Below are 56146 nucleotides of genomic sequence, written 5' to 3'. Positions count from 1 at the left end.
CGTTTGGTGATGATGGCGGAGGGGATCCACGCGTTCCCATCCCGAACACGACCGTTAAGCCCTCCAGCGCCGATGGTACTTGGACCGCAGGGTCCTGGGAGAGTAGGACGTTGCCAAGCGATTCACATATTCCCTGATAGCTCAGTTGGTAGAGCACTCGGCTGTTAACCGAGTTGTCACAGGTTCGAGTCCTGTTCGGGGAGCCATGCTTCCATAGCTCAGTAGGTAGAGTGCATCCATGGTAAGGATGAGGTCACCGGTTCGATCCCGGTTGGAAGCTTCTCTCGCATAACGCGGGGGACACACGGCCCGTTGGTCAAGGGGTTAAGACACCTCCCTTTCACGGAGGTAACAGGGGTTCGAATCCCCTACGGGTCATTGTTTTCCATAAAGTAATGTTACCGATGATTACATAATGGGCTTACTTTATGGCAAATCTACTGATGAGGACGCTTAGCTCAGCCGGGAGAGCATCTGCCTTACAAGCAGAGGGTCGGCGGTTCGATCCCGTCAGCGTCCACCATAATTCGCCGCTGTAGCTCAATTGGTAGAGCAACTGACTTGTAATCAGTAGGTTGGGGGTTCAAGTCCTCTCGGCGGCACCATCTCAGTACGTTGGGGATTAGCCAAGCGGTAAGGCAACGGACTTTGACTCCGTCATGCCTAGGTTCGAATCCTAGATCCCCAGTATTCCCTTCATGAGAGCCATTAGCTCAGTTGGTAGAGCACCTGACTTTTAATCAGGGTGTCGTAGGTTCGAGTCCTACATGGCTCACATTTAATTAAGCGCGTGTGGCGGAATTGGCAGACGCACTAGACTTAGGATCTAGCGGGCGACCGTGGGGGTTCAAGTCCCTCCACGCGCATCTTTTCTTCATACGCGGACGTGGCTCAGTGGTAGAGCATCGCCTTGCCAAGGCGAGGGTCGCGAGTTCGAATCTCGTCGTCCGCTCCATATATGATGTGCCCTTAGCTCAGCCGGATAGAGCGTTTGACTACGAATCAAAAGGTCGGGAGTTCGAATCTCTCAGGGCACGCCATTTTTAATCACATAGCTTGGTATCGGGACGTAGCTCAGCTTGGTAGAGCACCTGGTTTGGGACCAGGGGGTCGCATGTTCAAATCGTGTCGTCCCGACTTTTCTTTTTGCGGGTGTAGTTCAATGGTAGAACTCCAGCCTTCCAAGCTGGTAGCGTGGGTTCGATTCCCATCACCCGCTTTCATATTTCGCCGACAAAGCTCTGAGAAATCAGAGCTTTTTTTGTTGTTTGAGACGTTAGGATTTAGTTTTCATTGTACATAAGTCGTCCATCGGTTAGAAGAAGCGTATGTTCACCCGGCAGGGGAATGTTGCTTCATTATTCTGAATTGGACTCGCATGAGACAAGCGCGTTCGAACGTTGGTATCCCCAAAAACTACCTTAACACTTGGATATAGATTTCTAACGTGGGTAAAGTATGCTTGAAGTGCAAGAAATGGATACCGGGAACAAGCATCTTGTCGGATTTTGCACTTGAATTATCGCCCGTTAACCAATAAGATAGAAAGGACATAGTTGTATGAGTGGCGGTACGTAAAAGGCATTCGGCAGTTGGGTGTGAAATCGTGACCGTGAGGTCTTTTTTTGCGTGTGCCCGGGTGCTCCGATGTTTCTACATCGGGAAATCGGGTTATTACTGCGTGATAGCAGTTATGCCGTGATAATTGCCGAATGACCTAGGGGATGGAGGGAAACATGATGACGGAAGTAACGATCGAACCGAATCAAGGCAATTCGAGCCATCATCTGCTGCGCAGGGACGTGCGCTTTCTAACGACCATACTGGGGGAAGTGTTGATCCATCAGGGCGGCCAGGAGCTGCTTAGCCTGGTCGAACAAATCCGCGAGATGAGCAAAACGCTCAGAGCTTCCTACGAGCAAGCTTTGTTTCAAGATTTCAAAACCGTAGTCCGTTCGCTCAGTCCGGAAGACCGGCATAACGTCATTCGCGCTTTTGCGATTTATTTCCAATTGGTGAATATTGCCGAGCAGAACCACCGCATTCGCCGCAAGCGCGATTACGAGCGTTCCGCGGGCGAGAAGATTCAGCGTGAATCGATCGAAGGAATCATCGCCGAGCTTCATAAGGACAACGTGCCTCCTTCGGAACTGCAAGATATTTTGCAAACGATCTCGCTTGAGCTCGTAATGACGGCTCACCCGACGGAAGCGACGCGGCGTGTCGTTCTGGAGATTCACCAGCGGATTGCAAGCGATGTGATGAAGCTGGACAACCCGTCTCTGACGAATAGGGAAAGAGAACAGCTTCGCGAGAAGCTCGTCAGCGAAGTGCTTACCCTGTGGCAAACCGATGAACTTCGGGATCGCAAGCCAACCGTACTCGATGAGGTCCGCAACGGACTGTACTATTTCGATGAGACGCTGTTCGATGTTCTCCCGGAAGTGTATCAGGAGCTCGAACGCTGCTTGAATAAATATTACCCGGATGTCGACTGGCACGTTCCTGCGTTTTTGCGGTTCGGCTCCTGGATCGGCGGCGACCGTGACGGAAACCCGTCCGTAACCGCGCAGATTACTTGGGAGACGCTGACGATGCACCGGCAGCTCGCTCTCCAGAAGTACGAGCAGCAGCTCGACGAACTGATGAACCATCTGAGCTTCAGCACGAACATTGTCAAGGTGACTCCGGAGCTGCTTGCCTCGATCGAGAGCGACAAGGAGCACATCCGCTTGAAGTCCGAGGACGTATGGCGTAACGATAACGAGCCGTATCGGATCAAGCTGAAGTATATGGTCGAGAAGATTATCAACGCACAGTCTCACGGTACTAAGAACAGTCAGGCCAAATACACGACTCCCGAGCAGTTTCTCGAAGACTTGTGGCTGATCGATCGCAGTCTGCGAAGCCATTACGCGGGGTATACGGCGGATATTTACATTCGGAAGCTTATCCGTCAGGTCGAGTTGTTCGGCTTCCACCTGGCCGGTCTGGACGTCCGTCAGCACAGCAAGGAACATGAAGCTGCGATGGGCGAGATTTTAGCCAAAATGAATATCGTCGACAACTACGCGGCGCTCTCCGAACAGGAGAAAATCAAGCTGCTTAGCGATCTTTTGCTGGACCCGCGTCCGCTGATGTCTCCATACCTGGAATATTCGGAATCGACGCTCGAAGTGATTAACGTGTACAAAACGATCAAGGCTGCACAAGCCGAGTTTGGACGCAAATGTATTACGACGTATCTGATTAGTATGACTCAGGGCGCAAGCGATCTGCTCGAGGTTATGGTACTGGGCAAAGAAGTCGGTTTGTATCGCCGGGAGTCAGACGGTACGGTCCATTGTACACTGCAGCCTGCTCCGCTGTTCGAGACGATCGACGACCTGCATGCAGCGCCAGGCATTATGGAGACGGTCTTTAACATTCCGGCGTACCGGAATAGCATCCCTGATTTTAACCATATCCAGGAGATAATGCTGGGCTACTCCGACAGTAACAAGGACGGCGGCGTCATTACGGCCAACTGGGAACTGCGTGTCGCGCTTAAGGAGATCACCAAGGTCGCCAAGCGCCATCAGGTGAAACTTAAGTTTTTCCACGGACGCGGAGGAGCGCTCGGACGCGGCGGTATGCCGCTGAACCGGAGCATTCTGGCCCAGCCTCCGGAAACGATCGGCGGCGGTATCAAGATTACCGAACAGGGTGAAGTGCTATCTTCGCGTTATGCGCTCAAAGGCATCGCTTACCGGAGCCTGGAGCAGGCTACGTCGGCGCTGATCGCTAGCGCCCATCTGTCGAAGCACCAGCAGGTGGACAGCAACGAGCACGACTACGAAGTCATTATGAAGTCGATCTCCGAGCAGGCGCAAACGAAATACCAGGATCTGATTTTCCGCGATCCGGATTTCTATACGTTCTTCAAAGAATCTACGCCGCTGCCGGAGATCGGTGAGCTGAACATCGGTTCCCGTCCGGCCAAGCGGAAAGGCAGCGACCGGTTCGAGGATTTGCGCGCCATCCCATGGGTGTTCGGCTGGACCCAGAGCCGGTACCTGCTTCCAGCCTGGTATGCCGCGGGATCGGGCCTGCAAACCTTTTATCAGGGCAAGCCGGACAATCTGGAGACGCTCAAGCAGATGTATGTGAGTTGGTCGTTCTTCAGCTCGATGATCGATAATCTGCAGATGGCGCTTGGCAAGGCGGACTTGCTGATCGCCAAGGAATATTCGCAAATGTCCAGCAACCAGGACGCTGCGAAACGGATCTTCGATCAAATTAACGACGAATATGAGCTGACGTCCCAGCTTATTCTGCAAATTACAGGCCAGAACGAAATACTGGACAACCAGCAGGTTATTCAGGAATCGATCAAGCTCCGCAATCCGTACGTAGATCCGTTAAGCTACTTGCAGGTACAGCTGCTGACCGAGCTTCGCTCGCAGTCTGACAATTCGAGTGAGACTACGGAATTGCTGCGCGAAGTGCTGCTGACGATTAACGGAATTGCAGCCGGCTTGAGAAATACAGGCTGATCGAGACTTTTTACCATCGGATGACGAGTCGCAAAGTCGGGAACGTTTCTGAACAGAGACGGTTCTCGACTTTTTTCATGAAAAAATGTAAAGTGATAAGAGAGCGGTATGTCCGCCTGCGGGAGAGAGTGACTCGGCTGATCAGGTGCAGCATCCTGCATGGTTCTGGAGCGCATCATGCTCGTACCGTTCGGCGCATCCTGTTAGGTGATGCTGTCTCTGTATGTCAAGATGGCGTGCCACGGAGGGTTGACGAACGTCCGGCTCAGCGCTGGTCGTATATCGATGAGTACGGCAATTTTGCGGTGGATAGTATTGTTTATTCCGAAAGCGTGAGCGAATCGGTTCCGGGAGCCTTGGACCCGGCTGGCGTCGGTCGGGCTATTCGGTCTGACGGTTTACCCCGTTTTTCTATAACCGTGGTGGTCTCGATTGAACGTATCTTGGTCAATTGGGTTTTAAGTTTCAATTAACGTGAATAACGATTGTGATGGAGTGCGTATATACCCGGAGCTCCCGACTTTATATCGGTTATTGCGGCAGTGTTAGTTAAGGAGCGGTACTTGGTTCACGGTAGAGACCAGATGGTCTTCTGTGGGCGAACCGGTAATGCCCGTCCAGTGGGCGGGAGTTGTTTTCATACTTCTCGGAATCGTCGTTTCCGAATCTTTGTTCTTCCCGGGCCTGAACAGCCAGGGTGAGCGAAGGAGCGGGGCGTGAGCCGGGATGGGGGGCATGTCGGTGAATTTTGTGGAAACGAGGCTGGCGAAGCTGGCTCGCAATGGCGACCGTCGGGCGTTTGCCGAACTGGTCGACCTTTATAAAGATAAAATTTATCACCTGGCCTACCGGATGCTGCATAATGTGCAAGAAGCGGAGGATGTGGTTCAGGAGACGTTTTTGCGCGTATATACGAATTTGAACCGCTTTGACGATACGCAGAAATTTTCGACGTGGATTTACCGGATCGGAACGAATCTGTGCATCGACCGTCTGCGGAAGCGCAAGGCGTCGTATTCGCTGGACGCCGAAGTCAGCGACAGCGAAGGAACCGATTGGTACTCGATGCTGGCGAGCGGGGAGCGGACGCCTGAAGGGGAGTTGCTGCTGTCGGAGACGCAGGAGCAGGTGCGCAAGGCGATCGATGCGCTGCCGGAGAAGTACAAGTCGGCGGTGATCCTCCGGTATTTGCACGATATGTCGCTGCAAGAGATCGGCGAAGTGCTGAATATGCCGGTTACGACGGTAAAAACCCGCGTTCACCGCGGGCGCGAATATTTACGGGAACGGCTGGAGAAAGATTCGCTGCTGTAGGCCCGATAAATAATTTGGGTTTCTGGAGAAATTGTTGAAACGATTACGAAGCAGTCACGTATTGTACGATACGATTCGTTATGCACTAAAATGTAAGGAAAGGAGTGGCACGAAAGATGAACTGCAAAGAAGCCATCCTTTTGATGCACGACCATCTGGACGGAAACCTGAACGGTCCTGAAGCGGCGGAGTTGAAGAAGCATCTGGGAACATGTCCGGGCTGCCGCGAGCGTTATGCGAAGCTCGACAAGGCGGGAGCGCTCGTCTCCTCCTTGAAGCCGGTACCTCCACCCAGTCATTTGACCACCGCATTCATCATGCAGGGCTTGCCCGCTCCGGCCAAACGCATCGTCTGGATGAAGTGGGTTCGTCGGCATCCGGCAGCCTCGGTTGCTGCGATCTTCTTCGTGGTCATGCTCGGCAGCTTCCTCTCGATGTGGAACCAGAATACAGAGCTTGTCGTACACGGTGACATGGAACAGCTCGTCATCAGAGGACATACCGTCGTCGTTCCGGAAGGCAAGACGGTACAAGGCAATCTGATCATAGAGAACGGGCAGGTCGAAGTAAACGGCAAGATCAACGGCAATTTGACCGTCATTGACGGCAATTACGCCCTTGCCTCCACCGCTCAAATATCTGGCGATATTACGAGTGTCAACCAGGCGGCGGAATGGATCTGGTACAAGGTGAATCAAATGATATCGTTATTTACGAAATAACCCCGTATGCTGCAGCGAGCTCCAATTCGCCGCCGGCATGCGGTTTTTTTTATGAACAGGCAGGACAAGCGGGCGTTTGGATTGTTACCGGGCTAATTGCGGGCATGCAAGATCCGGACAAGTCCGATCAGGATCAGGGCCGGACGTCTCATGCTGCACGATTCGCGCCGCGGCTCATGGATAGACATGCTGCAACATTCGAGCCTTCAAGTTTTTCGGAAAGAGAGGTTTTTTGCTGAAAATATGGTATGATTTAAAATGACGCGACAAATTGCAAAATCCCGCGGCATCGGTCCGCCAGCCGGACTGCGAACAGACATAGAGAGGCTCCTGTGGGCCCATGGGGGAACTGGGATGGAACTATTAACGGAAATCCGAATTAAAGATATAATCGATATCCTGATCGTCAGCTACGTCATCTACCAGCTGATTCTCCTTATGCGGGGGACGCGCGCGATTCAACTGCTGCAGGGGATCGTCGTCGTTGTCCTTGCCTGGGCGCTCAGTATATGGTTTAACTTGAATACGCTCCAGTGGATGATGAACCAGATGTTCACCTTCGGGGTGCTGGCGGTTATTATCATCTTCCAGCCGGAACTGCGCCGGGCGCTGGAGCAGCTTGGGCGGGGGAAGCTGTTCAGCCGCTCTTCCACGGACGAGGAGCATGAAGTGACGCACCGGATCTCGCAGATCTTGAAGGCGGTCAATTATTTGTCCAAACGCAAAATCGGGGCGCTGATCGTATTCGAGAGGGAAACCGGGCTGAACGATTATGTGGAGTCGGGCATTCAGCTGGATTCGCAGATCACATCCGAACTGCTGATCAATATATTTATTCCGAATACGCCGCTGCACGATGGAGCCGTCATTATCCGGAAAAGCCGTATTATGGCCGCAGGCTGTTACTTGCCTTTATCGGAAAATCCGTTCATTAGCAAGGAGCTTGGGACACGTCACCGCGCGGCGATCGGGATGAGCGAAGTGAGCGATGCGATCTCGGTAGTCGTCTCGGAGGAGACGGGTCAAGTTTCGCTTGCCCTCAACGGCCAGATCGTGCGGGATATCAAGGAGGAATCGCTCGTCTCGAAGCTGTTCGAGGAATTGAAGCCGAAGGCCAAAGCCAAGGAGAAAACTCCTTTCTGGAAGCGGAAGAGAGGGGATACGCAGCATGATGGATAAATGGCTTCGCAATACGAATGTCGTAAAAGTGATCGCGCTCATGTTGGGCATCCTGCTGTGGGCCGTCGTACATCTGGATAGTAAATCTACGACCGGCGGAGGCTTCTCCGCTGCCGAGGAGAAAGAAATTTACAACGTCAAAGTAACGCCGGTGTTCGACGGCAACAAGCTGCATATCGAATCGATGGACCCGACGGAAGTCATGATCCGGGTGCAGGGCAAGGAAGCCGCTCTTAAGAAAATAGGCGTCACTCCCTATCAGATCGTACTCGACTTGACTAACGCGAAGGTTGGCGAGAATACGGTGACGCTTGTCGCGAAAGATTTTCCGACAGGGGTTAAAGTATCGATATTCCCGCCGTACGCGAGAGTCGTGCTGGAAGAGAAGCAGATGAAGGAAGTGCCGGTTCAGGTCGATCTGATCGGCAACCCGGCTAACGGCTTCAAGGCCGGCCAGCCTGTAGCGAAGCCGGGGCGCGTCATACTCACGGTGCCTAGCGGCCTGATGGACGAAGCGATCACGGTGAAAGCCGAGGTTAATGTCGACAACGCGCAATCCGCAGTTACGAAGCAGGTGAAGCTGGTGGCGCTCGATAAGAACGGCAAGGTGCTGAATGTCTCGATCAGTCCGCCTGTCGTCGATGTAGAGGTGCCAATTACCCAACCGTTTAAGAAGATGCCGATGCAGCTCAAAATCGTCGGCGAACCGGCGCCGGGGTACAGCGTCTCCGCCTTCCAGTCTTCGATCGACCAGATCACGGTCTACGGGCCGCAGGAGCTGCTCAATACGCTAGATTTCTATGAAGGACCGCCGATCGATTTGAACGGGCTGAAGGAAAACAAAGACTTCACGCTCGATATTCCGCTGAAGCCGAGAATCACGCTGCTCGATCCGACCAAAGTGGAGGTTAAAGTTCAAATTGTGCCGTCCGATAAAAAGACGCTGGAGCAGGTACCGATTACGATTATCGGGCAAAACAATAATTTCGACACGAAAATCAAAACGCCGCAAGGCGGTACGTTGAATATAACGGTGGAGGGCTCGCCGGCGACGCTTGCGAAGCTGAAGGCCCAGGACATCCAGGCGATCGTCGACGTAAGCAACCTGCCTCCGGGCGAGCATACGGTGAACGTAAACCTGAATCTGCCGCAATTCGTCAAAAAGGTGGAACAGGATACGAAAGCTGTAGTGGAGATTACCGCAAAGTAATCTCCGCTGCGCGATCGACCGTGTTTTGACGAAGGAAAACGCCGAAGCCTAGGAACTACAGATAAGCCGGTGCAACCAAAGGAGAGGAACTAGTCGAATGGGAAAATATTTTGGAACGGACGGGGTTCGGGGTATAGCGAACAAAGAGCTGACTCCGGAGCTTGCTTATAAAATCGGCCGCTGCGGCGGTTATGTCTTAACCCAGCATGCGGAGAAGCCGGTTGTGCTGATCGGGCGCGATACGCGCGTCTCCGGACCGATGCTCGAGGCTGCGCTTGTAGCCGGCCTGTTGTCGATCGGGGCGGATGTCGTGCGTCTGGGCGTCATCTCGACGCCGGGAGTGGCTTACATGACGAGAACGTCCGGAGCGGACGCCGGTGTTATGATATCGGCTTCCCATAATCCGGTGGAAGATAACGGGATCAAGTTTTTTGGCAGCGACGGATTCAAGCTGTTCGATGAGACGGAGCTGGAGATTGAGCGGCTGCTTGATGCGGCGACGGATGAACTGCCGCGCCCGGTAGGCGGCGATTTGGGCACTGTCAGCGACGATCCGGAAGCGAAGTTCCGGTATGCGGATTATTTGAAGACGACGATCTCCCGTTCCTTCCAAGGATTTAAAATTGTACTCGATTGCGCGCATGGGGCGGCCTACGAGCTCGCTCCGGCGATATTCCGCGATCTGGGAGCCGACGTTCATACGATCGGCGCGGAGCCGAACGGCCGTAACATTAACGATAACTGCGGATCTACGCATCCGGAAGATCTGAAGCGCGAAGTGCTGCGTCTGGGAGCCGATCTGGGCCTCTCGTTCGACGGCGACGCGGATCGTCTGATCGCTATCGACGAGACGGGCGAAGAGGTCGACGGGGACTATATGCTGAGTATTTGCGGAGAAGCGATGAAACGGGCGGGAACGCTCAAGAACGACACGATCGTGACGACGGTCATGGCGAACCTCGGCTTTTTCAAAGGCGTCGAGCAGCTTGGCATGAATGCGGTGCAGACGGCGGTCGGCGACCGGTATGTGATGGAGGAGATGCGCAAAGGCGGCTACAACCTCGGCGGCGAGCAGTCCGGCCATATGATCTTCCTCGATTATAATACGACCGGAGACGGCATTCTGAGCGCGTTGCAGCTCGTACAGACGGTTGTGGAGTCCGGCAAGCGGCTGAGCGAGCTCAAAAGCCTGATGAGCAAATATCCGCAAGTCCTCGTCAATGTGAGGGTCGCCGATAAGAGCAAGCTGAAAGGCAATGCCGCGATCGAGCAGACGATCCGCGATGTCGAGCAGCGTTTCGCAGGCAACGGGCGTGTCCTCGTTCGGCCGTCGGGCACAGAGTCGCTCGTTCGGGTCATGGCCGAAGGACCGGACAAAACGACGGTAGAATCGTACGTAGCGGAAATTGTCGAAGTTGTTCAAAAAGAATTGGTTTAATGCTATTATTCGATACGTTATGTATCATAAAAATGAGTCCTCCGGACGAGCTTCCGGGGGATTTTTATTCATTTATCCCGGAAATCTGCGATTTTTGCAGGTTGCGCTAAACCGTCAAATTGAATATGATGTTACTATCACTTTGAAATGGAAAGGTGGGCGGAGGTTGTACGCGGTACAAGCGCCTGCGCTTGCCTGCGGTCGCCGGAACGGATGAGGGCGTGCCGAGCAACAGGCGAGCGGACGAGGTAGAGGTGTTCGGAATAATCGGCGGGGACCTCTCGGCAGCAGCATCAGGCCGTAAGCGGAAATGGAAAAAGCTTGGGCGACCGGGCTCACAAAGCTTCCGCAAGATGCGAGATACGAATATAAACAACGGACCGGCGGGGACGCCTCCATGAACGGAAATAGGGAGGTCTGGTTTCCTGCGGTCCGCTACGGAATAGTATGACAACTCACAGCCTGACGGCGCTCTTTGACAACAGAATACGTTTGCTAAAAAATGGACGTGCGTACGTTTATTTGTCATGCTCGGATGCTGGATATAAAGAGCGCACAGGTTGAATTCATCCATTCATCGGAGGTAGGATACCTATGTGCGGTATTGTTGGATATGTGGGCAAGCGGAATTCGCAGCGTATTTTGATTGACGGCTTAAGAAAGCTGGAGTACCGGGGATATGATTCGGCCGGGCTTGCCGTATTTACAGGAAGCGGACTGGTGGTCAAGAAGGCGCAGGGGCGTCTGGCCGTATTGGAATCGAGACTCGAGCAGGAGCCGCTGAACGGGACGATTGGGATCGGTCATACACGGTGGGCGACTCACGGCAAACCGTCGGACGTTAATTCCCACCCGCATACGGACAATTCCAACAAATTTTCTGTCGTTCATAACGGCATTATTGAAAATTATATGAGCTTGAAAGAAGAGTTGACCGCCAAGGGACATCAGTTCGTCTCGGAAACGGATACGGAGGTTATCTCGCACCTGATCGCCGATCTCTATGAGGGCGATATCGTGAAAGCCGTTCAGCAGGCGGTTAAAAAAATGACCGGTGCCTTTGCGCTTGGCGTATTGACCGAGTACGAACCGGAGAAGCTGGTTGCGGTTCGCCTGGCGAGCCCGCTCATTATCGGGGTAGGCGAAGGGGAAAATTTCATCGGATCGGATATCCCGGCTATTTTGGAATATACGCGAAACGTCTATATTTTAAACGACGGGGAAATGGCTGTTTTGACACGGGACGGTGTCGATTTACGGACGATTGAGGGGAATTTTATTTCCCGGGAAACGTTTTATGTCGACTGGGATCTGATGACGGCGGAAAAAGCCGGATTCGATCACTTTATGCTGAAAGAAATCCACGAGCAGCCGAAGGCGTACCGGGATACGATGGGCAGCCGGATCGACGCCTCGGGCCGGCGTGTCGTTCTGAACGAAGTGAAGCTTACCGCACAGCAAATCTGGGACATTCATAACATTCATATCGTGGCGTGCGGAACCGCTTATCATGCCGGCCTTGTCGGGAAATCGGTCATCGAGCAGCTGGCGCGCATCCCGGTGGAGACCGATGTAGCTTCAGAATACCGGTACCGCTCTCCGATTATTAATGCGAATACGCTCGTTATCGTCGTCAGTCAATCGGGGGAGACGGCCGATACGCTTGCCGCTCTTCGCGAGGCGAAGCGGTGCGGTGCCCATGTCATCGCGATTACGAATGTGGTGGGCAGCTCGGTAGCGCGCGAGGCTGACGATGTGATCGTCACCTGGGCAGGACCGGAGATTGCAGTGGCTTCCACCAAAGCGTATACGTCCCAGCTGATCGCCTTTTACTTGCTGGGACTGCATCTGGCTCAGACGCTCGGTACCCGTGAAGCGGAATATATTGCGGAGACGCTGGACGCGCTGCAGAAGCTGCCGGAGCAGGTTGAGTCGATTTTGAGCCACGCGGAGGAAATTAAGCAGTATGCCGAACAGATCGCGGAGCATAACGACTTGTTCTTCATCGGGCGCGGGCTGGATTATGCAGTAGCTTTGGAAGGGTCGCTAAAGCTGAAGGAAATCTCCTATATCCACTCCGAGGCTTATGCGGCTGGAGAGCTGAAGCACGGGACGCTCGCCTTGATCGAGGAAGGCATCCCGGTGATCGCTTTGGGTACGCAAGAGCAGCTGCTGGAGAAAACGATCAGCAACATCAAGGAAGTAAAAGCACGCGGCGCACAAGTGTTCGGTATCGCGGTGGAAGGCAATGAAGAGCTGCACAAAGCGGTCGACCTCGTCTTTGAGATCCCCCGTACCGTGCCGTTGTTAACACCGGCCTTGTCGGTCATTCCGCTGCAATTGCTGGCTTATTATGCTTCGCTTGCGCGCGGCAATGATGTTGATAAGCCACGTAACCTGGCGAAGTCGGTTACGGTGGAGTGAGGTTGGGCGGGGCATGTCGGGCTGAATGCATAACTGAACAATATACTTTGTAACTGAATAAAAAAAGATTGCAACTCACATACAAAAGCCGAAACAGATTTCAGGAGTAGCTCCTGGATTTGTTTCGGCTTTTTCAAGATGTTTTGATAGTTTGCCATTAATGATTGTGATGGGCGTGTGCATCGGGCGGACTCGCTTTAATGCTGCATAAGAGGTTGTCCTCATGCTTGTGTTTTTCCGATTCCACTTGTAAGGTTACGTGGCGGATGTCTTTATGCTCCAGCATATGTTCCACTTTGTGCAGTAGGGCTTCCGTTTCGTATACCGTCTTGTTCCCATCCACTACGATATGGGCGGTCAGGGCATGCATGTTGCTAGTAATCGACCAAATATGCAGATCATGCACACCTTCGACGCCTTCGACCTTCAGGATCGCTTGCGCAATGTCTTCCACTTTCATATTGCGCGGAGTTCCTTCCATTAATACATGCAGGGAGGATTTGCTCACGAAATATCCGCTGCGAAGGACGAGCACAGCGACGATCACACTGGCCAGCGGGTCAGCCCAGCCCCAGCCGAAGAACATCATGACCAGAGCGGCCGCAATAGCGCCTACAGAACCTAGCATGTCGCTGATGACGTGCAAGAAGGCGCCACGCATGTTTAAATTATGCTCCGTATCGCCGCCGCGCATCATAATCCAGGCAACCAGAATGTTAATCAGCAGCCCGATGGTGCTGATGATGAGCATGCCGACCGTGGCGACTTCCGGCGGGTTGGCAAGACGTTCAATCGCTTCATAAAAGATGTACAGGGAAATGCCGATCAGGGTTAATCCATTGAGCGTAGCCGCTAGTATTTCAAAGCGCCGGTACCCGTAAGTTTTCCCTGTACTCACCGCTTTTTCGCCAAACTTGAAGGCAAGCAGGGCAATGGCTAAGGCCAAGGAGTCGGATAGCATATGGCCCGCATCCGATAATAAAGCCAAGCTGTTCGTAATAAACCCGCCTGCAGCTTCGATCACCATATACGCTGTGATGATCACGAATGAAATCAGCAGTATCTTCTTGTTATTGTTGGTATGTCCATGGTCGTGTCCATGAGAGTGATGATGTTCTGACATAAAAATCCCTCCAACCACTAATATATGAGCATATATTCATATGTATTATTGATCTTATTATAGGTGTATCAAAAAATGAATGTCAAGTAAAAGGTTTTGACTTATAATAGGGTTAGGGGGTATAGTATTATATAGGGTAAAGGAGGCGAGTCTCATGAGCATGAACTTGAAGATCGAAGATCAGGTTAGTCATCAAATCTGCTGCTCAACCGGTGAAATCCGAAAAAGTCATCATTCCGAAAAAGCCAAAAGCAGCTTAACCCATCGCCTGAATCGTATTGAAGGACAAATTAGAGGAATCAAAGGGCTGATTGACAAGGATACTTATTGCGATGATGTCCTGAATCAGATTGCCGCCGCGCAGTCCGCTTTAAAAGGAGTGGGGAAGCTGCTGCTTGAAAATCATCTGAAAACGTGTATTGTGGAGCGCGTTCAACAAAGTGACGAGACGGCCATAACGGAACTGCTGTGTACCATGAATAAGCTAATGAAATAAAGGGTAATGTAAAAGCAATAAAAAAATATTTGACTAGTATAGGGTACGGGGGTATACTATTAACGAAAGCAAGTAATAAGTGAAAATCACTATATAGTTCGTGAAGGGACGGAAGAAACATGAAAAACGTGACATTGAATGTACAAGGCATGAGCTGCCAGCATTGCGTGAACTCTATTGAAGGTGCGCTGAAAGAAATCGGCGTAAGCGGAAAAGTAAACCTGAAGGGCGAGTCGGTCGATGTGTCGTTCGATGAGCAGAAGGTTACCCTGGATCAGATCAAGGAAGCTATTGAAGATCAGGGATATGACGTAGGATAAGCGATTCGACAAGGGAGTGAAGCATTGTGGATACTTCAGCAGCTAAGACGAAACAGTCGTCTTTTCAAATAACAGGCATGACTTGCGCCGCTTGCGCCAATCGGATTGAAAAAGGACTTACTAAATTGGATGGCGTGAGCACGGCGAATGTCAACTTTGCACTGGAAAAAGCGAATGTCACCTACGATCCGGCCAAGGTCGATGTAAAAAACCTGGAAGATACGATCAAGAAGCTCGGATATGGCACGGTTACGGAAGTGGCGCAGTTTAATCTGGAAGGTATGACCTGTGCAGCCTGCGCCAACAAAATTGAGAAAGGGCTTAGCAAGCTGCCCGGCGTAACGAGCGCAACCGTAAACTTTGCGATGGAAACGGCCCGCGTCGAATATTCGGCGGGTGAAATCACGGTTGAGGACATGCAGGAAAAAGTCAAAAAGCTGGGCTACAAAGCTCTGGTCAAGCAGGAAAACCAGAACGCGGGCGACCATCGAGTTCGTGAGATTCGCGGACAGAAGCGGAAATTACTCATCTCGGCCATTCTTTCTTTTCCGCTGTTGTGGACGATGGTAGGTCACTTCTCCTTTACTTCGTGGATTTACATGCCGGATTTCCTGATGAATCCTTGGGTTCAACTCCTGCTGGCCACACCGGTACAGTTCTATATCGGGAAGCAGTTTTATGTCGGCGCGTATAAGGCGCTGCGCAATCGCAGCGCAAACATGGATGTCCTGATTGCGCTTGGAACATCGGCTGCGTATTTCTACAGCTTGTATATGACCATCGACTGGTACATCGCGGGGGATCAAATGCATCATGGCCCATCGCTTTACTACGAAACCAGCGCAGTGCTGATTACCTTGGTCATATTGGGCAAATTGTTCGAAGCACTGGCCAAGGGACGCACTTCGGAAGCGATCAAGTCACTGATGGGGCTGCAAGCGAAGACGGCTCTGGTCGTTCGGGACGGCCAGGAATTAACGATCCCGGTGGAAGATGTTATTGTGGGGGATGTCGTGCTGGTTCGTCCTGGCGATAAAGTACCGGTGGACGGCCAAGTGCTGGAAGGCGTGTCATCGGTGGATGAATCGATGCTGACGGGCGAAAGCCTTCCGGTCGAGAAGAAGGCTGGTGATGCGGTTATCGGGGCTACTATCAACAAAAACGGCGTCCTGCGCATCAAGGCTACCAAAGTCGGCAAAGAAACGGCGCTGGCGCAAATCATTAAAGTCGTAGAGGAAGCGCAAGGTTCCAAAGCGCAGATTCAGCGGGTAGCCGATGTCATCTCCGGCATATTTGTTCCGATTGTTGTAGGGATTGCGATTGTGGCGTTTCTGGTTTGGTACTTCTTCATTACGCCTGGCGACTTTGCCCATGCACTCGAAATTGCTATTGCGATTCTCGTTATTGCCTGCCCGTGCGCCCTCGGTTTGGCTACGCCAACTTCGATTATGGCCGGTTCCGGCCGCGCGGCGGAGCTGGGCATCCTGTTCAAGGGCGGCGAGCATTTGGAACAGACGCACAAGATCAATGCGATCATTCTGGACAAAACCGGCACCGTCACAAAAGGCAAGCCGGAGCTGACCGATGTGATAACGCAAGACAACGAGACGGATTTCCTCCGGCTCGTCGGCGCAGCCGAGAAAAATTCCGAACATCCGCTGGCAGAAGCGATTGTAGCCGGCATTCAAGCCAAACAGATCGAGCTGCCGGCAACCGAATCGTTTGAAGCTATTCCAGGCTACGGCATCAAAGCCGTGGTAGAAGGCCGGGAGCTGCTTGTCGGTACACGCCGCTTGATGGAGAAATATAACGTGGATGCGAAGGCGGCCTATGAGCCGATGTCCCGTCTGGAGGAAGCAGGCAAAACCGCCATGCTGGTCGCAATCGACAATCGTTATACCGGTATGGTAGCGGTAGCCGATACGATCAAGGAAACGTCGAAAGCGGCGGTGAGCCGACTGAAGCAAATGGGCATTGAGGTCATCATGATTACCGGCGACAACGAACGGACGGCCAAAGCGATTGCAGCCCAAGTCGGCATAGACCATGTTCGGGCGGAAGTGCTGCCTGAAGGCAAAGCCGAGGAAGTGAAGAAATTGCAGGCTCAAGGCAAAAAAGTGGCGATGGTTGGCGATGGCATCAATGATGCGCCGGCGCTGGCGACAGCGGACATCGGCATGGCGATTGGCACCGGAACGGATGTTGCGATGGAAGCAGCGGATGTGACCTTGATGCGCGGCGATCTGTCGAGCATTCCCGATGCGATCTTCATGAGCCGCAAGACGATGGCCAATATCAAGCAAAACCTGTTCTGGGCGCTGGGCTATAACACGCTCGGCATCCCGATTGCTGCGATTGGCTTGCTAGCCCCCTGGGTGGCAGGTGCAGCGATGGCGTTAAGTTCGGTATCGGTTGTCCTTAATGCGCTTCGCTTGCAGCGTGTGAAAGTACGACATTAATCAGGAAGTTAGAATGGAGAGAACCCTAACATGAAAAAAAGGATGATGCTTATGTTATCTGGTGCTTTGGCTGTAGGCTTGTTGTCCGCTTGCGGTACGCCCAAGGAGAGTGCGGATGGACATGGCGGTTCCCATCAAGGCGGAGCAATAAGTTCCCTAGCTAACGATAACGGCCATGGGGACCATGGCGGTCAAGATACAGGCGGTCATGCAGCAGATAACTATAAAGCTACCTTTACATTTGCATCAGAAACAGCTAAAGCATCCGAGAACACGAAGCTGAACGTTCAAGTAACAGATACCAATGGCAAAGCTGTTCATGATTTTGAATGGAACCATGAAAAACTGATGCATATCATCATCGTGAATAAGGATCTATCCTACTTCAGCCACATCCATCCCGAATGGGACGGCAAAGGGACGTTTACGGTAGAAACCTCGTTTCCGAAAGGCGGAGAATATAAAGTTTTTGCGGATTTTGTTCCGAAAGGCGGATCGGGCACCACCCTTAGCAAGTGGGTGAAGGTAGAAGGAGAAACAAAACCGCAGGAAAAAGTCAAAGCGGATGCGGAGCTCGTGAAAGTTGTTGATGGCAAAGAAGTCACACTGAATTTAAGCAGCATAAAAGCAAAGGATGAGGCTAAGCTGACGTTTACCGTCAAAGACGAAAAAACGAAAGAAGGCATCCGCAATCTGGAGCAATACCTCGGCGCTGTCGGACACGTCGTCGTTCTTTCGGAGGACGCGGAGCAGTACCTTCATGTGCATCCCGCCAACGAAAAAGCATCCGGACCGGCCGCGGAATTTATGACCGCCTTCCCGAATCCGGGCACCTATAAAATTTGGGGGCAATTCCAGCACCAAGGCAAAGTCTTTACGGTCCCTTATGTCGTGGAAATTCAATAAAGCAAGGGGCGAATGGGAATGGGAGAGATCGTAAAAATTGCAATCAGCCCTCCGGTGCAGCTCGGCGGCAGCCTGTTCACACCCAAACAGCTTGGACTCATCAGTCATCTGCTCGGATCGGAAGCCAAAGTGGAAATGACGCCGTTCAAACAGCTGTATGCGGAGGTGCCGGTGGAGAAGCGTGATGCGATCCAGGCCGAACTGGAGCAAAGCGGACTGGAAGTTAATCCGGCGGGCTTTGTCACCAAAAGCCTGATCGCCTGCAATTTTTGTAAAGGCGCTGAAGAAGCCGGGCTCGCGGCAGCCCAAGCCTTAAACGAAGCGATCGCTGGCATTTCGACACCAATGCCCTTAAAAATCGGATATGCCGGCTGCGCGTTAGGGACAAGTGAGCCGCTGATTAAGGACATTAGCGTGATTAAAATGCGCGATACGTTCGATCTGTACGTGGGCGGTGAATCCAAAGGGCTGAAGCCCATGTTTGCGAAACGGCTTCATTCCGGATTGAAAGAAGAACAATTGGTTCCTGTGGTCATAGCCATCATTGACTTCTATAAGGAACATGCCAAAGGCAAAGAGAAATTCAGCAAATTCGTAGACCGCGTGACGCTGGAGCAGCTGCAACAAATCACAGCATCGGCGTAACGCTGACGAAAGGAGGTGAAAAGCATGCAAGAGGCAACCGTTAAAGTACAAGGCATGTCTTGCCGTTCTTGTGTTCCGAGAATTGAGGGAGCCATCAACGCGATTGGAGCGGAAGGCCACGTTAACTTTGAACAAGGCACCGTCGATGTCCGGTTTGACGAATCGAAAGTTCAGATTTCCGACATTCAGGAAGTCATTCGTAAAAAAGGATATAACGTTGAGGGATAAATAGATGTAAGTTCACCATGTAAGGAGAAAACAAAGATGGACGAACCGGTAAAAATCTTTACGATCCCCACATGCAGTGATTGCAACTTTGCCAAGCGCTACTTTAAGGAAAATGACATTTCTTATACCGATTATAACTGCGAAGAAGACCCGAAATATCCGGAAGAAGTCTGGAACCTCACCGGGAAGCAGATCGTGCCGACGATTGTTTTTGGTGACAAAGTATTTGTTGGCTTTGCGGAAAACCTGAATGAAATAAGCGGCTTGCTGAAAAAGTCATAATGCTTGCTGCAACAAAGCAGCCCACATGTGTAGGGCTGCTTTTTCATTGCTCGCGGCTCATAGTGCGCGGGGTTTCATCGTATTGGCCCGTATCAGTGCACCAACGATCGTATCTCACCGCAGGTGTGTTTCTCGAGGTCGTACCTCTCGAACGGCTCGTCTTCCCCTGGAGTCACCCCAACGCCCCCAACTTCCCTGTCGTAACCCTAACCCTCCAATTGTTATATTTTTCAATTCCTTCTTGCTTTTCTTCCAAATTTCTACTATTATTTGAAATGTTAAAAGGAAGTTGGGCTTTAGTTTGTGGAAAAAATAAAGCTATTGTCCTGCATCCTTAGAAATTTGGATAAATAAGGGAGCGTTTTTCATGGAGCCGCAAATGAGCCATACGCAACAAAACGTTGCTATTGGCAACCAAACCGCGCCGGTCGTATCTTTTAAAGACTGGATGATTACTATTTTGTTAATGGCAATTCCGATTGTAAACATCGTGATGTTATTCGTTTGGGCGTTCGGAGGCAATACGAATCCGAGCAAAGCCAATTATGCAAAAGCGGCTTTAATCTGGGTGGTCATCGGAATCGTACTTAACGTTATCATTTTTGTATTTTTCTTGAGCAGCATGCTTTCCGAAATGTTTTCTTATTATTAATACCGATCCGGAATTCACTTTTGAGTAACGGGAACTTAGGATCAAGTAAACTCTGTTATCATAAAGATGGAACGCGGAGTGCCGGGAAACTGGCATGCTGTCCTGAGGTTCATCATTTAGACTGGGTTCATTGTAGAAACGGAAATAGAGGATGGTTAGTTCATGATATGAGCTAACCTCCTCTTTTTTTGGTTTATAAGAATAGCGCTATGACTTACTGGGCCGCGTCAGCGCGCCTGCCGACGCGGCCGGATGATCTTCGACCGATCTTGCACAGATACTGACGTATCTGACAAAGAAAACGAAGCGGTTCTCCTTTATGCTATAGCTGAGCTCGAGACTCGAATCAATCAAAAAGGGGTGGCTGCATTGAAACGTCAATTGCCAAGAGTAGCTCGAATGTCAGGAGAACAGCCTTCCGCCGCGCGCCGGCGAATCCGGCTGGCCGTACTGCCGCTTGTTGTCGCCATATCGCTTACAGCCTGCAGCACGAATAACGGACAACAAGCAGACCAGGGAGGCAAGCCGAACGTTCCCGAGGTACGTACGGACGAGCCGGCTGAACTCGTCTTTCATTCCAATAACGGCGATTCGGAGGACGCGTTCAACAGCTTGTTCGGCAATGCGCTGCGTAAAAAGTTTCCGAATTACACGATCAAATATATCCAGCAAAAAGCGGGGCAGACGCTGTCCGAGCTGCTGGCGCAAAACCAGACGATCGACATTTTGTTCGCCTCCGCGCCATACATTTTCGGTTTGTTGATGGACTCGGAGCTGCAGTATGACATGACCGAGCTGATCAAGAAGCAGGGAGTCGATCTGAACAAGTTCGAGCCGACGCTGATTGACGGAATCCGGGCGTCCGGAGACGGTAAAATGTATGCGCTTCCAGTTACGAATATGGTCCAAGTCATGTATTACAATCAATCGATCTTCGACAAATTTGGAATCGCTTACCCCAAAAACGGCATGACGTGGGACGAGACGATGGATATCTCCCGCAAGCTGACGCGGAATGCCGACGGGAAGCAAATGCTCGGCTTCGCTTCTTCTCCGGCCCATATTTTGCGCGGCAACCAGCTCTCGAAGCCGTATCTCGACCCGGCTACCGACAAGCCGACCTTTCAGGACGACGCATGGAGATCGCTCCTTCAGCTGTTTTTCGTTAATCCCGGCTCGGACGAAGGCTACAAGAGCCGGGTGAGCGGGCTGAACCGGCTTCCGACCTGGAGAGAATTTACCGACACGCAGGAGATCGGCATGTTCGTGTACAACTCGCAGTTCCCATTCACCGTGCCGAAAGATATCGGGAAGGTGCAGTGGGATCTCGTCTCGCTGCCGGTCTTAAAGGAGAAGCCGAAGATCGGCTCGGCAGCGACGCCGTTCACCATGGCGGTGACTTCGATGTCGAAAAACAAAGAAGCGGCGATAAAGGCGATCGATTATTTGGTGTCCCGGGACAATCAGCTCGATTATTCCAAGCGGGGGATCATGCCGGTTATCAACGACGAGGAAGTGAAGAAGGCGTACGGCAAAGAGTCCGATTTCAAGGATAAAAACTGGAGCGCGGTTTTCTACAACCAATACGCGCCGATGGCCAAATTCTCCAGATACCATCTGAAGGTGGAGAGCATTCTGAATACCGTTCCGCTGGATGTGATGCTCGGCAAGAAAGATCTGAACACGGCGCTGCGCGAAGCGGCGGAGGCGGCGGAGAAGACGATCGCCGAAGTGAAGCGGGGCCGCTGACTGCCGGTCCGGCATGACGACAAGGGTCGGATCGGATAACCGTGTGGTAGCGCCAATTCCTAATCAAGGAGGCTCTGTTCATGAAGATATTTCGGATCAAGACGATTTGCCTGTTATCGTTGCTTGCATTGGTTTCAAGCTTGTTCCCGAACGTTCCGATCAGCAGCACACAGACTGCCTACGCGGCAGGCCAGACGTATTACGTCTCTCCCGCCGGAAGTGATACGAATCCGGGCACGGAAGCAGCACCTTGGAAAACACTCACAAAGGCGGCGGCATCGCTTCAGGCCGGCGATACAGCTGTCTTCGAAGACGGCGTGTACGAGATCAGCCAGACCATCAGGTTCGGAAACAACGGTGCGGACGGAGCGCCGATCACGATCAAGGCGAGAAATAAACAGAACGCGAAGCTGATGTTTTCCAATTTGAACACGACATCCAAGTTTGATTTGACCAATAAGCAATATATCTCGATCGCCGATTTTGAGATCACGCAAGCTGTGAGCGGAACATCGAGCGGGGACATTTTCATCAGCATCAACAACTGCTTGGGCTGCACCATTAGCGGGAACTCGATCCACGGCGCCGGCGGCAAAGCCGTTCAAGCGTTAAGAGGAAGCCATATCGCGGTTGTGGGCAACGAAATGTACGATTTTGTCAACTTTGCGGTGGTGTTGGCCAACATCGACCGTCCGGTCATCGCGGGCAATGAAATAAGCGAGGTGAGTACGGCCATTCTGGTGCCGGCGGGCACGCGCAGCGCGCAAATTTACAACAACCGCATTGTCGCCGCCGAGAAATCGATGCAAACTGCCATCACGCTGGGCGGAAGCTACCCCGCTTCGGTGGCGTATGATCCGAACGGGTACGAGACGTACAACGCAGCTGCCTGGAACAACATCATTGTTGCCAAGCAGCCGGGGTTGATCCATACAGCCGTATCGTTCGCCGGAAGCGTGGACAGCGGTTTCTACCATAACGTAGTCGTCGACGCCACATACGGGGTTCGCTTCACGAAAGGCGGCGGATCGACGGCCGGTTGGGCGCCGGTCCCGACTTCGTCGAAGGTTTACAACAATATTTTCTCGGGCTGCACGGCCGGCGCCGTCAGCCTGGTCACCACGCCGGCCGGCTACTCGCACGACTACAACCTGTATCACAGCTGTGCGAATGTACCGGTCGAGCCGAATGGGGTTTCCGGAGATCCGTTATTTGTAGACCGGCTAAGTGACTGGTATCTGCAGTCGGACAGCCCGGCCATAGGCAAGGGAACGAATTTGAACGTAACCGGATTTTATGGCGAGCTGATGGACGTCTACTTGGATTACGACGAAATGATCCGAACGGAGAAGGTGAACATGGGGATATACGCATACGCTTTGCCAGAAGTGGGAGAGGTTTTGTTCACGGAAAACTATGAGAACGGCGACGGGGCCTGGACGGAACAGACCGGAACGATGCGGATTGTCGAGGAAACCCCGGGCGGCAACAACGTGTTTACCGACCCGAATGCTTCTTCCGCAAGCGGAATCTCCCGTTCCTATGCCGGCTCCATGGACTGGATAAGCTATCAGATGAATACGAGAGTGAAGTTTGACCAATTCCATTATCAGACGGGCTGGTTAACGCTGTACACTCGGTATACGAATATTAACAACTACTACTTGCTGGAGATTCAGGGGAGCCCGGACAGAGGTTATATCGGGCTGAAGAAAAAGGTGGCCGGCACGGTCACTCCGCTGCAGGAGAAAACGAACTGGTATCCTCCAGTCGGCGAATGGATCGATATACGCTTCGTCGTAAACGGCACGGAGATTCAAGTGTTCGTCAACGGCAAGCTGGAGTTGAGCGGTTCGGACGGTCAACTGAAGAATGGAGCGATTGCAGCGGCGGTTTACCGGGCAGATATCCGGATTGACGATATAAGCGTAGCCAAGATCGATGCTCCCGCAGGGTCGGGCGATCCGGGCCCGAGCACCGAACCCGGCGGCACCTATTACGTTTCCCCGACCGGGTCCGATATGAATCCCGGGACGGAAGAGAAGCCGTGGCGGACGATGGCGAGAGCGGCGCAGTTGGCGCAGCTGGGGAATACCGTTATTTTTGAGGATGGCGTCTATATCGAGACCAGTCCGGCCGTTTTTACGCAAGGCGGCAGAGAGAACGAACGAATCGTGTTCAAAGCGCGCAACAAGCATCAAGCTGTGATCCGCTTCCACGATTTGCCGTCAAGGAAGGTCGTCCTGATCGATACCCCTTATATTACGATTCAAGATTTTGAGATGACGCAAAACCGGCGCGGGACCGACACCTCCGATATTTTCATCCAGGTGCGGGAAGGTTCGCATCACGTGCACGTCATCGGCAACAAAATTCATAACGCCTTTGAGGAAGGGGTCAAAGGGTATCTGGTCTCGGATTATTTGGTCGAAGGAAACATCATCTACGATATGGATCACGAAGGCATCGATTTCGTCAATGTCTCGTCCAGCACGATCCGTAACAACGAGATTTACGAGGTCGGACGCGTCGGTCTGCTGGCCAAGGGCGGCTCGTCGGACATCCGGATCTACAACAATTACATCTACAACCGCAATGTGAATATGTCGACCGGTGCGATTTATTTGGGCGGCGCGACCGGTTATAACTCAACACGCGACTATAGCGTAAACGGCTTCGAAGCTTGGAACATGGTCGCGTACAATAATATCGTTGTGGCTGAAAGCCTGAACGGAACTTCCAGTATCAACAACGGTATCGCATTCGCGGGCAGCAAGGACAGCGCGGCGTACAACAATATCGTGATCGGCACGAGAAACGGCATCTATTTAATCAACCCGCGCAACACGGCGCCCACTGTCGGCTGGGATTGGGACCCGGACAACATCAATCCGGTGTTTATGAACAATATCATCATGAATACAACGGACAATGCGGTTATTTCTGCCGGGACGAGGCAGCCGATCAATCTGGTGCATGATTACAACCTGTACTACAACAATGCCAGATTGCCTGTGTTAACCGAGCCTAACGGCGTATATGACAACCCGTACTTTGTCGACCCGGATGAAAGAAACTGGCATTTGAAAGAGGGCAGCCCAGCCATCGGCAGCGGGAATGCGATCCCGGGATTCGCCTTGCTGGGCGGGGGAACAATCGACATTTCCGCAGATTATGACGGGGCTCCTAGAGGGGCGGTATGGGATATAGGCATCTACAGAAACGGCACTCACGTGCCGACCGGGCGGCCGACGACGACGATGAATGCCGTGGGACGGCAGGGGGACAATGGCTGGCACGTCGAGGCCGTCACCGTCACGCTTGCAACCGAAAACGGCGATTTCCCGGTTGCCGTCACCGAGTATAAGCTGTCCGTATTCGATCAAGTATATGGCGGTACCCGGCCGGTAACGGACGGATTCGTCGGGTATTCTTCGCCGATCGTTGTGACGGATGGTGTGTACGGTCTGACTTATCGTTCGGTAGACGTGCTGGGGAATGCGGAGGAGGAAAAAACGGCCTGGCTGCGTGTCGATCGGACGGCGCCCAGTCTGAATCTGCTGTTAAACGGCAGTGCGCTTGAGGAAGGGATCAACCTGGAGGCAGGCCAGCACTATTTGATCGAGTCTGTGACGGTCGACGAACTGTCCGGTATTGCCCGGACTGCGCTTACCATCGACGGAACTTCCCATGAAGGCGGCAGCCTCGCTTGGGAAGCTTCCCCGGGCAGTCATACCGTTGTGGCAACGGTGACGGATGCTGCCGGCAATGTGACCGAGAAGCGTATCAGCTTCAGCGCGCTCGTGTCTTTTTCTTCGCTGCAGAAGCTGATGGAGCAAGCTCATAACGCGGGAAAGATCGAACAATCGCTGTACATGCAGCTGCGCAACAGCTTGGAGCAGTCCAGATTCCAGATGAACCGTTTCTTGAATCATCTGGATCAGGCACAATCGCAAAGCATTCCGCCGGATCTGAAGGTGAAATTGGAACAGCAGGCCGACAGGATGATCGGCGATTAGGAAACGTCCGGAAGGAACGTCGGGCCGGTCGCAGCGAGCGAGAAGGGATCGTCGGGCAAATCGCCCTGACGGTCCCTTTACATGTGTTCACCCCGCTCGGAAAAATCCGAAAGCTTCCGCGAACCCGAAGGCTGCTTGCGGCGAATGTTGGATTGGACGGTTTTCGCATACTCCGTCGGCGTCATGCCGGTCGCCCGCTTGAAGCATTTCGAGAAATAATGGACGCTGCTGTAGCCCAGCTTTTGCGCGATTTCCGTATAATTGTACGATTCTTCGCGGATGGCCTCCTTTGCTTCGTCGATTTTCAGCAGGCTGAAGTAGTGCATGATGCCGATTCCCATCGCCTGCTTGAAGAGCACCTTCAACTGGGTTTTGCTGATGAAGAACTGCTCGCTAATCTCGTCGAGCGTCAAGTTCGCGGCCACGTTCCGTTTCATGTAGCCGACGATGTCTTCGATCAGCTTGCCTTTCTGATTCTCCCCGGCTGTCATCAACGCTTTCAGCACCCCGGCCGGAGCGACGGCATTAACGCGGCGCAGCAGCTTGATCAGGAACAGCTCCAGATACGCGATGATCATGTGCTCGCAGCCGAAAGGAGCTTGCTTGCTTTTGCCCAGCTGCGGATAAAACAACCTGTCGATCGGCGGGTCGAACGCTTCGAATCCTTCCTTCAGCAGCTCCGTCAGGATGTACAATTCGTCTTTCTCCAGACGAAACAGCCGGTTGCCCAGCTGGGACATGCACGGAGCGAAAGCGTCGAACGTTACGATCATCACATTGGTCGCGGTCTTGGCTCCTCCGGAGTGGAAGGCGTTCGGCTCATAGAAGATCAGGTCGCCTTGGGTCAGCTCAATGCGGCAGCCGTCCAAAAACAGCTCAAGCGCCCCTTTGTCGACATACAACATTTCCCAGAAGTCGTGCTTCTCCCCGGTGCTGTAGAAGCTTTTGGACAGCTCATAATAGTGGAACGTGTACAGCCGGTCGATCGAAAACTCCCGCTGCAGCTCGTACCGGCTCCGCCCTTCGATCACGCGTTCTTTCGCCGTTTCCGTCATACGACCCCACCACTCGTTTAGTAACGTTCGAGTCGATTTTATCACGGCGGTCAAATGGCGGGCAATCGCTTCGGGGCTACTGGCATTTGTTACCCTCCAGAAATATCTCCTCCGCCATCCTTGCATTCCCTCTCGTAGAACATATAATTTTGTCGTAAATATGCAGGAATCAGGTGTATGTTGTCGAATGTAATTCTTTTTGTATATGACGCTGGATTTCGCTAATAAACGCTCTAATCATTGCGAGGCCGACAGCGCCAAAGTAGATGGGCTCAAGGGGGAATTCAACTCATTTTAGGGAATGAAACTTTTTTTACTTTGCTATCGAGGAGAAACCCGTCATGAATGACAGTAAACAATGGAGACACGCAGAAAATGATTTGTACCGGATATTCGCCCGAATTAAAAGATCTGTTGCGCTTATCGCGCTTCTGGCGATTCTCTTGAGCGTAAGCGGCTACCCGATTCCCGTGTCAGCGGCCGGGCTTCCGAATCCTCCGGCAGCAACAGGCGGGGAAGAGAGTGTAAGCGTCAGCGGTTTCAATGCGGGGGCGACTCTGAAGCTTTACTTGACCAATGGCATCCTGATCGCGACAGCGCCGAGTGTGACGGATGCGACGTATACTTTCACGGGTGTGGTGCCGAACAGTCTCGGTTTCTATGCCACTCAGACCGTAGCCAGCGATGAAAGCTGGAACTCCAATTTTGTCCCGGTTAGCCTGAGAACCCCATCGGCAACGGCAGGGATTGGATACGTGGACGTAAGCAACGTGCTGAGCGGCGCAATGGTGAAGCTGTACGAAGAGAACGGGAGCCTGATCTCGGATTCCCCGTCCGATCAAGGCGGCGGCGTATGGCGGTTTAGCGGCTTGACTGCGCGGAAGACCTACTATGCGATTCAAAGCATCAACAACGTGAGCAGCACAAACACAAGTTTTGTGACCGTACAGCCGGACATCCCGATTCCTCCTGCGGCGACAGGCGGCGAGGAGAGTATCAGCGTCAGCGGGTTCACTGCGGGCGCAACCTTGAAGCTGTACTTGACCAATGGCACGTTGGTAGCGACAGCGACGAGTGTAACGGGAGCGACGTACGCATTCACCGGTGTGGTGCCGAACAGTCTCGGCTTTTATGCCACACAGACGGTAGGCGGCGAGGAGAGCGAGAACTCCGCTTTTGTCGGCGTTACGTTAAGGGTGCCTTCGGCCTCGGCGGGGCTTGATTACGTGGACGTAAGCAACGTGCTGAGCGGCGCAACGGTGAAGCTGTACGAAGAGAACGGGAGCCTGATCTCGGATTCCCCGTCGGATCAAGGCAGCGGCGTATGGCGATTCAGCGGCTTGACCGCCCGGAAGACCTACTATGCGGTTCAAAGCATCAACGGCGTAACCAGCGCGAACAGCAGTTTCGTGACGGTACAGCCGGACATTCCGGATTCCCCTGCGGCGACAGGCGGCGAGGAGAGTATCAGCGTCAGCGGGTTCACTGCGGGCGCAACCTTGAAGCTGTACTTGACCAATGGCACGTTGGTAGCGACAGCGACGAGTGTAACGGGAGCAACTTACGCGTTCACCGGTGTGGTGCCGAACAGTCTCGGCTTTTATGCCACGCAGACGGTAGGCGGCGAGGAGAGCGAGAACTCCGCTTTTGTCGGCGTTACGTTAAGGGTGCCTTCGGCCTCGGCGGAGCTTGATTACGTGGACGTAAGCAACGTGCTGAGCGGCGCAACGGTGAAGCTGTACGAAGAGAACGGGAGCCTGATCTCGGATTCCCCGTCGGATCAAGGCAGCGGCGTATGGCGATTCAGCGGCTTGACCGCCCGGAAGACCTACTATGCGGTTCAAAGCATTAACGGCGTAACCAGCGCGAACAGCAGTTTCGTGACGGTACAGCCGGACATTCCGGATTCCCCTGCGGCGACAGGCGGCGAGGAGAGTATCAGCGTCAGCGGGTTCACAGCGGGCGCAACCTTGAAGCTGTACTTGACCAATGGCACGTTGGTAGCCACAGCGACGAGTGTAACGGGAGCGACTTACGCGTTCACCGGTGTGGTGCCGAACAATCTCGGCTTTTATGCCACACAGACGGTAGGTGGCGAGGAGAGCGAGAACTCCGCTTTTGTCGGTGTGACTTTAAGGACCCCGACGGCTTCGGCTGGACTTGGTTTAGTCGATGTGAGCAACGTATTGTCAGGGGCCACGATCACACTGTATGACACGAACGGGCATGTGATTTCGGACAGTCCTTCGGATCAGAGCGGCGGCGTATGGCGATTCAGCGGCCTGACAGCGGGTAAGACGTATTATGTTATCCAGAGCATCCAGGGTGTGGTCAGCGTAAATAGCAGCTTTGTGACGCTCCCATCGGTTCCGGGCGTACCGACGAATGTAACGGCGTCAGCCGGGGATCGGCAAGCCGTCGTCAGTTTTACGCCTCCAGCCAACAAGGGTGGAAGCGCCATTACGGAGTATGAGGTCATTGCCTTGCCCGACAATATTAGAGTGACCGGAACATCAAGCCCGATTTCGCTAACCGGCCTAACCAATGGAAAAAGGTATACATTCAAGGTGGCGGCTATCAATGCGGTCGGCCAAAGCGAATGGTCGGCGGAATCCAATGCCGTTTATCCGTTGGCTTCGTCCGAAGACGACGAAAGCTCCTCTGACGGCAGCGGCTCGGCAAGCGGCAAGGGCCCGGCCGGACAAACGGATTCGCCGGGAACCGCCGGTGTGAATGTACTCGTGAACGGCCGAGCCGAAAGCGCGGGCACTGCAACGGTGAAGGAAGTGAACGGCCGGCAAGTCCTGTCGATTACTGTAGATGAGAACAAGCTGCAGCAGCGCTTGGAGAGCGAAGATCAGGGGGCCGTCATCACGGTTTCTGTGACAAATGCCAGCGACGTAGTTATCGCCGAGCTTAACGGCAGCATGGCCAAGCAAATGGAAATGAAACAAGCAATTTTCGTGCTTCGCACCGGTCAGGCTGCCTACACCATACCTGTACAGCAAATGAGCATAGATTCCATTGCACAGGAAATCGGGAAAGATGCCGACCTCCGGGACATCAGCATTCATATTGAAATTGCCGTGCCATCGGCAAATACGCTGCGTCTGGTTGAAACCGCGGCGGCAAAAGGGAAATGGCAGCTCGCCGCTCCTCCGCTTGAATTCAAAATCTATGCGGTGTACGGGGAGCGGACAGTTGAAGTCAGCCAATTCAATACGTATGTCGAACGCACCATCGTTATGCCGGACGGTACAAACCCGAATCGAATTACAACCGGTGTGGTTGTGGAACCGGACGGAACCGTCCGCCATGTGCCGACCAGGATTGGGGTTGTAGACGGGAGATATACGGCCAAAATCAGCAGTTTGACCAACAGTACGTATTCGGTAATCTGGCATCCGCTGGAGTTTGCTGATGCAGGGAGTCACTGGGCCAAGGATCAGATTAACAATATGGGCTCACGGTTAATCGTTAACGGGACAGGCGACGGCGTATACAGTCCCGACAAAAATATTACACGGGCCGAGTTTGCTGCGATTATAGTCCGAGGCCTGGGGTTGAAACCTGAGGACGGGTCTGCAGCTTTCTCGGACGTGCAGGATTCGGAGTGGTATAGCGGTGTGATCGGGACGGCGTATGCGTACGGCTTGATCAACGGCTTCAAGGACGGCACGTTCCGCCCGAACGAACGGATTACCCGTGAGCAAGCGATGGTCATTGTTTCGAAAGCGATGTCCATTACAGGACTGGCAGCGGATGCATCAGACGGTGCGCTATACGGGTTCACCGATGCTGCGGAGACTTCCGGCTGGGCGGCTCACGGCATTTCGGCAAGTATAGCGGCCGGAATTGTGACGGGGCGAGACGGAGGCCTGCTGGCGCCAAAAGCCTTCGTGACTCGTGCTGAGGTTGCGGTTATGGTGGAGCGGCTGTTAAAATCTTCGGATTTGATTTAGGTTATAAGAAACGAGCACAGGTTACCTTGGTAAATGCCGCTAGTACGGCGTAACAGGGTAACCTGTTTTTTTGGATATTTACATCCCTTTCGTTCTCACTCCAGCAGCCGCCCGTAAGCTTCAACCGGCGGAATGCCATGTCTCTGAAAATACGATTCATCGAGGAACACGCCGAAGCTCGTGATGGAACGAATGCCTTGTGATCTGTAATAGGCGATGTCTCTGGCGGCGGCCGCTTCGTCGAACCGCAGTTTGCTTGCCGGCTTCCGCCATCTGGACTGAAGCGAGACGTCCAGCCAATATTCCAGCACCTGCGCTTCCTCCGTACCGAAAATAGACAAATGGCGGGCAAGCGCCTGTTGGAATAACTCGTCGCCAGCCGCTCCCTGGGCTCCGGAGTCATTCATCCGATGTATGCCGGGACCTGCAATTTCGAGGAAAACTCCCTCATACGGCCGGACTTTCCCCGGAGGCGATTCCAGTGTGGCCATGTAGGCGAGGTACGAGAGCTTGGCGTGGCGATCCACGGTCCGTATGGCTTCCAGTATCGCATTCATGACCAGCAGATTTTGGTCGCCGTCCGAATACGTCCGGCAGTTCTCGCAGCGGCACCATGGCTTGTTGTCGTCCTGCCACATGTAGTACCGGCCGGTCGTAGGCTTTAGTTTCCGGGCGAGCCGGATCGCCTGGTCCCTGACTATTTCGAGCGCTTCTTCGCTTGACGGGCAAAAGTTGTCGTGCGGCGTTCTAACGCCGTTCTCGTCCATCCGAAACCAATGAGGATGCCTTCCATAGTACTCGCTTGGCAGCAGCCAGCACATGGCGTGCAGCTCGAATTCCAGCCCAATGTTCAGATCGTCTAACCGGTTAGCGAGCCTGAAACCTTCTGCGGATTCAAAAAAACGGATCATCGCATCGATTTTAGAGCGAATCTCCGGTTCGGGGCTCCAATTATGCAGTCCGAGCACGTTCAGATTCGCCTGATGCAGAAGGCCAGGCCACTCGTCGTGCAGGTCGTCCAAATCGAGTACGATCCCTCTTCTTTCGATCATTCGCCAGATCCCTCCTAAGGCGGTTTTCTGTCTCCATTATAGAGAGAGGACCCCTTTATCACATTCCATCCGTCCGGCAACCTATCTCATTTTTTTGGTATAATGGGAACACCAACAGACGACGTAACCGGGAGGGAAGGTATGCCCGTGAATCCGATATATTTGACGGATTATCCGAACATGAACAGTTCGTTTCCGTTCAGTCTCAAAATCGAGAAGGTCGAGTCGGTCGTTCCGCATCGTCATGATTTTCTGGAGCTTATCCTGGTCCTGGAAGGCCGCGGCACCGAAACGATCAACGGACTTCAGCATCCGATGGAGCCGGGTACGCTGATCTTCCTGCTTCCGTATCAGTTTCATTCGATCCGGAGCGATCCCGGGGCGTGTCTGCATTTGTATATATGTAATTTTGATCTTGAACTGCTGTTCGATTCCAGGGAAGGAGATCAGGGACTGGCCGGAATCGTGCTCGACGACTCCGACCGGCTCCCGCCGTATATCCAACTGAATGAACGGGAGATGGCGCAGGCAACAGGCCTATTCGACGATATGAGGCGGGAGGCGGCCGGGGACGAACGGATGCGCAGCATCCTGATCAAGTCCAAGCTGTTTGAGACGCTGGTATGGTTTGAACGGTGGAGATCCAGTCGGCATGTGGACGGTTCGGAGACCGCCGGCGAGGGCAGGCAGGAATCCGCGTCCGCAAAGGCCGGCTTCTGGCAAATGATCCGCTACGTTCACCGGCATTACCGGGAAGAGCTGACGCTGGATCGTCTGGCGGGGCAGTTCCACTATAACGCCTCCCATTTAAGCGAATGCTTCAAGATGCGGACCGGTCAAAATTTCGTTCCGTTTTTGCATGGACTGCGGATTCGTCACGCTTGCGGACTTCTCGCTTCGACCGAGCTGCAGGTATCGCGAATTGCTTATGAGGTAGGCTTCGGGTCGTTTCAGACGTTTTCCCGTTCTTTTCTGAAATGGAAAGGGATGTCGCCGACCGACTACCGCAAACAATCCCATGTCCATTCGGTCAGGTAGGAGCTGAACTAGATGTTTCTGCGAAGTCTTGAAGTGTTGAGAAACGCGCAAACCGATCCGGGCCAATACCCGTTCTCGATCCCGGCCGTGCATGCGCTGGAGCGGCTATCGTTCCAATCGAACGTTACGTTTTTCGTAGGGGAGAACGGGTCGGGGAAGTCGACGATTCTCGAAGCGATAGCCTATCAATGCGGGTTCCATACGGCTGGCGGCGGCAAAAATAATCGATACGAGGTAGACGCTTCCCAATCCGCGCTGGGCGACCATATCCGGCTTTCCTGGATGCCGAAAATAACGAACGGCTTTTTTCTGCGGGCGGAGACGTTTTATCAGTTTGCCTCTCATCTGGATACGATGCCCGAAAGCTTGAGATATTACGGCGGTCGCTCCTTGCACAAGCAGTCGCACGGGGAAGCGTTCCTCTCTCTCTTCCAGCATCGCTTCGGCAAGAAGGCGATTTATTTGCTGGACGAACCGGAGGCGGCGTTGTCGCCGGCCCGGCAGCTGGCGCTTATGCGCATCATGAAGGATCTGGAGAACGAAGCCCAGTTTATTATCGCCACCCATTCTCCGGTGCTGCTCGGATACCCGGATGCGCAAATTTTGAATTTTGACGTTTTGCCGGTCTCGGAGATCCGGTATGAAGATACGCTGCATTACATTGTCACGAGGCGTTTTCTCGAGAACCGCGCCAGAGTGCTGGATGAATTATTCAATGATTGAACTGTTATAATGATAGTATCGGAATGAAACGGTAGTTGGTAGAGTGGAAAGGGTAGTCGAACTATGAGTGCAGGGAATGCTTTTTTGGCCCGCAAGCAGCGGGAACTGGGCGTTGCCTTGAATGAAGTGCAGCAAAAGGCGGTTCTGCAGACGGAAGGCCCTCTGCTGCTGCTGGCATCGCCCGGATCGGGGAAAACGACGACGATTATTATGCGGATCGGCCATTTGATCGAAGAGAAAGGAGTAGCCCCTTCCAGAATTAAGGCGGTCACGTTCAGCCGGGCATCGGCAAGCGATATGAAGGAGCGGTTCAAACGGTTTTTCCCGGACCTCCCACCGGTCGACTTCTCGACGATTCATAGCCTTGCTTTTGAAGTGATGCGTATCTACTTGCACCGAAAAGGACTCCCGTTCCAGATCATAGAAGGCGACGTCGATCCGGAGGAGCAAGAGCCAGATCAGGGAGACCCCGGCGCAGAACATTTGCCGCTGCACAAGAAGATCATTTTACGGAGATTGTTCCAGACGATCAACGGGGAGAACATCACCGACGACCAGATGGACGAGCTGACGACCTATATCAGCTATATCAAAAACAAGATGATCCCCGAAGAACGGTGGAACGCCGTGAAGACCGACGTCAAGCAAGCCGAGCGTATTCTGCGCGAATACGAGGCGTTCAAACGTTCGGGCCGCCCGAAGCTGCTGGTCGATTACGACGACATGCTCACGATCGCTAACGAAGCGCTGGAGCGGGAGAAGGGGCTGCTTCGCAGCTATCAGCAGAAGTACGATTACGTGCTGACGGACGAAAGCCAGGATACGTCGGTCGTGCAGCATGCGATCATCGAGAAGCTGGTGAAGGGGCACGGCAACTTATGCGTGGTGGCCGACGACGACCAGTCGATCTACAGCTGGAGAGGGGCGGAGCCCTCGTATTTGCTTCAATTCAAGCGCGTATACCCGAAGGCGGTTACGCTGTTGATGGAGCAAAATTACCGGTCGACCAAAGATATCGTAAGCGTGGCGAACCAGTTCATCAAGCGCAACAAAGACCGGTACAATAAAAACATGTTTACCCGAAACCCGGCCGGGAAGCCGATCCGGGTCCGGAGCTTGGCGCATTTTGCCGACCAGGCCAAGTATCTGGTGCGGGAGATTCAGAAGGTGGACAACTTGACGGAAGTGGCGGTGCTGTACCGCAACAATTCGTCCTCGATCCCGCTGATGAACGAGTTTGACCGGGCCGGTATTCCGTTTTATATGAAGGATGCGGACAACCGGTTTTTCTCGCATTGGGTCGTTGAAGATATTTTGAATTTCATGAGGATGACTTATACCGACAGGCGTCCCGATCTTCTGGAGAAAATCTACACGAAGTTTAACGGATATGTCACGAAGCAGCAGATGGCGGCCGTCAAAGCGTTCCACACCAACGAATCGGTATTCGATACGCTGCTTGATCGGGTGCAGTTAAATGAGTACCAGATCAAACCTTTGAAGGCAAGCCAAGAGACGTTTCGGCAAATGCGGGGGATGCCGCCGCGTCCGGCAATCCAAGTCATCCGGGAACGGCTCGGGTACGAGAAAGCGCTGGAGAAGATGTGTGAGCGTCTCGGATTTCGCAAGGAATATTTGCTGGGCATTCTGAACACGCTGGAGGAAATCGCCGATACGCTGCAAACGATGGAGGAATTCGCAAGCCGGCTCAAGTATTTGGAGTCGGTGCTGAAAACCGCGAAGTCGCGAAAGGGGCAAAATGCGGTCACCTTCTCGACCTTCCATAGTGCGAAGGGGCTGGAGTTCGAGCAGGTATATATGATCGATCTGGTGGAGGGCATTATCCCTTCGTCGGAAGATCTCAAATCCGGCTCCCCTGAGAGAGGCGCCTCTCTGATGGAGGAGGCCACCCGGCTGTTTTATGTCGGGATGACCCGGGCGAAGCAGCATCTCGAGCTTCTTACGTATAAGGAACGGGATACGGAGAAAACGACGGCGTCGCGTTTCGTCACTGCGGTCATGACCATCCTGAATCCTCCAAAGCCGCCTGCAACGTTCGAAAGGAAACCGGCAGCTGCGTCTTCTGGCAGAGGGCAGAAGCAGTCGGCCGGGCAAATGGGTGAACGATGGAATCCGGCGGTTCCGGAAGCTTTTAATCCGAACGCCATCACGAACCAAAAGGAGCTGGCCCCCGGTCTGGAAGTGAAGCATCGGGTGTTCGGGCGCGGTACGATTGTCATGGTGAATCGGGAGCGGGTTCATATCCGGTTCGAAAAAACCGAGAAGGCGCTCTCCATCGCAACTTGTCTGGAAAAACGGCTGCTGGAGCCGGTATAAAACGGATCGGAAGAGGGGGCGGATGCCTCCTCTTCTTTTTCCCCTTGGGGGCCTCGGGATGTCAGGAGTTGGACGGACGTTTTTCCTCCCGCTCCCGCTCCCGCTCCCGTTTCGCCTTCGCCAAATAGTTGACGCCGATAATCCCGGCTATAATCATGCCGGCGCCGATGGCGTGATAATAATGAAACGCCTCCTGCAGGAACACGATCCCGGCCATCACCGTAATGAGGGTAGCCAAATTGCTAAACACGCTCATCTGGGACGCGGGCAGCCGCGATAAGGCGAAGTTGGACAAGTAGGACGTCAAGAGAGAGGACAGCACCCCTAAATACAGGGCCGCAACGACGAAATCGGCGTGCAGGAAAGGCTGGAAAAACTGATGGACGGTGCCCCGAATCAGATGATCGGAGAGCGCCAGTACGTTAAACGTGATAAATCCAAAAAACGACATCACATACGTTAAGGTAAATAAGGAATAACGCTGCGTCAGTCTTCTGGCCAATACGTTGTACAGCGAGGCGACGACGGCCGACAGGACGAGCAGTCCGCTTCCGAGTATGCTGCCGCTTGTGCCGGTTCCCGCACTGTTCATATACAAAATGTAAATGACGCCGAGAACGGACAGGCCGATCGCGATTTTTTGCCTCGGTGTGGAAGTCTCCTTTAATACAAGTCCCGCGAATACGAGAGTGAAAATCGGGACGGTCGCTAAAATAATACCGGCCTCCGAAGAGGAGCTGTACAGCAAGCCGAATACTTGAAACGCAAAAAAGAGGACTGGATATAAAACCGCTAAAGGAGCGATCGTCCGCAAATCTGATTTCGTCACCCGTACGGATTGCTTCGTCGCGAGAAACCAGACGGTGGCTGCCAGCCATGCGATCGAGAACCGGTGTGCCAGCGTATCGAGCGGTGAGGCGACGGTGAGCGTTTGTTTGACAAACAGGAAAGACAAGCCGATGATCATGGCGTACACGATCGCGGCGATGTAGGCATTTCGTTTCGCTGTCATGGGAAGTACCTCTTTTCGTAGTGGAGTGCGATACCCTCATTGTACCTGTTCCTATCGAACCGTTCGATATGAAAAACCGGAATCTGTACCGGTACAGATAGAGGGATAAGCGGAACGAAATGCCAAGGAGCCGGTGAGGCGCGGACTCGGATAGCGAACGACTATAAAACAGTATTGAATAAATATTCATATTTATGTATATTAATTCTTAAATTCATTAGCTGAAAGGAGTACATTCATGCATAAACAAATCGAAGAACACAAGCAAATCGAAGAACGTTCGTTGAACGCATGGCCCGCCTTGCAAACGTTTGTGTACGACGGCTGGCTGCTGAGATTCGCGGACGGATACACGAAGAGATCCAACTCGATCCAGCCTCTGTATGCCTCGGTCACGCAATCCGGTTCTATAAGCGGGAAAGTGCGGCGGTGCGAGAGTCTGTACACCAGTGCGGGGTTGGATACGATTTTCAAAATAACTCCGTTCGTTACTCCCGGCGACCTGGACCCGTTTCTGGAAGAACGCGGCTACGAGCGGGTTGATCCCACCAGCGTGAAGACGGCCCCGCTAACCGGCCTTAGGGGACCAAGCCTGCCGGAGATTCGCATCGAAGAAACGTTAAGCACGGACTGGCTGCGGACGATGGCGGCTTTTCAGCATTTGTCCGAGACGAATCAAGGCATCACGGCCCGGCTGCTGCAACCCTCTTGTTTGAAGAAAGGGTTTTTCACGCTCTACAAGGAAGGGAAGCCGGTTGCCTGCGGCCTTGGCGTGATCGAGCAGGGGGACATCGGATTGTATGATATCGTCACGGACCCGAATGAACGGAATAAAGGGTACGCGGAGCAGCTGATTCTGCACATGCTCCAATGGGCCAGGAGAGAAGGCGCTGCAAGGTGCTATCTGCTCGTGGTGCAGCAAAATCTACCCGCGGTTCGGCTATACGAGAAGCTGAACTTTCAGGAAATCTACACGTACTGGTACAGGGTGAAGAAGCGCGCGGACCTGCCGCAAGTATCCGATTGAGATTGCGATCACTGTCAATAAACCCGGCGGCGGCATGTTCATCACGGAGTTCGCCTGGGCCGCGGAAGGCAGGGCTGACAAGACCGGAGGCATGCAAACGTAGTTATTTTCGGGTATACATAATCGTCTGTTTTTATGGTATGCTTCACGATATAGCGGATTATTCGCAAAAAAACGCATCGCAGCGGGGGGAGCCGGACAAGCACGGTCTTTAGCCGGAACGTACCTCCCGAAGCGGTGCAAGCGAGATTAGAAGCGGAGGCATGTGGCGTGCGGGCAATGATGAAGGAATTTAAACAGTTCGCTCTCAAAGGGAATATTATGGAGCTGGCGATCGGGGTCATTATCGGGGGAGCGTTCGGCAAAATTGTGGCCTCTCTCGTTAACGATCTGTTGATGCCGTTGCTCGGACTGTTGCTCGGGGGGCTTGATGTATCGGCGCTCCATTTCAAGTTTGGCGGAGCGGAATTGAAGTATGGCGCGTTTCTGCAGACGGTCATCGATTTCGTAATCGTAGCGTTCTCGATCTTTATGTTCATCAAAGGACTCAGCTTGCTCAAGCGCAAGGAAGAGGAGAAGCCGGCTGCGCCGCCGGCGCCGTCCAAGGAGGAGCAACTGCTCGCCGAGATCCGGGACTTGCTTAAAGAGCAGCGTCAGGACCCGGGCAATCGCTCTTGAATCAGGTTCGACGAGCAAGCTAAGCGTCAGGCGAACGTTAAAAAGAGGTCTTCCGCACCGAATGCGGGAAGACCTCTTTTTGTTGCGGCCGCAGGCTGTTACTGCTTCGGCGCTTGAGTACGCTTCGTGAACAAAGCCAGGATCAGCGCGACGACGGCGAAGCCGAAGCCGATCATGAAGGCGTTGTGGACGCCGGCCACCATCGCTTCCGCCGCCTGTGCGGGAGAGGTCGGATCGGCCGACTGCTCCAGGAAGCGCCGTTGCCCCGAAGACATGACGCTGATGAAAAATGCGACGCCGATCGCGCCGGCGACTTGCTGGAGCGTATTCAGAATCGCCGTGCCATGCGGATAATAACGAGGCGGCAGCTGGTTGAGGCCGTTCGTCTGGGCCGGCATCATAATCATCGAGATGGCGACCATCATGCAGATGTGCAGGATCAGGAACGTCGTCTTGGACGTTTCCACCGACACTTGGGTGAAGAACCACATAATCACGACCAGGAAAGCCGTTCCGGGAATAACTAACGCCCGCGGCCCGAACTTATCGAACAGTTTGCCTGTGAGCGGCGAGATTAATCCGTTCAGCAAGCTGCCCGGCAGCATGAGCAGGCCCGAAGCGAATACGGTGAGACCTAAAGCGCCCTGGAACAGGAATGGCAGCAAAGACATCGTCGAGAACAAGGTCATCATCATGATGATCAGCAGAACGGTGGTCAGGGAGAACATCGGGAACTGGAACGCCCGAAGATCCATAAGCGGCTCCCGCACCCGCAACTGACGGAATACGAACAGCAGCAGAGCGACCGCGCCCACCAGAACGGTGCCGTACACTTGCGGGCTCGACCAGCCGCCGTGTCCTTCGCCGGAGCTGCTGAACCCGTATACGATGCCGCCGAAGCCGAGCGTAGACAGGACGATGGATAGGACGTCCACCTTCGGTTTCGTAGGCGTCGATACGTTTTTCAAGTAAATAAATGCGAACACGATCGAAAATACGGCGAAGGGCAGTACGAGATAAAACAGCCAGCGCCATTGTAGCGACTCCAGAATAAGTCCGGATAAGGTCGGGCCGATAGCAGGGGCGAACATAATGACCAGCCCGATGCTTCCCATAGCGGCTCCCCGCTTCTCCGGAGGGTACAGCACGAGGATAGTGTTCATCAGCACCGGCAGCATCAGTCCGGTTCCGCCCGCTTGCAGCAGACGGCCGACCAGCAAAAACGAGAACCCGGGCGCGATCCCGCATACAAGCGTACCGATTGCGAACAAGGTCATAGCACCGAGGAACATTTGCCGAGTCGTAAACCATTGCACGAGCAGGGCAGAGGCGGGCACGAGCACTCCGACCACTAGCATGTAGCCGGTGGCCAGCCATTGCAGTGTCGACGGCGACACATTCAGCTCGATCACCAGCTGCGGGAAGGCGATGTTCAGCAATGTTTCATTTAAAATCGAGAAAAATGCCCCGATAATAAGCGAAATCAAGATAGGAAGCCTCTTGACGTTCCCCAGATCCACGGGAGCCGCAGGGCTTGAAGCAGCAGTGGAATTCAATTTCTCTTCTCCTCCTTTATCTATATACGTGGTAATTATAAAATAATAACTAATTCCGTTCAATCGAAAAGTGGGCACCGTTATGGTAAACTATAATTATAAGGAAGGTGCGGTCATGAGAGAAAGAGAGTTGCTGCTTGAGCATTTTGTAGAAAACTTCATGTTGCTGATGCCGTTGCTGAAAAGGAAAATTTTCGATCCGCTTCCGAAATGCGATATGCCCCAGATCCAGTTATCCGGTTCCAGCGTCCATATTATTGTGCTGCTGCGCGAAGTCCGGCGTTCCATCGTATCCGAGCTGTCGGAGAAGCTGAACATTTCGAGGCCGAATATGACCCCTCTTCTGGATCGGCTGGAGAAGCAAGGCTTGATTACCCGGCTTCCATGCTTGAACGACCGCCGTTCCGTATACGTGGAAATAACCGAGGCCGGAGATCAAGTGTGTGCCGAATACCACCGGATCATCTCCGACCGGATCAAGAGCATGCTGAATTTGCTGGATGAAAACGAGCTTATGGAGCTTAATGAGCATATGAGCAGGATGAAATCGATATTAATTCAGGCTGGCGACCGGACGGGCAGCTAATATTTCAGCCGGCAATAAAAGAGCGGGCAGCCGTTTCGTTTGGAATCGTTTATATAGGTATAGGGAACCGGGTTGCCGTCTTGATATCCAAAAACGGCAATGCCGGTTCTTTGTATTCCCCTCTAGTTTTCATAACGAAGCGGCCGCACATGCAAGAAACTGTTGGAAGCTTCCCGCAAGGTTGACATCCCGATTCGAAATGATTATTATATACATATACCTGTAAGGGTATATATTTTTACTCTTATTAATACCCCTGTGGGTATGTAATGATCAATATGACCTTTAAAACTAGATGCATTCAGGGAGGGATATAAGAGTTGACAACATCATCCTTAACTGCGATGACAGCACAGCAGTTGACGAAGAAGATTTTAGATCGGGAAGAGCTGATGATCCTCGATGTCCGCAATACTTCCGACTATGAGAACTGGCGGATCGAAGGCGGGCGGGTCGAAGTTTTCCACATCCCTTATTTCGATCTGCTGGACAGCATCGAGCCGGCGCTTGAGCTTATTCCGCCGGGAAAAGAGCTTTTGGTCGTATGCGCCAAGGAAGGCTCTTCGATCTATGTAGCCAAGCAGCTTATCGAAGCGGGGAGGACCGGCCTTGCGTATTTACAAGGCGGGATGAAAGCCTGGAGCGAGTATTTGGAGCCGGTGAAGGCAGGGGATCTGAAGGACGGGGGCGAGCTGATTCAATTCGTGCGGATCGGGAAAGGCTGTCTTTCGTACATGGTCATCTCGGGTGGGGAGGCGGCTGTCATCGACGCCGTGCGAATGACCGATGTGTTCGAGCGGTATGCGAGGGAAAAAGGGGTTGTCATCAAGCATACGATCGACACGCATCTCCACGCGGATCATATATCCGGAGGGCGAAAGCTTGCGATTAACGCTCAGGCCGCCTACTGGCTTCCCCCGAAAGATGCGACGGAAGTAACGTTCGATTACGTTCCGCTCGAAGAAGGAAGTTCGATTACGGTGGGGAGCACGGAAATTGCGATCCAGCCGATTTATTCGCCGGGACATACGATCGGCAGCACGTCGCTACTTGTAGACGGGAAGTATTTGTTAAGCGGTGATATCCTGTTTGTCGAATCTATAGGCCGTCCCGATCTCGCTGGCAAAGCGGAGGACTGGGTGGGGGATCTGCGGACCTCGCTGTATACGACTTACCGGGCGCTTCCGGAGGAGCTTATCGTGCTTCCGGCTCACTTCGGCAAAATGACGGAGCTTGGAGAGAATGGAGTCGTTTCGGCCCGTTTGGGCGATTTATACCGCTCCAACCCCGGTCTGGACGTACAGGACGACGAGCTGTTCCGCGCGGCGGTTACGAAGCATTTGCCGCCGCAGCCGAACGCGTATCAGGAAATCCGGCAGACGAATATGGGGAGGCTGACTCCTGGCGAGGAAGAGCAGCAGAACATGGAGCTGGGACCGAACCGGTGCGCCGTTCACGATAAATAACCTGGTCGTTTCCTAATGTCCAGGCATGTATGGCGGAGGGACGGGGAAGTTTAATCAGCAAGAGGCACCCGCAGCTTTAGATGAATGACGTTACCGCTGCTTCCAAAGAGGAATGGAATGCGGGCGTGAACCTTATAACTTGAAGGAGAAGTGATTCTACTATGGCAGGGCAATATTCGAAAGATATTCTTCCACACGAAGTCAGAGAGAAGCTGGAGCGAGGAGAGAGCGTCCCCATCGTCGACGTGCGCGAGCAAGAGGAATGGGAATCCGGGCATATTCCGGGGGCGAGGCACATCCCGCTGGGGACTTTGAACGAAAAACATCAAGAGCTCGACACCAAGCAGGAGACGATCATCGTATGCCGCAGCGGCAACCGCAGCGGGTTGGCTTGCGAATTTTTGGAGTCGATCGGGTACAACGTGGTTAATATGCAGGGCGGCATGATGAGCTGGGACGGGAAAGTCGAATACGGAAAGTAAGGCGGAACTAACAAACGAGGGGAGGCTGCTTAGTTATGGCCGTAGACATTCATTCGAACCGCGTGCTGGCATGCGAAGGTCTGGCCTGTCCGATGCCGGTCGTGAAAACCAAAAAAGCAATGGAAGAGATGCAAGCCGGCGAAGTGCTTGAGGTGCGGGCTACCGACAAAGGATCTGTAGCGGATTTGCAAAGCTGGGCGGGTCGTACGGGCCACCAATACGTCGGCATGAAGGAAGATCAGGGGGTATACCGGCATTTCATCCGGAAGTCGAACGAAAAGGAGACGAAGCCGGAGGTCAAATATCCCCGTGTAATCAGCAGCGAACAGCTGCTGGAGAAGCTGGTATCCGGCGACAACGTGCAGGTGCTGGACGTTCGCGAGCCCGCGGAATACGCCTTTGGACGCATCCCGGGAGCGATCTCCCTGCCGGTCGGCGAGCTGGAGCGGCGTCTCGATCAACTGAATCCGAATCAGGAGTATTACATCGTCTGCAGAACCGGCAACCGGAGCGATGCGGCATGCCAGACGCTAACGGAGCGGGGATTCGCGAACGTATACAATGTCGTGCCGGGCATGTCGGGGTGGCAGGGTTCTACGGAGCGAGATTAATCTCCATTAGCGCGAAAATACTAGTAAGGGAGGGGAGGGATACATCATGGCGGATATCGTAGTTGATGCAAAAGGATTGGCTTGTCCGATGCCGATTGTCAGAGCGAAGAAAGCGATCGACTCGCTTCAGCCGGGTCAGCTGATGCAGCTGGAAACGACGGACAAAGGTTCCATGAACGACTTTCAGGCTTGGGTAAGCCAAACGAAAAACGAAATGGTCGAAGCGAAGGAAAATAACGGAGTGTTTACGTTTCTCGTAAGAAAAGGATAACCGAACGGGACGGGAGGGAGGAATGCAAAGCGTTCCTCCCTGGTCCCCCTGTAAAGGAGAGGGGCGATCCGGTTGGCATACGGGTTTGGCGGAATTGTAATCGTCGTAGTTGGCTTATTATTTTGGAGATTACGGCCGGTTCCCGGTCTTACTATATAGAGTTATCCGATATGCAATCTTTACCGATTATGGGCCGACGAATGAAGCTGGTGGATATCGGGAAGCCGCCGAGTATTACGAACCGCATGTCCAGGACACCGTTAACATATATGTAGTAGGAGGGGGACGAGATGTATGACGATGCGATCAAGAAACGGCTGCGTCGTGTAGAAGGACAAGTCCGCGGCGTGCTGAGTATGATCGGAGAGCAGAAGGATTGCAAGGATGTGGTCAGCCAGCTGTCGGCCGTACGCAGTGCGGTCGATAAATCGATAGCTTTTATCGTAGCGACAAATCTGGAGCGATGCATCGTTGAAGAGAAGGAAGCCGGCAACGATACGGACAGACTCGTCCGGGAAGCCGTTGATTTGCTAATCAAAAGCAGGTAAGGAGCTGATCCGGGATGGATAAGATCGGATATGTGATCATCATTGCTCTGGCGGTATGGTTTGTATATAAGCAATTTGCCCCAGTGAAGGGGCTGAAGAATATGAATGCTCAGCAGTTTCGCCAAGCGGCCAAAGGCTCGAAAGTGATCGATGTGAGAGAGCCGCACGAATATAAACAGGGCCATCTGCCGGGTGCGGTCAACATTCCGCTCGGCCGGCTCGGGCGCAGCTTCGCGGATATTCCGAAGGAGACGCCCGTTTTTTTATATTGCCGGAGCGGGATGCGAAGCAAACAAGCAGGCAAAGTGTTGGCCAAGCACGGGTATACGGACGTATCCCATCTGACAGGCGGTATATCGTCCTGGGACGGGCCGCTTGCGATGTAGGACAGTGGCAGCGCGGTGTGTGGCGCCCACAGTTGATTATGTATTCGAGCGGCAGGATGTAAACGTAACGGTTGAAGGAACGGGCCTAGCACGTCCTCAAACTGAATCTGGCGTGCTTATTCAGTTGTCCGGCCCATAAGCAGCCGTCTATCGAAGATGCCGAGATAACTACGATGCGACGAATTCCTCCTATTCCGATATAATAGATCTATAACTACTAACAGGGTGTCCGACAATGCTTGATCGGCCGGACAAACTTTGGGAGGATTGGCGCTCATGGCGATGGATTACGATGACGATATCAAGCGGCGGCTGAAGCGGGTGGAAGGACAAGTCCGCGGCATCCTGAAGATGATGGAAGAAGGAAAAGACTGCAAGGACGTGGTCAGCCAGTTGTCCGCCGTTCGCAGCGCCGTCGATAAAGCGATGGCCTACGTAGTGGCGGTTAATCTGGAGAAGTGCATCGTGGAGGAACGCGAAGCCGGCAACGATACGGGCAAGCTCGTGCAGGAAGCGGTGGAGCTGCTGATCAAGAGCAGGTAAGCTTTTGTGGGCCGGGCATCGCGCACCGAAATAAGTTCAAACAAGCGTCGAATCGTATGGTACGATTGGAGAAAGTGCGAACCTTTGGACAGAGGAGGCTTTTCAATAATGAGTCCGATCGGAGAATGGGAACCGGCGGAGCCCGGCGTTAAGCGCAAAATATTCGAGCCCGGCCAAGGGCTGATGATGATGGAAGTGCATTTCGAGGAAGGGGCTGAAGGCTATGTGCACAGTCATCCTCACGAGCAGATGTCTTATTGTTTGAAAGGAACGATCGAATTTACGATCGACGGGCAAAAAACGGTCATTCGCGCCGGCGATACGATTATTATCCCCGGAGGGGCGAAGCACGGAGTCAAAGCGCTGGAGCCCAGCGCGCTGCTGGACGCCTTCACGCCGCTCAGGGACGACCTGCTGAAGCGGGGGTAGTTTGCAAGGCAGAGGCGTGACAAGCGCATATAGGGTGCAGACCGACTGCAGAAAGCCGCCATTGCGCGGCTTTTTTGCTGCCGGAGCGGCGGATCTGTCGCGATTTCGCGGATATTCCGTCAGGGGGCGCTGTGTTATAATCGGGTTGACTGACGAGTGATTTTCATCCTATATCCTATCGGTTTATAAGAGGAACGGGAATCATATGCCTTGAAGGGAGCGGCGAACATGTCCGGTTCTTTGTCGACGAACATTTCGAGCAAGCCCGGTTTCAAGCGCTTTCATTATGATTATGTCTATGCTCCGGAGTTGAAGCGGTACGGTCCCATCCATTTGTATCAGCTCGGAGACTTGAGCTGCGACTCCGGATTTGCGCTGCATCCGCACAAGCAGTCGTGCTACGAGATCTCTTACGTCGTATCGGGCGCAGGCTGGTTTTCCGTCAACGGAAAAAGATACGAGATGCAGGCGGGCGATTTGTTTCTGTGCCGGCCCGGCGACATTCACGAGGGCGGCGTGGATGGGCGCGACCCGTTCCGTTATTATTATTTCGGCTTCCGGTTTGACGAGGGGGCGGGAGCCGACGATCCGCTGCTGCCGATCCGCCGGGCGATGGATGAGCATGCCGGGCCGCTGCGGTGCAAGGACCGGCTGGACGTTACGGTGCCATTCGTCCATGCGCTGAAGGAACTGAATGGCGAAGCCCAATACTCGCAATCGATGACCGGCATGTATTTGGAGCAGCTCCTCGTGCTGACGTACCGGAACTATTTCTCCGATTGGCAGGCCGACTATCCGGGGGAATCCCGCGAACGCTCCGCACAGCGGGCTGTCTATTCGGCGGTCGCTTATATTGACGACCGGCTGTTGTCGATCAAGGATTTGAAGGAAGTGTCCGACGCGCTCGGCTACAGCTTGTCTCATCTGTCGCATTTGTTCGCCAAAGTGACGGGCGACAGCCTGAGGGGATATTATGCCAAACGGAAATGGCATAAAACGGTCGGGCTGCTGGAGGAAGGCGGCCGGACGATTACGGAGATCGCTTCGATGATGCAGTACGAGTCGATCCATACGTTCAGCCGGGCTTTCAAAAAGGCGATGGGCGTCCCGCCTTCGGAATATGTGCGTTCGTGCGAGCGGCCGCAGCATAAATGAGCCGGCCGGGACGGGCAAAAAACCGGAATGGCACAATTTTTCAACCGTAAATGCCAAATACACCCGGGTGCGGCCCCCCTATACTGGAGGCAAGGAAGAAACCAGTACGACAGGATATGGGGGAATCGACAATGACAACAATCCGAATCGGCATGATCGGGACGGGCAACATCGCCCACTCGCATGCCACGCGGCTGAAAAAAGCCCAGGAAGCGGCTATCGTAGCGCTGGCTGATCCGAGCGCGGGAAGTAGAAAGGCGCTGAAGGAGAAGTTCGCGCTGGACGGAGCGGACGAATACGACGACTATTCGGAGATGCTGAAGCGCAGCGATATCGATGCGGTGATTATCTGCTCGCCGCATACGCTTCATTTCGAGCAGGCATGGGACGCGTTGTCGGCGGGCAAGCACGTGCTGCTCGAGAAGCCGATGGTGTGCACATCGAATGAAGCCGAGGAGCTGATCGCTCACGCGAAGGAAACCGGCAAGCTGCTGCAGGTGTCGTACCAGCGCCACTGTGCGCCGCACTTCATGTATATCCGTTCCGCGATCGCCGCGGGACAGATCGGGAAGCTTACCTCGATAACCGCTACCCTGTACCAGGATTGGAAAGATGCGCAGACGGGTACTTGGAGACAAAACCCGGCTTTATCCGGAGGCGGGATGCTGATGGACTCGGGTAGTCATATTATCGACGTGTTGTTATGGACGACAGGGCTGACGCCGGAATCGGTCGTTACCCAGTTGAGCTGTCAGGACTCGCCGGTCGAGATCGACACCTTCACAGCGATCCGGTTTGCCGAGGGCCCGGTGGCGGGCCTGAATATTATCGGCAAAGCGCCGAAACGGAGCTTCCTGGAAACGTATGGGTTTGTCGGCGAAGACGGAGGCATTTTCTACGACAACGGTAAAATCACGCTGCGCCGTAATGGAGAAGAGCCGGTAACACCGGAACTGCCTGCGGAGACGACCGACCCGGACCGGAACTTCGTCGCCGCCATACTGGGACGCGAGGAGCTGCTCGTACCGGGGGAGTATGCACTTAAGGTCATCCAATTGACCGAATCGATCTATCAGGCTGCCGGTTACGCGCCGTTAGTAGCCGCGGAGTAAGAAACGCAATAAGGCTGAGGAACCCGCACCGTCGTGTGCGGGTTTTTGCCGTGTTTCGAAGTTTGTCGGAATAATGAATTTTCTGCAATTGCTTGTAACCAAATGTCGATATCAACCGTCTATATTAAGTTCAACCAAAATATCCCTGCAAACGGAGTCGTTACGTTCCTCATGGTACATTCAATCATCCCGTTCATCCAATGCCTGAGACCGAAGCAATGGACCAAAAATCTGCTGGTCCTCGCCGCGTTCCTCTTCTCCCTGAACAAGATCAGCCTATCTGCCGGAGTGGACGCGTTCCTCGGATTTCTTCTGTTCTGTGCGACATCCGGTGTGGTGTACATTGTGAACGACTGGTTCGATCTGGAGAAAGACCGGGCCCATCCCGTCAAGAAATTCCGGCCGATGGCGGCAGGGCGGATACCTCCAAACGCGGCTCTAACATTCGGTCTGATTTTGCTGGGAGCCAGCTTCGCCTTCGCGCTCTCCAAAAATCTGATGTTCGGGCTGCTGCTGATCGCCTATTTCTTGATGAATGTAGCGTATTCGGCCTGGCTCAAACATGTCGTCATTCTCGATATTATGATAATTGCGGCCGGGTTCGTGATGCGCTCGGTAGGAGGCGGCCTGATTATCGGCGTCCAGTTGACCCCGTGGTTTCTCGTATGCACGATGCTGCTCGCTTTGTTTCTGGCGGTCAGCAAGCGGAGACACGAATTTATCAGCATGCCGGACAAAGCTTCCCGCCGTAAAGTGCTGAAGCTGTATTCGACGCAGCTGCTCGATCAATTGATCAGCATCGTTACGACGTCCACGATCATCAGCTATTCGTTGTTTACCTTTACATCGGGCAGCAATTACCATATGATGTGGACGATTCCGTTTGTCATGTACGGCATTTTCCGGTACCTGTACTTGATCTATATGAAGGATGAGGGCGGGAGCCCCGAAAAAATATTGCTCGAGGACAAGCCCATGCTGATCACGGTTTTGTTGTACGGGTTGTCCGTGTTTATCATTCTCCGCTATTTGCAGTAGTAACGCCGGTCTTTGGACGGGTTGTTGCTAATGATGCCATTGGAAGGTGCCCCTGTGTCTATCGGATTATTTATCGCGGCCACGCTGATCGTGGGCTTCGGCGCGTATTGGTTTATGAAAAGTCTCCATATCCAGGGGGCGGTCGGTCAGTTTGCGGCTTGGTGGGTGCTTGGCTTTGCGCAAATTATCGTTTCCTTGCTCGCGGCCGGCGTTTTTCTGGAAATGCTGGTTCCTTCCGTCGTCCTGCTGCTTAATGCGGGAATAACGGCGGTTGCGGGCATCCTCTATTACCGGATCGGAGACCGGGAGCAAGCGGTGAACCGCCTGTGGTGGAGCGCCTTGCTCCGGGAAATTCTGCATGCCCCGGCATGGCTGGCCCTGATCTTGATCACCGCTTGGACGCTCGGATGGAGCGTTTATTTGATCTATCTGCTGCCTGCGAATGACTGGGACGGCTTGTTTTATCATCTGGTGTCCCCGGCCTACTGGATGCAGGAGCGGCAGATCACGATCACTCCGTTCGCCATATGGACGAACGTATACCCGCAAAATGCGCATTTGATCTATACGTGGCTCGTGCTATTCTTGCGAGACGATATCATCGTGGATGCAGGACAGTTTCTGTTCGCCATAGCGGGAGCGGCCTCCGTCGCCGGCATCACCCGCAGTTTTGGCGCGAGCCGGTCCGGAGCTGCCGGGGCTGCGTGTCTGTTCCTCACGACGCCGATCGTGCTCGCCCAGTTAACGGCCGATTATGTCGATACGGCACTGGCCTCGATGTTTCTCGTGGCGTTCTGGTTCGTCCTCCGCTTCATCCGCAGCCGGCATAGGGGAGATCTGCTGCTGTCCGGCATTGCCGGGGGGATCGCGCTGGGGATCAAGTCGTCCGCGCTGGCTTGCGTCGGAGTAACGGGACTCATTTTGTTCATCTGGTGCGTATGGGAAGTGTTCGGGAAACGAATGAGCGTCAAGCAGGCGGCTCATCTACATCTGCTTATGGTAGTGCCGATCGTGCTGCTCGGGAGCTTCTGGTATATCCGCACTTGGCTGACCTACGGCAATCCGCTGCACCCGTTCCGCATCGACGTTCTCGGGCATCCGTTGTTCCCGGGACAAGGGACGGTTCACGATATGATCATGGTGCCGAATACGCCGCCGGAGCTGCTCGGGCTCCCGTGGTGGGAACAGATCTGGTTATCCTGGATGCAGCCCGCGCAGACGGTCGTTTACTCTCAGCATTTGGGCGGATTTGGCTTGCAGTGGCCGGTCTTTTTGTTCCCGGCTCTGGTGCTGTTCACGGTACTGGCCGCCTGGAAGCGACAGCGGGCGTTTCTGCTCCTCTGCCTCCCGCTGATCGTCATTTTTGTTACCCAGCCGGCCGCCTGGTGGTCGCGTTACACGATATCGTTCGTCGCGCTGGGCGTAGCTGCGTTCGTCCTGTTGTCGGAAAAGCTGAAGCGGTGGGCAGCCGTCCTGCTGCAAGGAGCGCTCGTGGCGGTTGTGGCCGTATCGGTTTTTTATCAGCACCAGGTATACAGCCCCGAGCTGCTGCAACAGGCCGCCAGCCTGCCGCGGGAGGAGCGGACGTTCGGACGGTTGTTTAATCCGGATTACGCGTTCATCGACCAGGTTCCGGACGGGACCCGGTTTGCGATCAAGTTTGGCGATTTCGCTTATCCGTTCTTCGGCAACCGGTTCCAACATACCGTGTACCAGTTAAGGATGCAGTCGGAGAATGAATTTTGGCAATTTCTCAAGGACAACCGGATTGACTATGTGTTTACGGTCAAGGACACGCCATACGATACGTGGGCGCAATCCCGTCCGCAGGACTGTGTACCGGAAGGAACGATGGAAAGGTACCGGTTATACCGGATCGACCGGGAGCGAATGGACGGAATAGCTTCTGCAAATTGAATAGAGTAGGTGGGAGAGGCTCTGGTGCGCAAAGAAAGGTCCGGAGCCTTTTCGGCGTTACAGTAAAGTAAGTTTAAATTCGCTGAAGTGTTCAAGCATAGAGCGGCTTTTCAGAAGTGGGCAAATTGTCGTTACTGGGGACCCGGTCCATTCAGTGGGTTCCATGGTTAACGAATCGTATCGTGCTTATGGGCGGAGAAGCGATGTTTTTCCAGACTAACGAATCCGGGCATCGTTATCGAGCCGAAAGCGGAAAAAAACGACCAGATCTGCGGGAATAACGATACAAGGGTTCGTTGCAAATTCAAACGTCTGCATGGGGCTCCGATAACGATCGCCATGTTCGTTAGCCATACCGCCGGATGATGACTCCATGACTTCAATAGCGCTTGCTCTTGTGTAAACGCCGGGAAATCAGTACGATAGAACTACCATACGGAAGGAGGAAGCGCCAATGACGACAACCTTCAATGAATATGAACAGTTCGTGCTGCAAGAGATGGCGAGAAACGCGATTTCGACCAATCCCGTTCAGGCAACGCTTGAGCTGATGGGAAAACCTGTGGCCAAGCTGATGGAGGCGGCTCATTCCTCAACGAACAAATATGTCCTAAAAGCGGTGTCCTCGATTGATGCGACGATAGAGAAGTCGCTGCGGGGAACGATTAAAATAGCTAAACGAATGACAAGCGACGATGCCGTTCGTAAAGAGTACCGCAAAAACCACCGGATCGAGATCGGCCGGATGGAAGAGATCCGGCAGCTGTCGCTCAAAGAGATGGATATTGTGGCGGATACGTTCGAGGTCAGCAACGGTTTTTTTGTAACGGCCGAGGGCGCCGTTATGGGGGCGGTGACGACTTTATCCGCAGGCGTGCTCATCCCGGCGACCGTAGCGGCCGATGTGACCGCGTCGATGACGCTGATGTCCCGGCATATATGCCAAATTGCGGCTTCGTACGGCTATACGCCCGTCGATTCGATGAATATCCCGCATGTGCTGGCAGCGATGGCCCCGGCGTCCGCATCGTCGGATGAAGGATTTTTGTCCGCCAAAGCGGCGGCGTTCGCCGAGGTTCGGGCGGCAACGGAGTTTGCCAAAGGCATGTCGGGCGAATTAACAGCCGAGCTTGCCGAGAAATCGTGCCCGAGTCTGATCAGACTCATTCAGAAGGTGGCCGAGCGGCTGGGCGTCGTGATTACCCAGAAGGAGCTTGGCATGATTGTGCCGGTGGCCGGTGCGGTCATTAACGGCGGGCTGAACCTCGCGTTCCAGCAGATGAACCACATTCATGCGAAGGACTACTTTCGTAAGTTGCATTTGGCCAACAAATACGGGGAAGACGCTGTGCATCTGGCTCTGGCCGATGAGATCCGCAGGCTGAAAAGTAAAGTCAGCTGACCGGAACGGAGCGTACCTGTTCGGCCCTGTGCCCGCTTCAAGGCAGGACGACGGTGCCGGATAAGAGTGGTTTGCAGCTTTTATTTTGTCCGAAACCCGCTTAAATGGGGAAATAAGAGCGGTTTGAAGCTGCTAATATCGGCGAAAAGCGTGCAGACCTCATCCGTTGGATGGAATAAGGGGTACAAACCGCCTGTATTTGCTTCGTTCTTTCGAATAGGCCGAAAATAGGAGGTGGCAAAGCCTCTTATTTTGCTAAAGGGCCCCATACTTTACCAAGAAATAAACGTTAGGATGCTGTGACCATGAAACAGAACAAATATGACGACTCCGATTTTTTTGCGAATTACAGCCGGATGCCCCGTTCGGTCGGGGGATTGAATGCGGCCGGAGAGTGGCAGGAGCTTCGCGCGATGCTCCCCGAGCTGCACGATAAAAGAGTACTGGATCTGGGCTGCGGCTTCGGCTGGCACTGCCGGTATGCGCGGGAGCAGCAGGCCCGTTCCGTGGTCGGCGTGGATCTGTCCGGGAATATGCTGGAGCGCGCCAGAGCGATGACCGACGATCCCGGAATCCGGTATATGCAGCTGGCGATCGAAGATATCGACTTTAGCGCGGGCGAGTTCGATGTGGTGATCAGTTCGCTGGCGCTGCACTATATTGAGCGTCTGGATATCCTCTGCCGGCGCATTTATCATTGTCTTGCGCCCGGAGGCGCTTTCGTGCTGTCGGTCGAGCACCCGGTCTTCACCGCGCTTGCCTCCCAAGACTGGCACTACGGACCGCAAGGCGAGAAATTGCACTGGCCCGTCGACGGCTATCATCAGGAAGGCTCCCGGCAGGCCCGGTTTCTGGACCATGATGTGATCAAATACCATCGAACGGCAGCGACGTATATGAATACTTTAATCGCATCGGGATTTTCGATTCGAAGCGTGGCCGAACCGAAGCCGACCGAAGAAATGCTGGAGACGAACCCCGATATGCGGGATGAAATGCGCCGCCCGATTTTCCTGATGATCTCCGCGGTAAGGGATTAATGTAGTGGCTTCAGCGCGGCATGGAGTTGTTCCCAAAATTCCGCTAACGTTGTATAATTATCATATAAACCGAGTGGAAAAGAGGGGATTGAATTGAGCGATAAGCCCGAATTCATTCCGAGGCCGCTTGTCCGGACGAATCAGTGGGTGATCGTATTGTCGGTCCTGGCAACCTGGATCACCGGAGTGTACTGGATATTGGTCATTCCGCTTCTGGCGGGGGCGCTGGGCGTGCTGTTCGATTTCAACCCGATCATGAGACTGGCCAGGTTATTTTTGCGAAAACCCGCATTCGCCTATATTCCGGAGGATAAGGCCGAGCAGCGGTTCAATCAGATTTTGGCGGCGAGCTTTCTGCTGATCGCCTTGGCCGCGTATTCGTTCCAATGGACGGCGATTGCCTATACCTTTACAGCCATGGTCGCTTTGGCTGCGATTGTTGCGATAATGGGGTTTTGCGTTGGATGTTTTGTGCGTTACCAGTGGATTCGGTACCGGAACAAGGCCGGTTTTTAAGAAAGGTTCGGTTGGAGCTGCTAGTGACTGTAATCCGGAAGCGGTACGGACCGGGGTGGCGATTCGCCTCCGACAGACAGCTGAAGTCACACATAATCTAAAAAGTCTGAAACCCGTACGGCGATGCCGTGCGGGTTTATAACGTTTCCTGGCATTTTCCCGTATTCGTTTGGGAGATCGCCTTAACCGTTTGGCAGATGCTCCAAGTCCCGAAGCCGACTTCGGGGTAAACTGGAAGCGGGAAGCCGGCAGGCTTTACAATAAACGTTGAAAGCGCTTAACATGGATATGAGGTGGTGCTATGGCGTTTTTGATGAACCGGTTTTTGAACATGAAGCTTCGCAGCAAGTTTTTGCTCACCTATGTTGTGCTTATTCTCCTCACGGTTCTCCTCATCGGGACAGTTACGTATTATACGTCGGTCAATTCCATCAAGAGCAAAATAACCGACTTCTCTTCCTATCTCATCGAACAAATCGCCAAAAACTTGGAGAAAAAAACAAAAGACGTTGAAGATTTTGCCTTTAATCAATTCCGGATGTCGGAGGTCGCCGACAAGCTGATGGCTGAGGGAGTCGACTCGGCCGGCTTTAATGTGATGGAAAGCAAGATGATGTTGAACTTTCTGAACGATTTCATCCATACGAAGCCTTACCTCCACTCCGCCTACCTGTGGACCCCATCCGGGACCGCCGGTCCTAGGGCGAATTACGTCGAGCGCAACGGCTCGCTGATGCAGGAGCTGGTGTCTTTGCTGAACCCGCAGGAGGTCCGGGACAACTGGGGCCGGGCGATGTGGGTTCCCGGGGACAGCGGGATCGTCTACATGCAGAAGGCGCTGTACGACGTCCGGTCGACGAAATTTCTCGGCGTGCTCGTGCTGGGCGTCTACGACGGCTACATCCGTGAAATCTACGACAGCATCGATACGCTGAGCGGCGGGGACATCTATATCGTCAATGAGAAAAACGAGCTGCTCCTTCCAAGCCGCAGCGTGAACGGCTTCGATCCGGCTTTTATAACGAAAAGCTTGAAGGAGCGCTACTTCGCTGCCAACACGAGCATCCGATCGGGGCGCGGCACGTTCCTATCGACGATGATCTCGATCTCCAACGACCGCTGGAAGGTGCTGCACCTGATCTCCGTGAAGGAGCTGACCCAAGATACGGAGGCGATCGCCTATTGGACGGTGACGACTTGCGTAATCGCGCTGTTCCTGGCGTTTCTTATCGCTGCTTTTCTCGCGAGCAACATTACCGAGAACATTCGCCGGCTGCTCCAGAGCATGAGGCAGTTTTCCGGAGATTATACGCACAAGGCGGTCGTTCCCAAAGGAAGGGACGAGGTGGCGATGCTGGCCGAGAAGTTCAACTTTATGTCGGAGAAAATCAATGATCTGATCCATACCGTCTACGCCGAGAAGCTGTCGAAGCAGAAGGCGGAATACCGGACGCTGCAGTTCGAATACAAGGCGCTGCTCGCCCAGATGAACCCCCATTTCCTGTACAACACGCTGGAATCGATCCACAGTATGGCGAAGCTGAAGGGGGAGGATGAGATCGGGGAGCTGATCTGCCTGCTCGGCAATCTGCTGCGGGAAAGTATTGCGAAGAAAGGGGATTTCGTTTCCTTGTCGGAGGAGGTCGAATATATCCGTAAATATTTATCGATCCACCAACTGATTGACAGCGACAAGATCGAGGTGTTCTACGAGATCGACCCTTCGCTGATGGACGTTCAGGTGCCGAGGTTCGTGCTGCAGCCGATTGTGGAGAACGCTATCGTGCACGGGATCGAGGCGAAACCGGGCAAGGGCGTCATCCGGGTCCGGTGTCAGGCGGACACGAGAGACTTGATCGTGGAGGTAACCGATAACGGAATCGGCATGGAGGAGGAAGTCGTCAGGCACCTGCTGCAGGCGGAAGACCGCGTCCAGGAGGACGGCCAGCCGGCGAAACATACGCAGGTAGGCGTGAACAGCGTCAGCAAACGAATCAAAATGCTGTGCGGCGATCCGTTCGGCCTCGCCATCGACAGCCGTCCGAGTGAAGGCACGACAATTCGAATCCGTTTGCCAATGAGCATTCAAGGGGGGCTTTCGCAATGACGTACCGGGTGGTTGTAATCGACGACAAGGCGATTATCAGGAAAGCGCTTATTCAGACGATGGATTGGAACAACCTGAGCTGCGAGGTCGTCGGGCAGGCGGATAACGGCTTTGAAGGAAAGAAGCTGATCGAGCAGCTTCGCCCCGATATTTTAATAACCGACATCAAGCTGCCGGGACCGAGCGGTCTCGATCTGGCGGAGCATATGCACCAGGTGTCTCCTTCGTCCAAAACGATTCTGATGACCGGCTTCCAGCAATTCGAGTATGCGCAGCGCGCCGTGAAGCTGGGAGTAATGGACTTTATGCTGAAGCCGATCCGCAACGAGGAGCTGGCCCAGATCGTCAGGAAGGCGGTAACGGTGCTGCAGTCCGCGCAAACCCGGCGGCATGAGG

Annotated in this window: 46 protein-coding genes, 12 tRNA genes and 1 rRNA gene (1 of these 59 running past the window's edge); 54 read left to right on the top strand and 5 right to left on the bottom strand. The window is 53.6% G+C overall.

Features of this window, described 5'->3' with window-relative positions; translation table 11 throughout:
• The first annotated feature begins 2 nt into the window (after positions 1-2).
• From rrf to glmS, 20 genes are all read left to right on the top strand, one after another.
• A 5S ribosomal RNA gene (gene rrf, locus AC3Y2E_RS21240) occupies positions 3-119 on the top strand.
• Between the two features lie 11 nt (positions 120-130).
• Positions 131-206, top strand: a tRNA-Asn gene (locus AC3Y2E_RS21235).
• Between the two features lies 1 nt (position 207).
• Positions 208-280, top strand: a tRNA-Thr gene (locus AC3Y2E_RS21230).
• Positions 281-306: 26 nt separating this feature from the next.
• Positions 307-378: transfer RNA gene (locus AC3Y2E_RS21225), tRNA-Glu, on the top strand.
• A 69-nt stretch (positions 379-447) separates the two neighbouring features.
• Positions 448-523, top strand: a tRNA-Val gene (locus tag AC3Y2E_RS21220).
• 6 nt (positions 524-529) lie between these two features.
• Positions 530-605: transfer RNA gene (locus AC3Y2E_RS21215), tRNA-Thr, on the top strand.
• Between the two features lie 11 nt (positions 606-616).
• Positions 617-688 (top strand) — tRNA-Gln (locus tag AC3Y2E_RS21210).
• Between the two features lie 14 nt (positions 689-702).
• A tRNA-Lys gene (locus AC3Y2E_RS21205) sits at positions 703-775 on the top strand.
• An 11-nt stretch (positions 776-786) separates the two neighbouring features.
• Positions 787-866 (top strand) — tRNA-Leu (locus tag AC3Y2E_RS21200).
• 14 nt (positions 867-880) lie between these two features.
• Positions 881-955 (top strand) — tRNA-Gly (locus AC3Y2E_RS21195).
• 8 nt (positions 956-963) lie between these two features.
• Positions 964-1040 (top strand) — tRNA-Arg (locus AC3Y2E_RS21190).
• Between the two features lie 23 nt (positions 1041-1063).
• Positions 1064-1137, top strand: a tRNA-Pro gene (locus AC3Y2E_RS21185).
• Positions 1138-1148: 11 nt separating this feature from the next.
• Positions 1149-1219 (top strand) — tRNA-Gly (locus tag AC3Y2E_RS21180).
• A 520-nt stretch (positions 1220-1739) separates the two neighbouring features.
• Entirely contained in the window at positions 1740-4535 is a 2796-nt protein-coding gene (ppc, locus tag AC3Y2E_RS21175) for a phosphoenolpyruvate carboxylase (RefSeq protein WP_379213877.1), read from the top strand.
• A 741-nt stretch (positions 4536-5276) separates the two neighbouring features.
• Positions 5277-5849 (top strand): RNA polymerase sigma factor SigW, encoded by a 573-nt coding sequence (gene sigW, locus AC3Y2E_RS21170; RefSeq protein WP_190931744.1) that lies wholly within the window; start codon positions 5277-5279, stop codon positions 5847-5849.
• Positions 5850-5965: 116 nt separating this feature from the next.
• Positions 5966-6571, top strand: a complete 606-nt coding sequence (locus AC3Y2E_RS21165; protein WP_379213857.1) for a zf-HC2 domain-containing protein — start codon at positions 5966-5968, stop codon at positions 6569-6571.
• 354 nt (positions 6572-6925) lie between these two features.
• Positions 6926-7750, top strand: a complete 825-nt coding sequence (cdaA, locus tag AC3Y2E_RS21160) for a diadenylate cyclase CdaA (protein WP_190931746.1) — start codon at positions 6926-6928, stop codon at positions 7748-7750.
• Positions 7740-8960 carry a CdaR family protein gene (locus AC3Y2E_RS21155; protein ID WP_379213854.1) on the top strand — a complete coding sequence of 407 codons (1221 nt, stop codon included), beginning with the start codon at positions 7740-7742 and terminating at the stop codon, positions 8958-8960. The genes cdaA and AC3Y2E_RS21155 overlap by 11 nt, the downstream gene beginning before the upstream one ends.
• Positions 8961-9057: 97 nt before the next feature.
• Positions 9058-10398 (top strand): phosphoglucosamine mutase, encoded by a 1341-nt coding sequence (gene glmM / locus AC3Y2E_RS21150; RefSeq protein WP_379213852.1) that lies wholly within the window; start codon positions 9058-9060, stop codon positions 10396-10398.
• A gap of 594 nt (positions 10399-10992) precedes the next feature.
• Positions 10993-12822, top strand: coding sequence for a glutamine--fructose-6-phosphate transaminase (isomerizing) (gene glmS / locus AC3Y2E_RS21145; protein ID WP_379213850.1), 1830 nt, complete (start codon positions 10993-10995; stop codon positions 12820-12822).
• A 157-nt stretch (positions 12823-12979) separates the two neighbouring features.
• Here glmS and AC3Y2E_RS21140 read toward each other — a convergent pair whose 3' ends face one another.
• A complete protein-coding gene (locus AC3Y2E_RS21140) occupies positions 12980-13945 on the bottom strand; it encodes a cation diffusion facilitator family transporter (RefSeq protein ID WP_379213848.1) in 966 nt (321 codons plus the stop codon).
• A gap of 154 nt (positions 13946-14099) precedes the next feature.
• Between AC3Y2E_RS21140 and AC3Y2E_RS21135 the strand changes: the two genes are divergently transcribed.
• The 10 genes from AC3Y2E_RS21135 to AC3Y2E_RS21090 all read left to right on the top strand — a co-directional run bounded on the left by AC3Y2E_RS21135 (position 14100) and on the right by AC3Y2E_RS21090 (position 25701).
• Entirely contained in the window at positions 14100-14441 is a 342-nt protein-coding gene (locus AC3Y2E_RS21135; protein WP_379213846.1) for a metal-sensitive transcriptional regulator, read from the top strand.
• A gap of 119 nt (positions 14442-14560) precedes the next feature.
• Positions 14561-14761: a copper chaperone CopZ gene (copZ, locus tag AC3Y2E_RS21130; protein ID WP_379213844.1), complete on the top strand. Its 201-nt coding sequence runs from the start codon at positions 14561-14563 to the stop codon at positions 14759-14761.
• Positions 14762-14787: 26 nt separating this feature from the next.
• Positions 14788-17220: a heavy metal translocating P-type ATPase gene (locus AC3Y2E_RS21125; RefSeq protein WP_379213842.1), complete on the top strand. Its 2433-nt coding sequence runs from the start codon at positions 14788-14790 to the stop codon at positions 17218-17220.
• A 30-nt stretch (positions 17221-17250) separates the two neighbouring features.
• Positions 17251-18126 carry a DUF8832 domain-containing protein gene (locus AC3Y2E_RS21120; protein WP_379213840.1) on the top strand — a complete coding sequence of 292 codons (876 nt, stop codon included), beginning with the start codon at positions 17251-17253 and terminating at the stop codon, positions 18124-18126.
• An 18-nt stretch (positions 18127-18144) separates the two neighbouring features.
• Positions 18145-18771, top strand: a complete 627-nt coding sequence (locus AC3Y2E_RS21115) for a nitrite reductase (protein WP_379213838.1) — start codon at positions 18145-18147, stop codon at positions 18769-18771.
• A gap of 24 nt (positions 18772-18795) precedes the next feature.
• Complete coding sequence (locus AC3Y2E_RS21110) at positions 18796-18999, top strand: heavy-metal-associated domain-containing protein (RefSeq protein WP_379213836.1); 204 nt, start codon at positions 18796-18798, stop codon at positions 18997-18999.
• Positions 19000-19035: 36 nt separating this feature from the next.
• Positions 19036-19281 carry a glutaredoxin family protein gene (locus AC3Y2E_RS21105; RefSeq protein WP_379213834.1) on the top strand — a complete coding sequence of 82 codons (246 nt, stop codon included), beginning with the start codon at positions 19036-19038 and terminating at the stop codon, positions 19279-19281.
• A gap of 367 nt (positions 19282-19648) precedes the next feature.
• Positions 19649-19933, top strand: a complete 285-nt coding sequence (locus AC3Y2E_RS21100) for a hypothetical protein (RefSeq protein WP_379213832.1) — start codon at positions 19649-19651, stop codon at positions 19931-19933.
• Between the two features lie 399 nt (positions 19934-20332).
• Complete coding sequence (locus tag AC3Y2E_RS21095) at positions 20333-21682, top strand: ABC transporter substrate-binding protein (protein ID WP_379213830.1); 1350 nt, start codon at positions 20333-20335, stop codon at positions 21680-21682.
• An 80-nt stretch (positions 21683-21762) separates the two neighbouring features.
• Complete coding sequence (locus AC3Y2E_RS21090) at positions 21763-25701, top strand: right-handed parallel beta-helix repeat-containing protein (protein WP_379213828.1); 3939 nt, start codon at positions 21763-21765, stop codon at positions 25699-25701.
• A 77-nt stretch (positions 25702-25778) separates the two neighbouring features.
• Here the strand turns inward: AC3Y2E_RS21090 and AC3Y2E_RS21085 are convergent, their stop codons facing one another.
• Positions 25779-26756, bottom strand: a complete 978-nt coding sequence (locus AC3Y2E_RS21085) for an AraC family transcriptional regulator (RefSeq protein ID WP_379213826.1) — start codon at positions 26754-26756, stop codon at positions 25779-25781.
• Between the two features lie 341 nt (positions 26757-27097).
• On the opposite strand from AC3Y2E_RS21085, the gene AC3Y2E_RS21080 reads away from it, so the two are divergent.
• Positions 27098-30718, top strand: coding sequence for an S-layer homology domain-containing protein (locus AC3Y2E_RS21080; protein WP_379213824.1), 3621 nt, complete (start codon positions 27098-27100; stop codon positions 30716-30718).
• A gap of 95 nt (positions 30719-30813) precedes the next feature.
• Here AC3Y2E_RS21080 and AC3Y2E_RS21075 read toward each other — a convergent pair whose 3' ends face one another.
• A complete protein-coding gene (locus AC3Y2E_RS21075) occupies positions 30814-31770 on the bottom strand; it encodes a DUF4838 domain-containing protein (protein WP_379213822.1) in 957 nt (318 codons plus the stop codon).
• Between the two features lie 147 nt (positions 31771-31917).
• Between AC3Y2E_RS21075 and AC3Y2E_RS21070 the strand changes: the two genes are divergently transcribed.
• The 3 genes from AC3Y2E_RS21070 to AC3Y2E_RS21060 all read left to right on the top strand — a co-directional run bounded on the left by AC3Y2E_RS21070 (position 31918) and on the right by AC3Y2E_RS21060 (position 35868).
• Positions 31918-32808, top strand: a complete 891-nt coding sequence (locus AC3Y2E_RS21070) for a helix-turn-helix domain-containing protein (RefSeq protein WP_379213820.1) — start codon at positions 31918-31920, stop codon at positions 32806-32808.
• Between the two features lie 12 nt (positions 32809-32820).
• Positions 32821-33531, top strand: a complete 711-nt coding sequence (locus AC3Y2E_RS21065; RefSeq protein WP_379213818.1) for an AAA family ATPase — start codon at positions 32821-32823, stop codon at positions 33529-33531.
• Between the two features lie 63 nt (positions 33532-33594).
• On the top strand, positions 33595-35868 hold the full coding sequence (locus tag AC3Y2E_RS21060; RefSeq protein ID WP_379213816.1) for an ATP-dependent helicase: 2274 nt from the start codon (positions 33595-33597) through the stop codon (positions 35866-35868).
• Between the two features lie 61 nt (positions 35869-35929).
• On the opposite strand, the gene AC3Y2E_RS21055 is transcribed toward AC3Y2E_RS21060, so the two are convergent.
• Positions 35930-36880, bottom strand: coding sequence for a DMT family transporter (locus tag AC3Y2E_RS21055; RefSeq protein ID WP_379213814.1), 951 nt, complete (start codon positions 36878-36880; stop codon positions 35930-35932).
• A gap of 238 nt (positions 36881-37118) precedes the next feature.
• Here AC3Y2E_RS21055 and AC3Y2E_RS21050 point away from each other — a divergent pair, with 238 nt between their 5' ends.
• The gene (locus tag AC3Y2E_RS21050) at positions 37119-37907 is read left to right on the top strand and encodes a GNAT family N-acetyltransferase (RefSeq protein ID WP_379213812.1); all 789 of its coding nucleotides are present in this window, start codon (positions 37119-37121) and stop codon (positions 37905-37907) included.
• Positions 37908-38186: 279 nt separating this feature from the next.
• A complete protein-coding gene (gene mscL, locus AC3Y2E_RS21045) occupies positions 38187-38585 on the top strand; it encodes a large conductance mechanosensitive channel protein MscL (protein WP_190931795.1) in 399 nt (132 codons plus the stop codon).
• 98 nt (positions 38586-38683) lie between these two features.
• Here the strand turns inward: mscL and AC3Y2E_RS21040 are convergent, their stop codons facing one another.
• Positions 38684-40105 carry an MDR family MFS transporter gene (locus AC3Y2E_RS21040; RefSeq protein ID WP_379213874.1) on the bottom strand — a complete coding sequence of 474 codons (1422 nt, stop codon included), beginning with the start codon at positions 40103-40105 and terminating at the stop codon, positions 38684-38686.
• A 151-nt stretch (positions 40106-40256) separates the two neighbouring features.
• Between AC3Y2E_RS21040 and AC3Y2E_RS21035 the strand changes: the two genes are divergently transcribed.
• The 18 genes from AC3Y2E_RS21035 to AC3Y2E_RS20950 form a co-directional block, all read left to right on the top strand.
• The gene (locus AC3Y2E_RS21035) at positions 40257-40727 is read left to right on the top strand and encodes a MarR family transcriptional regulator (RefSeq protein ID WP_379213810.1); all 471 of its coding nucleotides are present in this window, start codon (positions 40257-40259) and stop codon (positions 40725-40727) included.
• Positions 40728-41071: 344 nt separating this feature from the next.
• Positions 41072-42193, top strand: coding sequence for an MBL fold metallo-hydrolase (locus AC3Y2E_RS21030; protein ID WP_379213872.1), 1122 nt, complete (start codon positions 41072-41074; stop codon positions 42191-42193).
• Positions 42194-42354: 161 nt separating this feature from the next.
• Complete coding sequence (locus AC3Y2E_RS21025; protein ID WP_379213808.1) at positions 42355-42675, top strand: rhodanese-like domain-containing protein; 321 nt, start codon at positions 42355-42357, stop codon at positions 42673-42675.
• A 35-nt stretch (positions 42676-42710) separates the two neighbouring features.
• Positions 42711-43286, top strand: a complete 576-nt coding sequence (locus AC3Y2E_RS21020; RefSeq protein ID WP_379213806.1) for a sulfurtransferase TusA family protein — start codon at positions 42711-42713, stop codon at positions 43284-43286.
• Between the two features lie 46 nt (positions 43287-43332).
• Positions 43333-43557 (top strand): sulfurtransferase TusA family protein, encoded by a 225-nt coding sequence (locus AC3Y2E_RS21015; RefSeq protein ID WP_190931773.1) that lies wholly within the window; start codon positions 43333-43335, stop codon positions 43555-43557.
• 290 nt (positions 43558-43847) lie between these two features.
• On the top strand, positions 43848-44105 hold the full coding sequence (locus AC3Y2E_RS21010) for a metal-sensitive transcriptional regulator (protein WP_379213804.1): 258 nt from the start codon (positions 43848-43850) through the stop codon (positions 44103-44105).
• A 14-nt stretch (positions 44106-44119) separates the two neighbouring features.
• Entirely contained in the window at positions 44120-44491 is a 372-nt protein-coding gene (locus tag AC3Y2E_RS21005) for a rhodanese-like domain-containing protein (RefSeq protein WP_332073106.1), read from the top strand.
• 276 nt (positions 44492-44767) lie between these two features.
• Positions 44768-45034 (top strand): metal-sensitive transcriptional regulator, encoded by a 267-nt coding sequence (locus AC3Y2E_RS21000; protein WP_190931776.1) that lies wholly within the window; start codon positions 44768-44770, stop codon positions 45032-45034.
• 108 nt (positions 45035-45142) lie between these two features.
• Positions 45143-45463: a cupin domain-containing protein gene (locus AC3Y2E_RS20995; RefSeq protein WP_379213801.1), complete on the top strand. Its 321-nt coding sequence runs from the start codon at positions 45143-45145 to the stop codon at positions 45461-45463.
• A 228-nt stretch (positions 45464-45691) separates the two neighbouring features.
• A complete protein-coding gene (locus tag AC3Y2E_RS20990; RefSeq protein WP_379213799.1) occupies positions 45692-46618 on the top strand; it encodes an AraC family transcriptional regulator in 927 nt (308 codons plus the stop codon).
• A gap of 131 nt (positions 46619-46749) precedes the next feature.
• A complete protein-coding gene (locus tag AC3Y2E_RS20985; RefSeq protein ID WP_379213797.1) occupies positions 46750-47730 on the top strand; it encodes a Gfo/Idh/MocA family protein in 981 nt (326 codons plus the stop codon).
• Positions 47731-47901: 171 nt separating this feature from the next.
• Positions 47902-48768 carry a decaprenyl-phosphate phosphoribosyltransferase gene (locus AC3Y2E_RS20980; RefSeq protein WP_379213794.1) on the top strand — a complete coding sequence of 289 codons (867 nt, stop codon included), beginning with the start codon at positions 47902-47904 and terminating at the stop codon, positions 48766-48768.
• A 54-nt stretch (positions 48769-48822) separates the two neighbouring features.
• Positions 48823-50685: a glycosyltransferase family 39 protein gene (locus AC3Y2E_RS20975; protein ID WP_379213792.1), complete on the top strand. Its 1863-nt coding sequence runs from the start codon at positions 48823-48825 to the stop codon at positions 50683-50685.
• Between the two features lie 454 nt (positions 50686-51139).
• A complete protein-coding gene (locus AC3Y2E_RS20970; RefSeq protein WP_379213790.1) occupies positions 51140-52087 on the top strand; it encodes an EcsC family protein in 948 nt (315 codons plus the stop codon).
• Between the two features lie 305 nt (positions 52088-52392).
• A complete protein-coding gene (locus AC3Y2E_RS20965) occupies positions 52393-53127 on the top strand; it encodes a class I SAM-dependent methyltransferase (RefSeq protein WP_379213788.1) in 735 nt (244 codons plus the stop codon).
• Between the two features lie 93 nt (positions 53128-53220).
• The gene (locus AC3Y2E_RS20960; protein WP_379213786.1) at positions 53221-53643 is read left to right on the top strand and encodes a DUF4395 domain-containing protein; all 423 of its coding nucleotides are present in this window, start codon (positions 53221-53223) and stop codon (positions 53641-53643) included.
• A gap of 301 nt (positions 53644-53944) precedes the next feature.
• Positions 53945-55750, top strand: a complete 1806-nt coding sequence (locus tag AC3Y2E_RS20955; RefSeq protein WP_379213784.1) for a cache domain-containing sensor histidine kinase — start codon at positions 53945-53947, stop codon at positions 55748-55750.
• Positions 55747-56146, top strand: the start of a protein-coding gene (locus AC3Y2E_RS20950; protein WP_379213782.1) for a response regulator. Its footprint extends 1238 nt past the window's final position; only the first 400 of its 1638 coding nucleotides appear in the window; it begins with the start codon at positions 55747-55749; its stop codon lies off the right edge, out of view. The genes AC3Y2E_RS20955 and AC3Y2E_RS20950 overlap by 4 nt, the downstream gene beginning before the upstream one ends.

The sequence above is a fragment of the Paenibacillus sp. MAH-35 genome (assembly GCF_058135425.1).
This window is presented reverse-complemented; position numbering and strand designations above follow the sequence as displayed.

Coding starts and splice junctions, on each gene's coding strand:
- ppc (WP_379213877.1), top strand. CDS start 1,740: ATGACGGAAGTAACGATCGAACCGAATCAAGGCAATTCGAGCCATCAT.
- AC3Y2E_RS21165 (WP_379213857.1), top strand. CDS start 5,966: ATGAACTGCAAAGAAGCCATCCTTTTGATGCACGACCATCTGGACGGA.
- cdaA (WP_190931746.1), top strand. CDS start 6,926: ATGGAACTATTAACGGAAATCCGAATTAAAGATATAATCGATATCCTG.
- AC3Y2E_RS21155 (WP_379213854.1), top strand. CDS start 7,740: ATGATGGATAAATGGCTTCGCAATACGAATGTCGTAAAAGTGATCGCG.
- glmM (WP_379213852.1), top strand. CDS start 9,058: ATGGGAAAATATTTTGGAACGGACGGGGTTCGGGGTATAGCGAACAAA.
- glmS (WP_379213850.1), top strand. CDS start 10,993: ATGTGCGGTATTGTTGGATATGTGGGCAAGCGGAATTCGCAGCGTATT.
- AC3Y2E_RS21140 (WP_379213848.1), bottom strand. CDS start 13,945: ATGTCAGAACATCATCACTCTCATGGACACGACCATGGACATACCAAC.
- AC3Y2E_RS21135 (WP_379213846.1), top strand. CDS start 14,100: ATGAGCATGAACTTGAAGATCGAAGATCAGGTTAGTCATCAAATCTGC.
- copZ (WP_379213844.1), top strand. CDS start 14,561: ATGAAAAACGTGACATTGAATGTACAAGGCATGAGCTGCCAGCATTGC.
- AC3Y2E_RS21120 (WP_379213840.1), top strand. CDS start 17,251: ATGAAAAAAAGGATGATGCTTATGTTATCTGGTGCTTTGGCTGTAGGC.
- AC3Y2E_RS21115 (WP_379213838.1), top strand. CDS start 18,145: ATGGGAGAGATCGTAAAAATTGCAATCAGCCCTCCGGTGCAGCTCGGC.
- AC3Y2E_RS21110 (WP_379213836.1), top strand. CDS start 18,796: ATGCAAGAGGCAACCGTTAAAGTACAAGGCATGTCTTGCCGTTCTTGT.
- AC3Y2E_RS21105 (WP_379213834.1), top strand. CDS start 19,036: ATGGACGAACCGGTAAAAATCTTTACGATCCCCACATGCAGTGATTGC.
- AC3Y2E_RS21100 (WP_379213832.1), top strand. CDS start 19,649: ATGGAGCCGCAAATGAGCCATACGCAACAAAACGTTGCTATTGGCAAC.
- AC3Y2E_RS21095 (WP_379213830.1), top strand. CDS start 20,333: ATGTCAGGAGAACAGCCTTCCGCCGCGCGCCGGCGAATCCGGCTGGCC.
- AC3Y2E_RS21090 (WP_379213828.1), top strand. CDS start 21,763: ATGAAGATATTTCGGATCAAGACGATTTGCCTGTTATCGTTGCTTGCA.
- AC3Y2E_RS21085 (WP_379213826.1), bottom strand. CDS start 26,756: ATGACGGAAACGGCGAAAGAACGCGTGATCGAAGGGCGGAGCCGGTAC.
- AC3Y2E_RS21080 (WP_379213824.1), top strand. CDS start 27,098: ATGAATGACAGTAAACAATGGAGACACGCAGAAAATGATTTGTACCGG.
- AC3Y2E_RS21075 (WP_379213822.1), bottom strand. CDS start 31,770: ATGATCGAAAGAAGAGGGATCGTACTCGATTTGGACGACCTGCACGAC.
- AC3Y2E_RS21065 (WP_379213818.1), top strand. CDS start 32,821: ATGTTTCTGCGAAGTCTTGAAGTGTTGAGAAACGCGCAAACCGATCCG.
- AC3Y2E_RS21060 (WP_379213816.1), top strand. CDS start 33,595: ATGAGTGCAGGGAATGCTTTTTTGGCCCGCAAGCAGCGGGAACTGGGC.
- AC3Y2E_RS21055 (WP_379213814.1), bottom strand. CDS start 36,880: ATGACAGCGAAACGAAATGCCTACATCGCCGCGATCGTGTACGCCATG.
- AC3Y2E_RS21050 (WP_379213812.1), top strand. CDS start 37,119: ATGCATAAACAAATCGAAGAACACAAGCAAATCGAAGAACGTTCGTTG.
- mscL (WP_190931795.1), top strand. CDS start 38,187: ATGATGAAGGAATTTAAACAGTTCGCTCTCAAAGGGAATATTATGGAG.
- AC3Y2E_RS21035 (WP_379213810.1), top strand. CDS start 40,257: ATGAGAGAAAGAGAGTTGCTGCTTGAGCATTTTGTAGAAAACTTCATG.
- AC3Y2E_RS21030 (WP_379213872.1), top strand. CDS start 41,072: ATGACAGCACAGCAGTTGACGAAGAAGATTTTAGATCGGGAAGAGCTG.
- AC3Y2E_RS21025 (WP_379213808.1), top strand. CDS start 42,355: ATGGCAGGGCAATATTCGAAAGATATTCTTCCACACGAAGTCAGAGAG.
- AC3Y2E_RS21020 (WP_379213806.1), top strand. CDS start 42,711: ATGGCCGTAGACATTCATTCGAACCGCGTGCTGGCATGCGAAGGTCTG.
- AC3Y2E_RS21015 (WP_190931773.1), top strand. CDS start 43,333: ATGGCGGATATCGTAGTTGATGCAAAAGGATTGGCTTGTCCGATGCCG.
- AC3Y2E_RS21010 (WP_379213804.1), top strand. CDS start 43,848: ATGTATGACGATGCGATCAAGAAACGGCTGCGTCGTGTAGAAGGACAA.
- AC3Y2E_RS21005 (WP_332073106.1), top strand. CDS start 44,120: ATGGATAAGATCGGATATGTGATCATCATTGCTCTGGCGGTATGGTTT.
- AC3Y2E_RS21000 (WP_190931776.1), top strand. CDS start 44,768: ATGGCGATGGATTACGATGACGATATCAAGCGGCGGCTGAAGCGGGTG.
- AC3Y2E_RS20995 (WP_379213801.1), top strand. CDS start 45,143: ATGAGTCCGATCGGAGAATGGGAACCGGCGGAGCCCGGCGTTAAGCGC.
- AC3Y2E_RS20990 (WP_379213799.1), top strand. CDS start 45,692: ATGTCCGGTTCTTTGTCGACGAACATTTCGAGCAAGCCCGGTTTCAAG.
- AC3Y2E_RS20985 (WP_379213797.1), top strand. CDS start 46,750: ATGACAACAATCCGAATCGGCATGATCGGGACGGGCAACATCGCCCAC.
- AC3Y2E_RS20980 (WP_379213794.1), top strand. CDS start 47,902: ATGGTACATTCAATCATCCCGTTCATCCAATGCCTGAGACCGAAGCAA.
- AC3Y2E_RS20970 (WP_379213790.1), top strand. CDS start 51,140: ATGACGACAACCTTCAATGAATATGAACAGTTCGTGCTGCAAGAGATG.
- AC3Y2E_RS20965 (WP_379213788.1), top strand. CDS start 52,393: ATGAAACAGAACAAATATGACGACTCCGATTTTTTTGCGAATTACAGC.
- AC3Y2E_RS20955 (WP_379213784.1), top strand. CDS start 53,945: ATGGCGTTTTTGATGAACCGGTTTTTGAACATGAAGCTTCGCAGCAAG.